Source organism: Paraprevotella clara YIT 11840, from assembly GCF_000233955.1.
GTDB lineage: Bacteria > Bacteroidota > Bacteroidia > Bacteroidales > Bacteroidaceae > Paraprevotella > Paraprevotella clara.
This window is the reverse complement of record NZ_JH376581.1, coordinates 1-57,671: the sequence shown is the minus strand read 5'-3', so window position 1 is coordinate 57,671 and position 57,671 is coordinate 1. Positions and strand designations below refer to the sequence as shown.

The 57,671-nt window shown below is 45.3% G+C and carries 47 protein-coding genes, 1 tRNA gene and 1 pseudogene (1 of these 49 running past the window's edge); 24 read left to right on the top strand and 25 right to left on the bottom strand.

All coding sequences use genetic code 11. The features are described 5' to 3' along the window. The 13 genes from HMPREF9441_RS01920 to HMPREF9441_RS01855 form a co-directional block, all read left to right on the top strand. Nucleotides 1-479, top strand: partial view of a fasciclin domain-containing protein gene (locus HMPREF9441_RS01920; protein ID WP_008617367.1) — the 3' portion only. The gene continues 289 nt to the left of window position 1, outside the view; 479 of the gene's 768 nt are visible here — the last part of the coding sequence; its start codon lies off the left edge, out of view; the stop codon is at nucleotides 477-479. A 20-nt stretch (nucleotides 480-499) separates the two neighbouring features. Continuing rightward, nucleotides 500-2,197: a DUF5124 domain-containing protein gene (locus tag HMPREF9441_RS01915; RefSeq protein ID WP_244949563.1), complete on the top strand. Its 1,698-nt coding sequence runs from the start codon at nucleotides 500-502 to the stop codon at nucleotides 2,195-2,197. A gap of 15 nt (nucleotides 2,198-2,212) precedes the next feature. After that, nucleotides 2,213-4,039, top strand: coding sequence for a hypothetical protein (locus tag HMPREF9441_RS01910; RefSeq protein WP_008617365.1), 1,827 nt, complete (start codon nucleotides 2,213-2,215; stop codon nucleotides 4,037-4,039). Nucleotides 4,040-4,065: 26 nt separating this feature from the next. Continuing rightward, nucleotides 4,066-6,249: a M60 family peptidase N-terminal accessory domain-containing protein gene (locus HMPREF9441_RS01905; protein WP_244949562.1), complete on the top strand. Its 2,184-nt coding sequence runs from the start codon at nucleotides 4,066-4,068 to the stop codon at nucleotides 6,247-6,249. Between the two features lie 11 nt (nucleotides 6,250-6,260). Then, complete coding sequence (locus HMPREF9441_RS01900; RefSeq protein WP_008617353.1) at nucleotides 6,261-7,973, top strand: alkaline phosphatase family protein; 1,713 nt, start codon at nucleotides 6,261-6,263, stop codon at nucleotides 7,971-7,973. A gap of 55 nt (nucleotides 7,974-8,028) precedes the next feature. Next, the gene (locus HMPREF9441_RS01895) at nucleotides 8,029-9,024 is read left to right on the top strand and encodes a hypothetical protein (protein WP_244949561.1); all 996 of its coding nucleotides are present in this window, start codon (nucleotides 8,029-8,031) and stop codon (nucleotides 9,022-9,024) included. A gap of 4 nt (nucleotides 9,025-9,028) precedes the next feature. Continuing rightward, a complete protein-coding gene (locus HMPREF9441_RS01890; protein ID WP_008617345.1) occupies nucleotides 9,029-9,697 on the top strand; it encodes a hypothetical protein in 669 nt (222 codons plus the stop codon). Between the two features lie 29 nt (nucleotides 9,698-9,726). Beyond that, nucleotides 9,727-10,410, top strand: a complete 684-nt coding sequence (locus HMPREF9441_RS01885; protein ID WP_244949560.1) for a hypothetical protein — start codon at nucleotides 9,727-9,729, stop codon at nucleotides 10,408-10,410. Nucleotides 10,411-10,623: 213 nt separating this feature from the next. Then, nucleotides 10,624-10,869 carry a hypothetical protein gene (locus tag HMPREF9441_RS17540; RefSeq protein ID WP_244949559.1) on the top strand — a complete coding sequence of 82 codons (246 nt, stop codon included), beginning with the start codon at nucleotides 10,624-10,626 and terminating at the stop codon, nucleotides 10,867-10,869. Between the two features lie 164 nt (nucleotides 10,870-11,033). Continuing rightward, nucleotides 11,034-12,362, top strand: a complete 1,329-nt coding sequence (locus tag HMPREF9441_RS01870; RefSeq protein ID WP_244949558.1) for a MotA/TolQ/ExbB proton channel family protein — start codon at nucleotides 11,034-11,036, stop codon at nucleotides 12,360-12,362. 2 nt (nucleotides 12,363-12,364) lie between these two features. Beyond that, entirely contained in the window at nucleotides 12,365-12,829 is a 465-nt protein-coding gene (locus HMPREF9441_RS01865) for an ExbD/TolR family protein (RefSeq protein WP_008617333.1), read from the top strand. Next, nucleotides 12,807-13,232 carry an ExbD/TolR family protein gene (locus HMPREF9441_RS01860; protein ID WP_008617332.1) on the top strand — a complete coding sequence of 142 codons (426 nt, stop codon included), beginning with the start codon at nucleotides 12,807-12,809 and terminating at the stop codon, nucleotides 13,230-13,232. Before HMPREF9441_RS01865 ends, HMPREF9441_RS01860 begins: the two co-directional genes overlap by 23 nt. Next, nucleotides 13,210-14,811 carry a hypothetical protein gene (locus HMPREF9441_RS01855; RefSeq protein WP_008617331.1) on the top strand — a complete coding sequence of 534 codons (1,602 nt, stop codon included), beginning with the start codon at nucleotides 13,210-13,212 and terminating at the stop codon, nucleotides 14,809-14,811. The genes HMPREF9441_RS01860 and HMPREF9441_RS01855 overlap by 23 nt, the downstream gene beginning before the upstream one ends. Nucleotides 14,812-14,963: 152 nt before the next feature. On the opposite strand, the gene HMPREF9441_RS01850 is transcribed toward HMPREF9441_RS01855, so the two are convergent. Together HMPREF9441_RS01850 and HMPREF9441_RS01845 are read right to left on the bottom strand one after the other, a co-directional pair. Continuing rightward, nucleotides 14,964-16,736, bottom strand: coding sequence for a family 43 glycosylhydrolase (locus tag HMPREF9441_RS01850; RefSeq protein ID WP_009391560.1), 1,773 nt, complete (start codon nucleotides 16,734-16,736; stop codon nucleotides 14,964-14,966). A gap of 117 nt (nucleotides 16,737-16,853) precedes the next feature. Further along, complete coding sequence (locus HMPREF9441_RS01845) at nucleotides 16,854-17,864, bottom strand: aspartate-semialdehyde dehydrogenase (protein ID WP_008617327.1); 1,011 nt, start codon at nucleotides 17,862-17,864, stop codon at nucleotides 16,854-16,856. A 25-nt stretch (nucleotides 17,865-17,889) separates the two neighbouring features. Here HMPREF9441_RS01845 and HMPREF9441_RS01840 point away from each other — a divergent pair, with 25 nt between their 5' ends. Genes HMPREF9441_RS01840 through HMPREF9441_RS01825 form a run of 4 tightly spaced genes read left to right on the top strand, consistent with a single transcriptional unit; the run spans nucleotide 17,890 to nucleotide 22,352 of the window. Next, nucleotides 17,890-20,130, top strand: a complete 2,241-nt coding sequence (locus HMPREF9441_RS01840; RefSeq protein ID WP_008617325.1) for a cation:proton antiporter — start codon at nucleotides 17,890-17,892, stop codon at nucleotides 20,128-20,130. Next, entirely contained in the window at nucleotides 20,127-20,843 is a 717-nt protein-coding gene (locus tag HMPREF9441_RS01835; RefSeq protein WP_008617323.1) for a tRNA threonylcarbamoyladenosine dehydratase, read from the top strand. Before HMPREF9441_RS01840 ends, HMPREF9441_RS01835 begins: the two co-directional genes overlap by 4 nt. Before the next feature lie 7 nt (nucleotides 20,844-20,850). After that, complete coding sequence (locus HMPREF9441_RS01830) at nucleotides 20,851-21,522, top strand: ABC transporter ATP-binding protein (RefSeq protein WP_008617321.1); 672 nt, start codon at nucleotides 20,851-20,853, stop codon at nucleotides 21,520-21,522. Continuing rightward, nucleotides 21,519-22,352 carry a CvfB family protein gene (locus tag HMPREF9441_RS01825; RefSeq protein ID WP_008617319.1) on the top strand — a complete coding sequence of 278 codons (834 nt, stop codon included), beginning with the start codon at nucleotides 21,519-21,521 and terminating at the stop codon, nucleotides 22,350-22,352. Before HMPREF9441_RS01830 ends, HMPREF9441_RS01825 begins: the two co-directional genes overlap by 4 nt. A gap of 101 nt (nucleotides 22,353-22,453) precedes the next feature. Here the strand turns inward: HMPREF9441_RS01825 and rplS are convergent, their stop codons facing one another. Continuing rightward, on the bottom strand, nucleotides 22,454-22,816 hold the full coding sequence (gene rplS, locus HMPREF9441_RS01820) for a 50S ribosomal protein L19 (RefSeq protein ID WP_008617318.1): 363 nt from the start codon (nucleotides 22,814-22,816) through the stop codon (nucleotides 22,454-22,456). Nucleotides 22,817-23,020: 204 nt separating this feature from the next. Here rplS and HMPREF9441_RS01815 point away from each other — a divergent pair, with 204 nt between their 5' ends. Further along, nucleotides 23,021-23,773: a 5'-nucleotidase C-terminal domain-containing protein gene (locus tag HMPREF9441_RS01815; protein WP_244949557.1), complete on the top strand. Its 753-nt coding sequence runs from the start codon at nucleotides 23,021-23,023 to the stop codon at nucleotides 23,771-23,773. Further along, nucleotides 23,770-24,645, top strand: coding sequence for a bifunctional metallophosphatase/5'-nucleotidase (locus HMPREF9441_RS01810; RefSeq protein ID WP_008617316.1), 876 nt, complete (start codon nucleotides 23,770-23,772; stop codon nucleotides 24,643-24,645). The genes HMPREF9441_RS01815 and HMPREF9441_RS01810 overlap by 4 nt, the downstream gene beginning before the upstream one ends. Nucleotides 24,646-24,648: 3 nt before the next feature. Here HMPREF9441_RS01810 and porT read toward each other — a convergent pair whose 3' ends face one another. Next, nucleotides 24,649-25,353 (bottom strand): type IX secretion/gliding motility protein PorT/SprT, encoded by a 705-nt coding sequence (porT, locus tag HMPREF9441_RS01805; RefSeq protein ID WP_008617315.1) that lies wholly within the window; start codon nucleotides 25,351-25,353, stop codon nucleotides 24,649-24,651. A gap of 182 nt (nucleotides 25,354-25,535) precedes the next feature. Here porT and HMPREF9441_RS17535 point away from each other — a divergent pair, with 182 nt between their 5' ends. Beyond that, a complete protein-coding gene (locus tag HMPREF9441_RS17535; protein WP_021981444.1) occupies nucleotides 25,536-25,700 on the top strand; it encodes a DUF362 domain-containing protein in 165 nt (54 codons plus the stop codon). Between the two features lie 95 nt (nucleotides 25,701-25,795). Further along, a complete protein-coding gene (locus HMPREF9441_RS01800) occupies nucleotides 25,796-26,644 on the top strand; it encodes an urea transporter (RefSeq protein ID WP_008617314.1) in 849 nt (282 codons plus the stop codon). Between the two features lie 203 nt (nucleotides 26,645-26,847). Here the strand turns inward: HMPREF9441_RS01800 and HMPREF9441_RS17530 are convergent, their stop codons facing one another. Continuing rightward, nucleotides 26,848-27,087: a hypothetical protein gene (locus tag HMPREF9441_RS17530; RefSeq protein ID WP_008617311.1), complete on the bottom strand. Its 240-nt coding sequence runs from the start codon at nucleotides 27,085-27,087 to the stop codon at nucleotides 26,848-26,850. Nucleotides 27,088-27,391: 304 nt separating this feature from the next. On the opposite strand from HMPREF9441_RS17530, the gene HMPREF9441_RS19205 reads away from it, so the two are divergent. Further along, on the top strand, nucleotides 27,392-27,595 hold the full coding sequence (locus HMPREF9441_RS19205) for a DUF6722 family protein (RefSeq protein WP_008617309.1): 204 nt from the start codon (nucleotides 27,392-27,394) through the stop codon (nucleotides 27,593-27,595). Between the two features lie 208 nt (nucleotides 27,596-27,803). Here HMPREF9441_RS19205 and HMPREF9441_RS01790 read toward each other — a convergent pair whose 3' ends face one another. The 8 genes from HMPREF9441_RS01790 to HMPREF9441_RS01755 form a co-directional block, all read right to left on the bottom strand. After that, entirely contained in the window at nucleotides 27,804-29,492 is a 1,689-nt protein-coding gene (locus HMPREF9441_RS01790) for a T9SS type A sorting domain-containing protein (protein WP_008617308.1), read from the bottom strand. Nucleotides 29,493-29,603: 111 nt separating this feature from the next. Further along, nucleotides 29,604-30,953, bottom strand: coding sequence for a RagB/SusD family nutrient uptake outer membrane protein (locus tag HMPREF9441_RS01785; protein ID WP_008617307.1), 1,350 nt, complete (start codon nucleotides 30,951-30,953; stop codon nucleotides 29,604-29,606). Nucleotides 30,954-30,969: 16 nt separating this feature from the next. Next, entirely contained in the window at nucleotides 30,970-34,227 is a 3,258-nt protein-coding gene (locus tag HMPREF9441_RS01780; protein ID WP_008617306.1) for a SusC/RagA family TonB-linked outer membrane protein, read from the bottom strand. A 15-nt stretch (nucleotides 34,228-34,242) separates the two neighbouring features. Next, nucleotides 34,243-36,849 (bottom strand): zinc-dependent metalloprotease, encoded by a 2,607-nt coding sequence (locus HMPREF9441_RS01775; protein WP_008617305.1) that lies wholly within the window; start codon nucleotides 36,847-36,849, stop codon nucleotides 34,243-34,245. 137 nt (nucleotides 36,850-36,986) lie between these two features. Beyond that, complete coding sequence (locus HMPREF9441_RS01770) at nucleotides 36,987-38,180, bottom strand: pyridoxal phosphate-dependent aminotransferase (protein WP_039864788.1); 1,194 nt, start codon at nucleotides 38,178-38,180, stop codon at nucleotides 36,987-36,989. A gap of 137 nt (nucleotides 38,181-38,317) precedes the next feature. Continuing rightward, nucleotides 38,318-39,031: a Bax inhibitor-1/YccA family protein gene (locus HMPREF9441_RS01765; RefSeq protein WP_008617303.1), complete on the bottom strand. Its 714-nt coding sequence runs from the start codon at nucleotides 39,029-39,031 to the stop codon at nucleotides 38,318-38,320. Between the two features lie 25 nt (nucleotides 39,032-39,056). Then, a complete protein-coding gene (locus HMPREF9441_RS01760) occupies nucleotides 39,057-40,271 on the bottom strand; it encodes a bifunctional 3,4-dihydroxy-2-butanone-4-phosphate synthase/GTP cyclohydrolase II (RefSeq protein WP_008617302.1) in 1,215 nt (404 codons plus the stop codon). A gap of 14 nt (nucleotides 40,272-40,285) precedes the next feature. Next, complete coding sequence (locus HMPREF9441_RS01755) at nucleotides 40,286-42,187, bottom strand: LptF/LptG family permease (protein ID WP_008617301.1); 1,902 nt, start codon at nucleotides 42,185-42,187, stop codon at nucleotides 40,286-40,288. A 278-nt stretch (nucleotides 42,188-42,465) separates the two neighbouring features. On the opposite strand from HMPREF9441_RS01755, the gene HMPREF9441_RS01750 reads away from it, so the two are divergent. Continuing rightward, nucleotides 42,466-42,539: transfer RNA gene (locus HMPREF9441_RS01750), tRNA-Met, on the top strand. A 129-nt stretch (nucleotides 42,540-42,668) separates the two neighbouring features. Beyond that, nucleotides 42,669-43,024 (top strand): annotated as a pseudogene (locus HMPREF9441_RS18985) (helix-turn-helix domain-containing protein). A gap of 436 nt (nucleotides 43,025-43,460) precedes the next feature. Here HMPREF9441_RS18985 and HMPREF9441_RS01740 read toward each other — a convergent pair. The 12 genes from HMPREF9441_RS01740 to HMPREF9441_RS01685 all read right to left on the bottom strand — a co-directional run bounded on the left by HMPREF9441_RS01740 (nucleotide 43,461) and on the right by HMPREF9441_RS01685 (nucleotide 57,450). Then, complete coding sequence (locus tag HMPREF9441_RS01740; RefSeq protein WP_008617297.1) at nucleotides 43,461-45,770, bottom strand: DEAD/DEAH box helicase; 2,310 nt, start codon at nucleotides 45,768-45,770, stop codon at nucleotides 43,461-43,463. 158 nt (nucleotides 45,771-45,928) lie between these two features. After that, a complete protein-coding gene (locus HMPREF9441_RS01735; RefSeq protein WP_008617296.1) occupies nucleotides 45,929-46,804 on the bottom strand; it encodes an Rpn family recombination-promoting nuclease/putative transposase in 876 nt (291 codons plus the stop codon). Nucleotides 46,805-46,884: 80 nt separating this feature from the next. Next, the gene (locus HMPREF9441_RS01730) at nucleotides 46,885-47,607 is read right to left on the bottom strand and encodes a WecB/TagA/CpsF family glycosyltransferase (RefSeq protein WP_008617295.1); all 723 of its coding nucleotides are present in this window, start codon (nucleotides 47,605-47,607) and stop codon (nucleotides 46,885-46,887) included. A 167-nt stretch (nucleotides 47,608-47,774) separates the two neighbouring features. Next, the gene (locus tag HMPREF9441_RS01725; RefSeq protein WP_008617294.1) at nucleotides 47,775-48,788 is read right to left on the bottom strand and encodes an NAD-dependent epimerase/dehydratase family protein; all 1,014 of its coding nucleotides are present in this window, start codon (nucleotides 48,786-48,788) and stop codon (nucleotides 47,775-47,777) included. A gap of 15 nt (nucleotides 48,789-48,803) precedes the next feature. Beyond that, nucleotides 48,804-49,907 carry a glycosyltransferase family 4 protein gene (locus HMPREF9441_RS01720; protein ID WP_008617293.1) on the bottom strand — a complete coding sequence of 368 codons (1,104 nt, stop codon included), beginning with the start codon at nucleotides 49,905-49,907 and terminating at the stop codon, nucleotides 48,804-48,806. A 1-nt stretch (nucleotide 49,908) separates the two neighbouring features. Beyond that, nucleotides 49,909-51,168 carry a Coenzyme F420 hydrogenase/dehydrogenase, beta subunit C-terminal domain gene (locus tag HMPREF9441_RS01715; protein ID WP_008617292.1) on the bottom strand — a complete coding sequence of 420 codons (1,260 nt, stop codon included), beginning with the start codon at nucleotides 51,166-51,168 and terminating at the stop codon, nucleotides 49,909-49,911. Next, complete coding sequence (locus tag HMPREF9441_RS01710) at nucleotides 51,165-52,310, bottom strand: polysaccharide pyruvyl transferase family protein (RefSeq protein WP_008617291.1); 1,146 nt, start codon at nucleotides 52,308-52,310, stop codon at nucleotides 51,165-51,167. The genes HMPREF9441_RS01715 and HMPREF9441_RS01710 overlap by 4 nt, the downstream gene beginning before the upstream one ends. Nucleotides 52,311-52,389: 79 nt before the next feature. After that, complete coding sequence (locus tag HMPREF9441_RS01705) at nucleotides 52,390-53,400, bottom strand: NAD-dependent epimerase/dehydratase family protein (RefSeq protein ID WP_008617290.1); 1,011 nt, start codon at nucleotides 53,398-53,400, stop codon at nucleotides 52,390-52,392. A 23-nt stretch (nucleotides 53,401-53,423) separates the two neighbouring features. Beyond that, nucleotides 53,424-54,152: an IspD/TarI family cytidylyltransferase gene (locus tag HMPREF9441_RS01700; RefSeq protein WP_008617289.1), complete on the bottom strand. Its 729-nt coding sequence runs from the start codon at nucleotides 54,150-54,152 to the stop codon at nucleotides 53,424-53,426. A 15-nt stretch (nucleotides 54,153-54,167) separates the two neighbouring features. Next, on the bottom strand, nucleotides 54,168-55,223 hold the full coding sequence (locus HMPREF9441_RS01695; RefSeq protein ID WP_008617288.1) for a glycosyltransferase family 2 protein: 1,056 nt from the start codon (nucleotides 55,221-55,223) through the stop codon (nucleotides 54,168-54,170). Nucleotides 55,224-55,235: 12 nt separating this feature from the next. Next, the gene (locus HMPREF9441_RS01690) at nucleotides 55,236-56,294 is read right to left on the bottom strand and encodes an EpsG family protein (RefSeq protein WP_008617287.1); all 1,059 of its coding nucleotides are present in this window, start codon (nucleotides 56,292-56,294) and stop codon (nucleotides 55,236-55,238) included. 1 nt (nucleotide 56,295) lies between these two features. Beyond that, nucleotides 56,296-57,450 carry a CDP-glycerol--glycerophosphate glycerophosphotransferase gene (locus HMPREF9441_RS01685; protein ID WP_008617286.1) on the bottom strand — a complete coding sequence of 385 codons (1,155 nt, stop codon included), beginning with the start codon at nucleotides 57,448-57,450 and terminating at the stop codon, nucleotides 56,296-56,298. Nucleotides 57,451-57,671 lie beyond the last annotated feature (221 nt).

Here is a 57,671-nt window from a genome sequence, read left to right as displayed (position 1 = left end):
GGAGGCGTGGGGAAGACAGTATCAAGGACTTGCACCAGATTCAGCCGGAGGTTTGGAAAGAATATTTGTCGATGTATATCATTCCAGGCAAATACTGCCTGAAAGACATTCCTCAGTTGGATACCGCAGCCGTATCCGCTTATCCGGGCGGAGCTTATTACTCTATGGCCAAGGTGCCGATGAACATGGGTGTGGTGTATTATGATGCAGCTAACGTGAAATATGCGGGTGCCCGTCAGATTCTTTATTCCTATGTCTATGATTTTACCACGATGGATATGGTGAATGCTTATGTTTCTTCATGCGATATACAACCTTATAACGGTGTGGTGCACGTCATCCGTTTCACGGATCATTATTTCGGGTTCGATCGCGACCGTTTTTTGGAGAGTGTGGTCAATGCCGGTGTCTTGCCTCTGGAGCAGGTTCGGCGAGTTTCTGATGAAGCAATTCAAAGAAAGAAGGAGGGTGGATTATGAGAAAAGAGGTTTTAAAAAGAGTGAGTCGTATTTTGCGTTTTGCCTGTATGACAGCTTGGGTGTCGGTTGGGATAGGATGCGAGGAGTTGGACGACACGATAACTTCCGACCCTTATGCTGGTGGAAAGGAACCTTTCGACATTGCTTTGTCTGCCGAGGATCCCGTGCCGTCGGAAGGGTATCCCGGGGATACGGTGGTATTCAAAGCCGAAGGGCTTCTGAAGTACTGTGGTTCTCAGGAAGGGGAATACCGGTTTAAATTCTATCTCGGAGAGCAGGAAAGCAAGATATTGGCAGTGACAGACACGACTTTAGCTGTAGAAGTCCCCTATGAGGTTTCGTCAGGCGTTACGTATCTGGTAATAGATAATCAGGTTTTCTACGGACCGTTTTTCCCGGTTTTGGGTAACGTTTCCATAGATAACAATTGGGCATTGTATGCCAAGGGGACTGACGGTGCTGTTTACGGCTGTTTGGAGAAATACACTACGGCACCGAATTATTATGTCGTCGGGGATTTTACGACCATCGGGGATGTTAAGCTTAATGGAATCGGTTTCGTGGATTATCAGGGTAATGTGGCTAAGGCTAACTCTTCTAATTTCGCGGCCGAGAATGGATTGATGATAGATGCCGAGGATCTGTTTACGTCGTCGTATATTAAATCCATATCCTCTTTCAGCGATGGGAGAATGTTGGTTTCCGGTGCTTTTTCAGCTTATTATTCATGGAACGGGCATTCTCCGGCTTCTAAAAAGGACCGGGTATATGGTGACAATATCATGATTCTGAATTCAAATGCGAGCGCGGATACCATTTGTCGCATATATTGGGAGACTGAGAATAATTGGGCAGAACAAAAATATGTCGGACAGTCGGCCTTGAACGGAGGTGCGACTCAGGAAATCATACGTTCTTTTGTCACATCTGATCAGAAAATCGTGGCTGTAGGTAATTTCACGCAGTATGTCTGCACGGAATATGCCTATGTTTTCGAGGACAATGCACAGCGTAAGACGGATGTAGCCTCTGTATTCCGGATGGATGAACACGGTAAATTGGACTCCCTTTATAGGTTGGTGGTACCTGGCAATCGTTATACGGGTGCCGAGGGAGGAAAAGTGTCGGATGCCTGTATGGACGGAGACGACGGGGTAATCCTTGTGGGGAGTTTCACGTCATTTGATGGCGTGGACGCACCGGGAATCATCCGTTTGGATAGGGACGGTGAGGTCGACAAGGATTTTCTGGCTCATGTCGGAGCCGGCCCGAATGGGAGTGTGTCCATGGTTCGCTACAACAAGTCGTTGGGAAAGATGATGCTTGTGGGAAGCTTTACAGAATACGACGGACAGGAACGGAAACAAGTGGTCATGTTGAACTCGGACGGAACATTGGATTCGGATTTTAAACTGAAAGAAATGACCGGAGGTTCCCCCAATTTCGCCCAGTTGATAGATCGTGGCAAGGTGGTTGTGTCCGGTACTTTCACCACTTACGCCGGTGTTCCCCGGAACGGTTTTTTGATATTGGATATGGACGGTACGGCTCAGCAGAAGTTCAATGTCCCGGGGGTATTCAGCGGCCAGCTTTATCAAGTACAGGAAAGCCAAACAACCGTGGGGTCTTACGGTTTGCTGTTGATGGGCAAGTTTACCCGTTTCAATAGTAAAGTGGTGCATAACATGTTGATGTTGGAATTGGATTTGGATCATTAAAAAAAGAAATAAAATATGAAAAGATATAGGAATTATATTGCCCTATGTGTGGCGGGTATTTGTACCTTGTGTACACCGTTGGTTTCTTGTAATGACGATTTGGAAGATGGGCTTAGGAAGGATTATCCTTCACCCGGATATGATGACCGTGAGGGGCACGTGCTTTGGATTGTGTTGAATGGCGCAAGCGGATCGGCTGTGCGGGAGGCCAATAACGACCGCAGGGTCGAGAATATGTCATCCATGATGTCCCATGCCTTGTATACCTTTAACGGTTTGGCAGATACGCGGTCGGATACCGTGGTGAGTAACCGTATGGGAAGGGATAATTTGTTCACCGGTTTGCTGAACCGTACTTCGGACACACCGGATATCCTCTCCCTGCTGAAGAATCTGGATGCCGGCTGCCGTACGGAGATTCTGGCTTCAACTACGGATTTTTATGATTCGTATGCCCGTAAGGCCGATGATTCTTTTTGGGGGACGGATGAACAAATCACGGCCCGCGTTGTGGATGAATTGTCTGCCGGGGAAACAGCTCCTACTTTTATGGCTGTGGAATACAATGGAGTACAATTGGCAGGTGAACAGTATGGTTTTGTGATACCGGAAGGCCAGGATAATGCAGGGTATCCTACGGAAGAAGTGCTTGATGCCGTGTCTGTGGTGGATCGCCATGTGGGACAAATTGTGTCGGCTTTGCAGGCTCGTCCTGATTATTCGATTGAGAATTGGTTGGTCGTTGTTACCTCTCCTTCCGGTGGGGTGGCAGACAATAGTGGAGAGAATGTATATGAAATGAAAGACCGTAATATGTTTGCGATGTATCATAATTACAGGTTGGGGAAACAGTTGTTGTTGGCACCTTCTTCCGAAAACGATTTGGAATATAAATATTGGACCCCGTTGTATGGCACTGAGAATGCCACGGAATATGCCAAGGTAATAGACCCGACTTTGTTTGATTTCGAGTTTGACCCGGGAGATGGCAGCGTGCCTTATGACACGGTTTCGTATACGGTGCAATTCATGGTTTATTGTCCTAAGGGACCGAATAACAACCATTGGAATCCTTTTGTTTCCAAAGCATTGACGGCTAATCCAGGAGAAGGACAAGGATGGCAGGTGGGTTGCGACGGTTGGCGTGTCAAGAGCTATGCTGCGGGAGAGGTGATATGGTCTCAAAACTCCTGGTCTACGTTGAATGATTGGGCATGGCATACATTGACGGCTGTTTTTGATTTCAAGAACAAAAAGTTCATACAGTATAAGGATGGCCGGAGTGATCTTCACAGTGATGCACCTTATAAGGATCTTTCTAAGAACTTGGCTACCGGAGACCGGGCTCCTTTTACTGTCGGCCAAAAAATATTTAATTCGAGTACTTCGGGCACAACAAACTATATCACCAATGTGCAGGTCTACAATGTGGCCTTGCCGCCTGAATTCATTGCCAAGAATTATAAGCTTACCGGGTTGGATGAGTTGGGCGAAGACTATCCCTATTGGGACAACCTGATTGGGTATTGGCCGAGCGACCGTGAAGAGGATTTTAAGAGTAAGGTTATTCCCGATTACTCTAAATATGGTTCGGTATTCGGAGGCATCAATGCCGGACGGTCTGACATGAAACTGTCTGATAATGCCGTATGGGAATCCGGGACTGTGGTGGATGATAATATCAAGCCGCCGTTTGCCAACTCTTATTACCAGACTTCCATCAATCTGGTAGATATCCCTTATCAGACATTCCAGTGGCTGGGTTTTACTGTGCCCGATGCTTGGGGATGGACCGGTATAGCCCGCACTCTTCCTTATGAGGATTTAGAAACGAACGATTAACGGAACAGAAGATTATGAAATATTTTATGAATAAGATAGCAGCCTCTTTTTTGTGGGGGACAGTCATGTCGGCCTCTTGGGTACTGGCCGGATGCGAAGCCAGTGATTTCGATTTTGACGATGGGTGGGATGTTAATCGGGCAGATTCTTCCGCCGTGACCGTAGACACCATACAGGGCATCGATGTCAGTATGTACGAGAAAGCACGTCTGTTTCCCGGATTAGTGGATACGTTGACCGAGCACCGTATTGCCGATACCCTTGTGGCATTGGATTTGAGCCGGACGTATGCCGGTATGGAGGATTTATGCTTGAAGCGACTTTCGTTTGCTGATAAGGAAGAAGCTCCGCAACCCATTTATAGCACCGGTTTGTATGCCGGTACGGGAGAACTGGTCACGATTTATGTCCCGGAAGGCGTGTGGGGGTTGACGGTACAAATCGGCATGCAGACGGAAGATTTGACCAATAACAATGCCGGGTTACGCGAACCGATCGTGTATATTCAGAAGGCCTTGTATCCGGGTAAGAATACCGTCCGTTCATCATTGGGAGGGTATATTTGGATTTTGCGTGACCGCAATACGCAGGAGCTGTCCGAGACAGAAATCAAGTTCTGTGGCGTGTATGCCGCTCCGGACTTTGTTGTAGGGGAAACGGATAAAGCCGAATGGGAAAAGAAAATCCGGACGACTACGGTGCCTTGGTTGGATATCCGGGGGAAACATGTGACGTTCTCCGTGGAGCGTAGCCGCATGGAAATGTATCTTACTGCCGACCCTGCTTTTGCGGGAAAGATGGAACAGGCTGTGATGTTGTGGGATGAGCTTGTGTATTATTATTACCATTCTTTAGGAATGAGCGAGGGGAATAGCCGTCTGTCCGAGATGATGCCCCAATTTACGGACCGTTTTATCTTCGACACGCAATTGTCGGTCAATGATACGCGAAGTATAGATAATCTCCAAGGGATTATGTTCGTCAAAACATCGGGGCTGTATGATGCGATGGTCGTATTGGATTCCATTGCCCACCAACAGGTCTTTAATGTGTATGACAAGTTCGTCGAGCGCTATCACCCGACATATTCTCTTCTTTCCGATTCGTATAAGGAAACGACCTTTGTGCCGATCTATCGGTTGGCCGAACACACGTGGAAGCAGGGTATCAGTTCCGGATTAGGGGACATGGGAATCGGTTTCAATCAAGCGAAATCATGGGCTTTGGCCTTTGCGGCTTCGGATACGGTGAAATATCGGAGTAAGGATTTAACCACTTGGTGGGATAAAAACGCCAAATGCAATAATAGAATCCTCGGGCTTTTGCCATTGGTGCAGATTGCTAAATACGAGAGCCGTTACAGGCAGGAGGAAGAATGGACAGCCTACCGTAAGTTGTGGACGAAATTCCGCGAAGGAAATGTCTTTGGCAGTTCGGACTTGTCTTTTTATTCGGATTTATGCGAGTATTTCGGTGTAGATTTGACCCCATTCCTCGAACATTGGGGCTATACGATAGAAGATGCGAGGCGGAGTGAAATGGCAAAATACCCCCTGTTGGACAAGGAAATCTGGAAAATCGATCCTTCTGCGGATGACCCTTACCGGAATGTGACGGATTATGACGTAGCAAACCATCCGGTGCGTGTGGACCGGAATGAGTGGGAAATTCTGGCATTGGACAGTGCCGGTAACACCAATGAGGATACGGAGTATAACAACGAGACGGATAAGTTGTATGTAGGGAAACTGATAGACGGTGATCCTTACACGTACTGGAGTTCTTATTTGTCTCCCTGGGAAAATAATTATCAGGATTCTCCCAGAAGCTTGCCTTATTACGTGATTATAGACATGGGCAAGTCCCAAACCATCGATGGATTCTATTATGCCAATGGCGATGTACGCTGTGTGTCATCTTTCAAGGTACAGACTACGGACGCTTCTGGTTTCGCTTTGCAGGAACATGCACAACAAACATGGCATGATATAGGCCAAGCCAGTCAAACATTGGCTTCCGCGCTTAAAAATGAGCGCTTTGTCGGATTCGACAAAGGGAAGGTCTCAGCCCGTTACCTGCGTTTGGTGTTCGAGGAACGCAATCTTTACCGGCAGGCGGAAACCGATTCTTTGGGGCTTTTTGAGAAATATCATCAGTATCGCCAACAAAAATTGTCGGAGTTCGGTACATATTATAAGAAAGGAAACTAAAAGGTGGAAATATGAATAAGATAGCAAATAAATTCAGGTGGCTGGTATGGTTCATGTGCGGATTGTGTACGGCTTGTACGGTCTATGATACGCCAGCCGATATAGCCGGAGGCTCAAGCGAGGTATCCAAAAAAGACGACGGAGTGGTACGTTACGTGCTTTGGGTCAATATCGACGGTGCAAGAGGAACGGTGGTGAAAGAGGAAATCGAGAAGGGTAATTTGCCCGTTTTGAAACAAATGTTGGCACATAGTAAATATGCTTGGATGGGTTTGGCGGACGACCATGCCTTGTTGTCCGATAACCGGGGGGATTTTTCAGAGGAAGATCCTGTGACTTGGGCATCCATGCTTACCGGGGTTCATTCTCGAATGCATCGCATTAAGGATTATTCATATACACCGGACTATGTGATGGGAGCTTCACCGGTGGTTCCCAATACTGTGGTGCAGTATCTGTCCAATAATGATCCCATGTTGCGAATGTCCTGTGTGACACCCTGGGAAAACCTGAACCATTTTGTGGGACTGATGCAGTCTGTGGTGACTACGGCATCCGATGATGAGACCGTAGAGACCTTGGTCGGTCAATTGTCTCATGATGACTACCGTTTTACATTGGCCGGTTTCAGGAGCGTGTTAGATGCGGGAAAGGTTGGAGGTTTTACAGCTTCTAATGCACAGTATGTGAATGGGCTTAAACAAGTGGATACGGGGTTGGGACGATTGTTGGCTGCCATTGATGCGCGGGAAGATATCGCCAATGAAGACTGGCTGATTTGTGTGACCTCCAACCATGGTGGTACGGAAGACGGACGGTATGGAGGGGCTACGGACGAAGAAAGGGATATTTTCGGCATCTTTTATTATTCCCATTATACACCGTTTGAAATGAAAGGAGAAACTGTATGGGGGGCACGTTTCTCAAATGATGTATGGGCTGTGGCCGAAGATTCCACTGCGTTATACGGGATAGGATCTCAACGACAGTTAACAATGGAGATAAAGATGTGTAATATCGTAGGGGATAATCAATCTTATACGGGTGAAAATTGGGTTCGGTATATGGGAAAAGATAATTGGGGGCTTCACCGTCAACGTAATGATGTAAAAATATATATATCTGGGAATAAGGTTCTGGAGGTTGGTATGAATACGTTTAATGACGCACGGTGGCATTCTTTTTATGTAGGTTTGGGGCCTTTGACTGACAATGGTAGAATGTATATAATGTCTGATGACGGGAAAAGATTGTCATATAGCGAGACTCAGGCTATGGGGGTAGAGAATGACTCATCGGCTTTGACGATAGGACATTCCTCACTCAATTTTTATACTGCAACAGTACGATTATGGAGTACGCTCTTAGGAGATGAGTATATCAACGAGTGTTTAAGTTTATGGACCCTTCCGGAGAACTATTCTCAACGGGAGCATTTATTGGCAGAGTGGCGTTTTTCTCCCGACGAGTTGAAAAATGATTCAATTATTCCCAATCGAGTTGAAGGAGGACCGGATTTCATATTCAAGTCTGAACCTTCTTTTGTAAAGTTGGCTAATAATTTGCCGGACAAATTGGCTTCAGGTAATTTGGTGATGGAAAATACGTTAGTTGTTCCCCAGATTATTTATTGGCTCTGTGGTGCGGATGCCATAGATTCCAAATTGGACGGTTATAATTTCCTTTCCGCTTATAGGACGGAAGAGCAATGGCGTGACCAGTAATTAGTATCATTATCAGGGAGGCCGGATGGGCCTCCCTGTTAACCTAAGAAACAATATGAATACAATGAAAACAAAATTCTATTTTTTACTTTCGTGGTGCATGATAATGTTTATTTCATGTACAGAAGACATTGAACCGCAATTCGGTCAAGTGGCACAGGATGAAAATGGCTTCATCGCAAAAAAAGCAAAGCAGTATAAAGTCACTTTGCGTACGAACCTTGGAGAACAATATTTGATGGGAACAGGAGCAACTCCTAAAGTGGATTATGATGCAGATTTGAAAGGTGACCGTTTTTATATCATAGGGAGTTTAGGAGGTGAACCGGAGTATGAGTTTGATGAGAACAGTGGAAAACTATCGGTGCCATATCCTACTATAAATTATTTTGAGGGGGGATTAGGTTCGGACTCCCATAATTTATATTATACTATTCCTGGGAAATGGTCTTTTCAAGTGGTTGCTATACATGAAAAAAAAGAAAATAATCGTGTTTGTTACGTGGCTTATGAGTCGGAGGTAAAGGAAATATTAGTGAAATTCCCAGATGTATATCAAATGAGGGATGAATTAAAGGATCACATGAAGAGTGTTTGGGAGGAGGCAATAGCCCAAACAAATGAAAAATATTCTGTACAGAAAGGATTTTGGATTTATGCCGTAATTCAAACTGAAAATTTAAAAATAGAGTATGGCCCAACAGAAAGTGAGTATTATTCACCTTGTGATAATTGGGATAGAGTGAATCCGGGTAGACCTGATATAAAAATCCCTATTGAAAGTTGGGGATATGCAAAATATCCTATTGGTTATTTTCACACCCATACTCCTTTGACCTATTGTACTTCTGATGTGGAGAGGGAGACGGGATTTTCTACAGCAGATGAGGCTTGGCAGGATGGCAATGAAACCCCTATATTAGTGTATGATTATACTTCAAGGATTACAAGTGGACATGATATTCATGAATCTGCGGATTTATATGTTTCTTATGATTGTTATATGCGTAAACTACCCACAACCTGGGGAGAATTAGAGAAAGTTTATTAAAACTATGAGGAGTTTCAGAAATATAGGACTATCGGTTTACGGCTTGCTTGCAGGTATTATTGCCATGTATAGTTGTAAAAGTGCCGATTCAAGTTCGCCGCTCAAAAAGCATTATTATGACATGCAAGAGTATCGTCCTGTAGCTTTGTGGGAAAATAACGTGGTGGCGGAGAATCCATTCCCGTTGTCGGAGTATGAGAAGGAAACACTGTTGGACAGTGCGGTGCAAGTTTGCCAAGCCTATATGACGAAGTATCCCGACCACAATCTCGATACGTGGCCAAAGGACGATTGTGAGGCTTATCTCCGGGCGAAGGCCATACAAATCATTCTCCAATTCCAACCCGATTACTATCGGGCGTATGCCATACCCGAAATCCGGAGGCGTATGACACAGTTCGGAGGCCCATATTATAGATTGGATTATTATTATGACTTCTCTAAAGAAGACACGGAAAGCCCGTATTCCAACTCGAAAGAGGGGCTTATTACGGTTGACGTAAACGTCTGGAATGCCCAAGCCTCCGGGTTTTCCTTGCCGATACGGAATGGCATGGGGATTTCTTTCAGAGCCCCGGATTATGAAAACAGCCTCCTGAAGGATTGGGTGCCCTATCCTTATATGATACGGAACAGGGATTATGATTGGAAGAATAATATGATATTGTTTTAATTTGTCGGATAATGGAAAAATTCATGGATATGGACACGGCAAGATTTTCCTTTTACCGGATTTTGGTGGCTTTGTCGATGCTTTGCTTTGCTGCCAATCTGTATTCCGGCGATCCATTAAGGCAACGTACTTTTGCCATGGACGGTTATCGGCCTGTAACCTTGCCGGAATACAAAATTGTGGCGGAGAATCCTTTCCCGTTATCGAAGGGTGAAAAGGATTCCCTTTTGGATAGCGTGTCGCGGGTTTGCCGGACTTGTTTGGGGAAATACCCCGACCGTAATCTCGACACATGGCCAAAGGAGGATTGTGAGGCTTATCTTCGGGCGAAGGCCGTACAACTCATTCTCCAATTTCAGCCGGATTATTATAGGACGTATGCGAGGCCTGAGATTCACCGCTATACTGCGGGCACGAAAGGAGAGCCTTACTATTTGTTGGCTTACTATTACGATCGTACGAAAGAGTCAAACGGAAGCCCGTTAAGTTTAAAATTTAAAATGCCGTTGGTCCATGTGGCAATCTTTGCGGAAAATGCCGAAGGCTTTTATCTGGCTATGCCGATAATAGGAGATTTCTACGGTGGAAGTATGAGTACTGGGAATATCGTTCCTATTTATTTGCAGGAAAATTCAGGTGAAAAATGGGCACCTTACCCTTATATCATTTGGAACAAGGATTTCAATTGGGGCAGCCAAGTCTTGTTTGAATGAGTATCCTCCGTTATGCCACACTTATACACCAAGGATTTTTCAGAAAAATGGGTTCATCTTTCAGGATGGGCGTCAAGTGGTTGTATTCCAGTGCATTTATCGGCTGAAGGATACAAGTCCGTCTTTCAGCTTCTGGTCAGGCCGCTGCATGTGTCCGTCTTGCCGTAAGTGGTGAAATCGTTTGGCGCAGAACGGAAAATCAGTCTCAGGCAAATGAAAAATCGTTTGGCGCAGAAAAAAACACGTCCTGAGGCAGGACTTTTCCAATCGTCCTGTAGGGGTGGGGTGTTTCTGCCTGAAACATTGCCTATTTATCTTTCAGCCCTTAAACGGTTAACTATAAACGTGTTATTGGGACTCCTGAAAGATGAAACATGTTTTGGAAAACTTTCTGGAGGTGTGGAGCCGATGGGAATCCTGACGGTCGGCATTGAGAAGGGGCGTTGCGGCAGCTTTTAGGTATGCTTGCCTGAATAAAAATCGGTAGGGATGAATTATTTTGGGAAAAAGTTGCTTTTTCCATTTTTGTGTCATGGAATTGAATGAAAATAGGAAGGCAAAATGGGAGCTGTTCGGTATCTTTGCCGATATAAAAACTATCAAATTATATAAATGTCATTATCATGAGAATTTTATTGAAGAAGAGAACGTATTCGTTGGTGTGGGCTTTGTTATTGGCTTGTCTGGTGGGGACATCCCAGGCAATGGCCAAGGACCGTTATGAAGTGTTTAAAGACAAGGTGCCGGCTGGCACCCGGATTTCAGTCCCCGATGCCGTCCGGGAAGGAGGCAGTTCGGAGAAGAGCACGCATTACATCTATGTGCAACCTTCGGAAACACCTACCCGTATTTCCGGATTGTCTATTCCTATCCGTGAAAATCCCGGCCCGGGGCAATACCGTTATATTACATTTGCTTGGATCAAATGGGGCGGAGAGGAAATCGGTATGCAATTGGGTGTGAAAAATGTGAAGGGTAATGCGCCCGGGAAAAAATACAATTATACATATATGGCCGGTCCGGGGAAGGAACTTTCCGGACTGAAAGTAGACAAGAAGGTGACCGGCGGTTGGATGGTGGTTACCCGGGATTTGTGGAAAGACTTTGGCGAGTTTACGTTGACGGACGTGTCTTTCCTTTGTCCGACCCGTCGGGATGCCGGTTTCGATAATATCATCTTAGGGGCGACTCAGGATGCTTTTGCCGATGTGGCACCAAAGATATTGCCGGGTAAGGTGGCTGCGGCAGAAACGGTGAACGATGCTGCGGCAGATTCCATTTCGTTGGACACTCCTGTAGAGGAAGAAGAGGCGGAACAGCAGGTGCAGATAGACTGGGCCGCACAGATCAAGGCCGGCGGTTTCATCATGTATCCTCTTTATTTGCTGGGAATTTTGGCTTTGGTCATTACGATCCAACGTTTCTTTACTTCCACTCGTGGACGTTTGGCACCTAAGAACCTGGCAGAAAAGGTCAATGCATGCATTGCACGTAAGGATTATGATGGTGCTGTCGATTTATGTAAAAAGAGTTCTTCTACTTTAGGCAATTCGCTCGGCTTTATCGTGGAGCATCGGGATGCCGATTGGGAAACGGTATGTCAGACTGCCGGTGACATGGCGGCGCGGGACATTCGGAGCCATCTTTCGCGTATTTATCCGCTGACTGTCATTTCATCTTTGTCCCCCTTGTTAGGATTGTTCGGAACGATAGTGGGAATGATCGAGGCTTTCGGGCTTGTGGCCTTGTTTGGAGATGAGGGTGGCGCTTCCATATTGTCCGACTCCATCTCGAAGGCTCTGATTACTACGGCAGCCGGTCTGGTGGTGGCCATGCCTTCCATTGCTGTGTATTTCATTCTTAAAAGCCGGATTTCCAATTTGGGTTCGCAAATAGAGATGGGAATAGAAAGTGTGGTGAATGCCATTTATTTGAACAAGAAAACCGAATAGCCATGAGATTGCCTCTTGACGAAGAAGAGAAAGTAGACATTCAGATGTCGCCTTTGATAGACTGTGTGTTTCTGTTGCTCATATTCTTTCTGGTCACAACGATGATGAAGAAGTGGGAAATGCAGATTCCCTTGTCGCTTCCGGAGATGACTTCCAGCTTGTCGACAACCCGTTCGGGGGAAAATACGGTCATTATTGCCGTGGATGAAGACAAGCAGGTCTATGAGGTGGTGCATCACGACGCTTATACCGGCGAGAATGATTACCTGCCTATCGGAGACTTGGATACTTATCTGAACGGATTGCGGGAAAAGGTGGGTACGGAGATATCCATAGATGTGGCTGCATACCGTTCGGTGCCGGTCAGTACCGTGATAGAAATATTTGATAAATGTCAATTGGAAGGATTTACGCATACGCGTGTCCGTTTAGGAGGAAAGCCTTATGAAACTACCTTTAGGAAATAACGAAGAGGAACCTGAAGTCTCTATGTCTCCGTTGATTGACTGCGTGTTCCTGTTGCTGATCTTTTTCTTGGTTTCTACCATGACAAAAGTGAAAAGCAGGGATATTCCGGTGAATTTGCCGACCTCGGAGGCGGCTGTCAAACTCAAGCCGGACGACAAACAAGCCATTGTGGGACTGGACAGCGAAGGGAACTTTTATTGGGACGGGCAGCCTTGTACGGCCAACTTCCTTCACGAACAGTTACGAGAGGTCTGTATAGCCACTCCGGACCGACGCATACGAATAGATATGGATAGGGATACACCTTTCGGACGTTTTGTGGAAGTGATGGATGCCTGTCAGTTTTATAATTTGAATAATATAGGAATACGTACGTACGATGAACACTACAACGAAAACTAACCGGAAAGTCATTGTCTTGTCTTGGATTGTGGCCATTGTGGCATGCGCGGTTTTTGCATGGGCTATTTATTATGCTCCGGTTCCAGTTCCGGCCGGTACCTTGAAATTACCGGAAGGTAAACAACCGGTAGAGCATCGGGGTGCGTTGAAACCGCGTGCCGTGAAAGTAGCCAAGTTGAGTGAGAAGATGAAAGCGGAACAGGCGCAGCGTACTTTACCGTCCCGCTATGCCGAGCAATTGGTGGAGCAGTCGGAAATGTCGGTGAAGAAAAGTTTAAAGAGACAGCTTTTGCAATTTCAAAAAATGGCTGAGAAGATGCGTAACCGCAAGGAAAGCCTTCTGTCGCAGGTTGAGGCCCGCAAGTTGCCGCGCTCTGCGCCCAAGGATGCCAATGATGTTTCTGCCGCCCGTAAGATACCGAAGGCGGGGAATCCTCCGTTGGGGAGTGACCCGTCTGTACAGGACATTTATGAGATGTTACGTCAGTACGAACGTGAGATTCAACAGAACCACTTGGCGGTGAATGCGGCAAAGCAGACGTTGCAGAAAGGTTTGTCTTTCCCGGAGGTTTATAAGTCGCTGCAACAAAGTTCCACCCGTATGCCGGATTTTGAGGAGTTGATAGCGATGCAAACCGGAGGGGCAGACTGGGAGCGTTCGGGACGTAGCAATGCCAGTGCCGGGCTTTCCGTCAGATCGACAGCCGACTTGAATAATTACCGGGGATTATTGAGTCAGGCATCCCGTCAGGCCGGTTTGGCCGGTTCACGCTTGGAGAGTCTTTTTGGTTTGGTCCGTAATGTCGGCAAACCCGGAAATGCAGCCGGTAATGGGAAAGGTAACGGAAATGGCGGCGGTGCCGGAGGAGGAACCGGAGACGGTGGCGGAGGCGGAGATGGAGGCCTTGGCGGCGTAAATTATGAAAATGATGAGGTGATGACTCCCTATAGTGAGTACCGTGGCCCTCGTTTGAACGAAAGTATGGTTAAGGCTCAGGCGTTACCCGGAAGACGTTTCTCTAAAGATGCCGAGCGCAAAGGGTGGCTTTACGTGAATACATGGTATATGATTGGTCCGTGGGAGAATTACGGACGGGATGATTTTGCCATAATCCATCAGCCTGAAATTTCAGTCGATTTCGACGCCGTGTACACGGATGGTCAGGTAGGCGTGGGTATCGAAGAGACAGAGTCCGACCCGATTAAGATGATTGGGAAGGAGGTGAAGCTGGATGGGACCCTGCGTTGGAAATTCATGCAGAGCGAGTCCATGCACAATACGGTGCCTGTCACGACCGGACATTCTACTTATTATGCTTATACGGAGCTGTACTTCGATGAGGCGACAACCATGTTGGTGGCCATCGGTACGGACGACAGCGGCCGTATATGGATTAACGGGAAAGATGTTTGGCAGGATAAAGGCACCAGTTGGTATCATATCGACGAGCATATCGAACCCTTTACTTTCCAGCAAGGCTGGAATCGTGTCCTTCTTCGTTTGGAGAATGGAGGGGGCGGGGCTGCCGGATTCAGTTTTCTGATCATTCCTCAGGATCATGCCGTAACAACGGACTGACATGAGGAGGAAACTTCCCGGCCACGGCATTAAAATCGTAAGTGTTGGTCTTTGACAGAACGGGTAAAAGCGGTGTACGCCGTTTTTGCCCGTTCTGTTGTGCATTTCCTTGTTTATGAGGGGAGGGAATATAGGAAAGAGGGGGCTTCCCGTTACAAAGGAAAGCCGAATGCCGTGAACTCGTATATTCCGTCCGCCCATGTGGCCGGATGGTTGTTGTGTACATTTATGATTTGGAATACATTGAGGCGGAGGAACTTGTACGCGGAACGGTCTTCGACGGGGAGGATGTGGAATCCTACGGTCCAACTGTTTCTTCCGTCGACGAGTGTTTGGTACTCCTGTCCGTCCATACTGCCTTCTATGGTGTATTTATAAGCTGTTTCGGAACCGTTGACCAACCGGGTGGCCAGATTGATTTCAGAGATACGGGAGGGTTGGGGCAGTTCTATGGTCAAGGAGTAAGGGTAATGGCTGCTTTTGAAATAAGGAGAGGAGGCCATGTCCGAACCGTCTGTGATGCAATCCGGGGCGGCGGAACCATCGCCCGGTGCGTGTGAAGGCACAACCGTGGCTCCCAACGTAAGATTCCTGCCGTTCTGTACCGGGATGATACCATATTGGTCATGGAACTCCACGAACCGGAAGTAGTTCATCGAAGCATATCCGCGGTTGAACGTAGCCGGAGAGATACGGGTAAAAGTTCCGTCCGGGTCCCGGTGATGGTATTGGGCGCCCCAGTGGAAGCCCCACAGCCCTAACGTCTCACGTGTTCCGGCGGTTTGTTGTACGTAGTTGAATTGTACGCCGTAAGTTGAGTTGTTTCCTATTTCCTTCAGCGGAGACCATTTGCCGTCTATACGGTCGGCTGAGGCATACATCGTCTGGCTGGGGTACCAGCCCGATGCTTTGGAACTGAAAAAATAATAGGTTCCGTCCTTTTTAAGGATGGAAGGGGTTTCACGGTGTTGGCCTTTACATATCGTGTTGGCCAGTGCCACGGGTTTGGTCCATGTTTCATCCAACCGGTAGATGTTGATGTCGCTGTTCATATTAGTGGCGGACAGGAGATAAGCCGTCCCGTCTTCATCGACAAACAGGGACTGGTCTCTGGAATCATGCCCCAAGGGGCGCTCCATGGTGCCGATTTCGATTCCGCCTTTTGGCGTGATTTGTGCCAGAAAGATTTTAGCTGCGGTATATCCGCCTTGGTCTTCATAATGGGCGGACAGTACGACCTTGCGTGTCTTTTTATTATAGTGGAATCCGATGCCCTCGAAGTTCACGCCCGGATAGAATGCTATTTCCCGCGGTTTGCTCCAACTGTCTTTTAGTCCGGTTTTCGACTCTGATTCGGAAAGCAGCCAACCGTTTTCCTCCTTGCCATTCAAGTTCTTGTGGGTTCGGTGCAGACGGTAGGAGAAGTAAGTCTTGCCGATTTTAAATCCCGACGGTTTGTCCGGTGTGGTTCGGAGGTGCCGGCCGTTTCGGTTGTCGTACAAAGCCGTCTCGCCGGAATAAGTAAAGGTGCGGGTTTCTTGTGTTGCGGAACTGGCTGCTTTTTGATGTTCTCGATAAGCATCCACCCGGTAAGTGTAAGTTTGGTCCGTTTTCAGGTCATAATCATCATAAGTATTCCCTTGGGTTTCTCCGATGAGTTGCCCGTTTCTATATACCTTATAGGATTGGATGCCTTTCGGCGGTTGCCAGTTGATTTTTACGTGGTTGACTTGTCGTTCTCCGTAGAGTTTGAACGGGATGGCAGTGACGGCCCAATCGTTCGGGGCGGTGAAAGTCGTATCGACTGTGGAATGGCCGATGGTTTCTTGCCCGGGCAAGGAATGGGCAGGCATGGCATGAGTGTTGAAACACAATAGGGCTGCAAGGCATAAACCTTTTTTCGGATGGAGTCTTTTGGAATACATGAATATGAAATTGAGGTTAATGTGTAACGGGCAAAACCACTCATTCGTTAGTTTTGCCCGTCTTTGGATTTTATGAAAATATTTAAGTTATTCGTGATAGGAGGCCGAAGATGGCGTTTACTTCACATTCCCGACCTTAATCAAATATTCGGCAATCTGCACTGCATTCAGTGCGGCACCTTTCTTGATCTGGTCGCCTACGAGCCAAAGCGTCATGCCGTTTTCGTTAGCCAGGTCCTTACGGATACGGCCTACGTATACATCGTCTTTTCCGGCCAGGAAGAGCGGCATGGGGTAAGTTTGTGTGGACGGGTCGTCCATCAGTTGCACGCCTTCGCCGTGGGCGATGGCTTCACGCACTTCCTCTACCGTAAGCGGACGTTCCGTTTCCAACCAGATGGCTTCCGAATGAGAACGCAGGGCCGGTACGCGTACACACATGGCCGAACATTGCACGTCGCTGTGCATGATCTTCTGTGTCTCGTTGAACATCTTCATTTCTTCTTTGGTATATCCGTTATCCTGGAATACGTCGATTTGGGGGATGACGTTATAAGCCAACTGATAGGCAAACTTCTTCACGGTGACGGGTTTGCCTTCCAATACTTCACGATATTGCTGTTCCAGTTCGGCCATGGCGGCGGCACCCGCACCGCTGGCAGCCTGATAACTGGCCACGTGGATACGTTTGATATGGCTCAGGTTTTCGATGGGTTGCAAAGCCGTCACCATCATGATGGTCGTACAGTTCGGATTGGCGATGATGCCGCGCGGACGCTCCAAGGCATCGGCTGCGTTGCATTCGGGTACGACGAGAGGCACGTCCTTGTCCATGCGGAAAGCGCTGGAGTTATCTATCATGACTGCCCCGTAACGGGTGATGTCTTCGGCAAATTCTTTGGATGTGCCGGCACCGGCCGAGGTAAAGGCGATGTCGATGTCTTTAAAATCATCGTTGTGCTGAAGAAGCTTCACTTCGATTTCTTTGCCACGGAATTTGTATTTGGAACCTGCACTGCGGGTTGAACCAAATAATACCAATTCGTCCAATGGGAAGTTTCTCTCTTCAAGCACACGCAGGAATTCCTGACCCACCGCGCCGCTCGCACCTACAATTGCTACTTTCATTTCATATAATTTTTAAGAAGTTGTGATGATTCCGGTTGCAAAAATAGATAATTTATTACGATTGGACATACAAAATGGAAACTTTTTCGTTACTTTGCATATTAATTTAATACAGATACTCATGCAGATGCCCGACTTGTCTACATATTTTCCCGTCACGGATCCCACGTGGATATTCTTTTTAGTGTTGAGCATCATTCTGTTTGCACCTATTTTATTGGGTAAACTGAAGATACCCCACATTGTCGGTATGATCTTGGCCGGTGTGCTTATCGGGCCATACGGCTTGCATGTATTAGACAAGGACAGCAGCTTTGAACTGTTCGGGAACGTGGGCTTGTATTACATCATGTTTTTGGCCAGTCTGGAGATGGATATGCAGCACATGAAGCGGATTCGTTGGCAGGCGTTGACGTTGGGGTTGGCGGCATTTGTTTTTCCCCTGACGATGGGCGTCGTCAGCAATGTGTTCCTCTTGAAATACAGTCTGGTGACTTCCGTTCTGCTGGCCAGTATGTATGCCTCGCACACCTTGATAGCCTATCCTATCGTGATTCGATACGGGGTGTCGCGTAACCGCAGCGTGAGTATTGCGGTGGGGGGAACTATTGTGACCGATACGCTGACCTTGTTGGTATTGGCTTTCATCTCGGGCATGTTCCGTGAGGAGGTGCACGGAGGTTGGTTCGGCGTTGTGCTTTTGTTGAAAGTCATCCTGCTTTCCCTTTTTATCGTATATTCTTTTCCCCGTATCGCCCGGTGGTTTTTCCGTCGGTACAACGATCCGGTCATTCAGTTCATCTTTGTGCTGGCCATGGTCTTTTTAAGTGCTGGCCTGATGGAGCTTATCGGAATGGAAGGGATATTAGGCGCTTTCCTGGCCGGACTGGTATTGAATCGGCTTATTCCGCATAGCGCGCCGCTGATGCATCATTTGGAATTTGTGGGCAACGCTTTGTTTATTCCTTATTTCCTTATCGGGGTCGGTATGATTATCGACCTGCGCGTGCTGTTCGGTTCGGGAGAGGCTCTGAAAGTGGCGGCAGTGATGATTACCATGGCGTTGGCGGGAAAATGGATCGCTTCATGGGTGACGCAGAAAGCTTTTAAGATGTCGGTATTGGAGCGGGAACTGATGTTCGGTCTGAGCAATGCCCAGGCTGCGGCTACGCTTGCTGCGGTATTGGTCGGCTATAATATCATTTTGCCTTCCGGCGAGCGGTTGTTGAATGAAGATGTGCTGAACGGTACGATATTACTGATATTGGTGACGTGTGTGGTCAGTTCGTTGATTACGGACGTGGCGGCACGTAGGTTGGCTTTGCAGGACGGTAATATCAACGAGAGCCGTCCGCTTGACGAGGAGTCGGCCTTGATTGCCTTGGCTTATCCCGATACGGTGGACGATTTGGTCAACATGGCTTTATTGATGCGGAAAGACAAGTCGGATGCGCCGATGAGTGCCATCAACGTCGTGTTGGATAATGATGACAAAGCCCGGGAGAAAGGGATGAAACTGCTGGAAGCGGCTTCGGCTGTGGCTTCCGCTGCCAACGTGCAGATGCAGACCAAAGTGCGTTTGGCTACCAATCTGGCAAACGGTATCATCCATTCCATGAAAGAAAACGATTATTCCGAACTGGTGGTAGGCTTACACATGCAGAATTCTCCTTCCGAGTCGTTTTTCGGGCCGGTGCTGATTAGTTTGCTGAACCGCCTGAACCGCCAGATTACGATGATACGTTGTACGGTGCCGGTCAATACGATTCGCCGTATTCATGTAGCCGTGCCGGCCAAGGCCCAGTTTGAGGCCGGTTTTTATCATTGGGTAGAGCGCGTGGCTCGTTTGGCTGTAGGACTGGGCTGTAGGATTATTTACCATGCCCATCCCGATACTATTCGGATTTTACAACGTTATTTGGAGACTTACCATGCATCTATCCGTGCGGAATATGTACAAACCGATGGCGGAAATGAGTTGAAGCGCATTTCGCGGGAGGTCAGGGAAGACCACATGCTGGTGGTCGTGTTAGCGCGTAGAGGGTCTATTTCCTTCCGCCCGTCGTTCGACCACATTCCCCGCCAAATCAAAAAGTATTATATGAATACGGGGCTGATGTTGATCTTCCCGGATGTGTATGCCGAGGCTGCCACGAAGGATGTGAGCGTGAATGAACCGTTGACGACCGATTTGCGTTACGAGGCGGCCAAGGAGTGGTATAAGAATTGGTTGTCGCGAAGCAACGGAAAGGAGGAAAGCCAATGACCACACCGGATTGGTTGGAGCGTACGTCGCTTCTGATGGGGCCGGACAAGATGGAACGTTTCCGCCGGGCACATGTCTTGGTGGTCGGTACGGGTGGCGTAGGAGCGTATGCCGCCGAGATGTTGGTACGTGCCGGAATCGGACGGTTGACGTTGTTGGATGCCGACCGGGTGCAACCGAGCAATATCAACCGTCAGTTGTGTGCCCTGCATTCGACGGTCGGAGAGGAAAAAGTCCGCGTGTTGGGGCTGCGTTTTAAGGATATTAATCCGGAACTCGACTTGACCGTGCGGGCTGAATTTCTGGAGGAGCACTCGGCCGGTGCTTTACTGGACAGCGCGAAGTTTGATTTTATCGTTGATGCTATCGACACGATAGCGCCCAAGTGTGCTCTGATTGAAGAAGCGATGAAAAGACGCATTAGGATCGTGAGCAGCATGGGAGCCGGGGCGAAAACGGATATCACCCAAATCCGTTTTGCCGACTTGTGGGAAACGTTTCATTGCGGGCTGAGCAAAGCTGTGCGGACACGGCTGAAAAGAGACGGTATGCGCCGTCCGTTGCCGGTGGTGTTTTGCGCCCAGCAGGCCGACCCGGCCGCTTTGGTCCAAGTAGAGGGAGAACGGAATAAGAAGACCACAACGGGCACGGTGAGTTATATGCCTGCAGTGTTCGGTTGTTATTTGGCACAATACGTGATAAGCAGATTATAGAAGGATTATGATAGAAGTCAGGAATATAAGGAAAAGTTTCGGTTCGCTTGAAGTGCTCAAAGGAATCGACCTCGATATCCGTAAGGGCGAGGTGGTGAGCATCGTGGGGCCGAGCGGTGCCGGAAAGACCACGCTGTTGCAGATTATGGGGACGTTGGAGAAGCCGGACAGCGGAAGCGTCCGGGTTGACGGGGTTGCCATGGAAAGCCTGAGCCGCAAGGAGATGGCGGATTTCCGTAACCGGCGCATCGGGTTCGTGTTTCAGTTCCATCAGTTATTGCCCGAGTTCACGGCACTCGAAAATGTGATGATTCCGGCGTACATCGGGCATGCTTCCACAAGTGAGGCCAAGGCGCGGGCACAAGAGTTGCTGGATTTCATGGGACTGTCCGACAGGGCTTCGCATAAGCCTAACGAACTTTCGGGAGGAGAAAAGCAGCGGGTGGCTGTGGCACGCGCTTTGGTCAACCATCCCTCCGTAGTGTTTGCCGACGAGCCTTCGGGGAGTCTGGATACGAAAAACAAGGGAGAACTGCATCAGTTGTTCTTCGATTTACGGGACCGGTTCGGGCAAACGTTCGTCATTGTGACCCACGATGATGAGTTGGCACGTTTGACAGACCGTACCATTCACATGAAAGACGGTTTGATAACCGATGATAAAAATATAACCTTATGAACATAGAATTAGGAAAGATGAATCGCCTCAGGGTGGTTAAGGCCGTGGATTTCGGCATGTATTTGGATGGAGGCGATGCGGGAGAGATTCTTCTGCCTGCGCGTTATGTGCCGGAAGGTTGCAGCGTGGGAGACGAGTTGGATGTCTTTTTGTATTTGGATAGCGAAGAACGTTTGGTCGCTACCACGCAGACACCTTTGGCTCAAGTCGGAGATTTTGCTTATTTGCAGGTCGCGTGGGTAAACAATTACGGGGCGTTTCTCGATTGGGGGCTGATGAAAGACTTGTTCGTGCCATTCCGTGAGCAGAAGCTCAAGATGCAGAAGGGGCGGAGTTATATCGTGCATTTGCATATCGATGAAGAAAGCTACCGGCTGATGGCTTCGGCCAAAGTGGAACGTTATTTGTCGGACGAGATGCCTCCTTACCGTGAAGGCGATGAGGTGCAGATTTTAGTCTGGCAAAAAACGGATTTGGGCTTTAAGGTCATTGTGGACAACCGTTTTTCCGGTCTGGTCTATGAGAATGACCTGTTCCGGCCTTTACATACGGGAGACCGTGTGCAGGCCTATATAAAGCAAGTCCGTCCGGACGGTAAGCTGGATATTACCTTGCAGAAACAGGGGCGGGAAGCAGTGGACGATTTTTCGCAAGTGCTTTTGGAACATTTGCAGCATAATGCAGGTCGTACCCCTTTGTGTGATAAGAGTCCGGCGGAAGAAATTTACGCGATGTTCGGCGTCAGCAAGAAAGTTTTCAAGAAGGCCGTGGGCGACCTTTATAAGAAAAGGCTTATCGAGATTACAGACGAGGGTTTGCGTTTGGTCTGACCTCTCGCCTTTCGGGAGGATAGGGAGAAAAAATCAGCGTCGGAAAGTTCCTTTCATGGGAGATACTTTCCGACGCTGTGTGATTTTGAAACGTATGAGACTTATTTGCTGGCAATCGTACGTTTTTCTGCGATACGGGCTTTCTTGCCGGTAAGTTTGCGCAGGTAGTACAATTTAGCACGGCGTACTTTACCGATCTTGTTCACTACGATGCTGTCGATGTTCGGACTTTCAATCGGGAATATACGTTCTACTCCCACCGTTCCGGACATTTTGCGAACCGTGAAACGTTTTTTGTTCTGGTGGCCTGAAATCTTGATGACCACGCCACGGTACTGCTGGATACGCTCTTTGTTACCTTCGACGATTTTATATGCTACGGTAACGGTGTCGCCTGCTTTGAATTTGGGGTGTTCCTTACCGGTAGCAAACGCTTCTTCTGCAATTTTAATTAAATCTGCCATTGTTTGTTTTAATCATTAAATTGTTTGTCGTCCCAATACAACATAACAGGGAACTCTGCATCCTGCCAGCGATTGTACGGAAAGCGGTGCAAAGGTACGGCTATTTTGCGAATTAACCAACCGCTCCCGTTTCTTTTTTCGGATGAAATGACAGATTATGTGGCTTTTTTCTGTAATTTTGGAGTGGAATATAATTTCGATGTGATGAGAACATTCAGATTTTTGCTTTTATCCGCATGTTGCGGGTGGTCGGTGGTTACGTTTGCCCAGCGTTACGAACTGGAAGAGGTGAAAGCCGGACGCTATGAGGTGACGAACCGTTTGGACGCCAGGCCCGATAGCGGTGCGGTGCGCGTGGTGGCTCCCTACCGTCATGCCGTGGACAGTATGATGTCGCCGGTGTTGGGAGAGAGCGAAGTGGCTATGCGGGCAGACCGTCCCGAGAGCCTTTTGTCTAATTTTGTGGCCGACGTGTTGCGTGAGGGGTCGCTCCGGGTGGGCAAGATGGCCGATATCGGTCTGTGTAATATCGGCGGGCTGAGGAGTACAATGCCTAAGGGTAAGGTGACGTATGGAGATGTGTTGGAAATAGCCCCGTTCGAGAACCGCCTGTGCATTCTCTCTTTGGACGGGCGTAAACTGACGGAGCTGATGGAACAGATAGCTGCCGTGGGGGGTGAGGGCATCAGCGGGGCTCATCTGGTCATTACGGGAGACGGGCGTCTTCTGCGTGCCGAGGTCAGGGGAAAACCGATTGACCCCAATGGTATATATGTGATTTCCACGTTGGACTATCTGGCCGAGGGAAATGACAAGATGTATGCCCTGAAAGATAATTTGTCGAAGAAAGTCACGAATATAGCCGTACGCGATTTGATCATGGAGTCCATTCGCCGGACGGCTGCGCAGGGGGATAAAATCACGGCCCGTATGGAGGGTAGAATCGTTAAACAATGAGAAACCGGACAATGAAAAAGGTAAGGATTATGATGTGGTCGGTCTTGTGCGGACTGGCAAGCACCGTGTTTGCGGCGCAAGACGGTGAAGTGGAATTACGTATCGTGCACACCAATGATACGCACAGTTGTGTGATGCCGGTCAATCCGAATTCATCCGATACGGCATTGGCGGATAAAGGCGGTTTCGTGCGCCGTGCGGCACTGGTGCGCGATTTGCGTGCGGAAGACCCGGACTTGTTGCTTTTTGACAGCGGTGACTTTTCGCAAGGTTCTGCTTACTACAACTTATATAAAGGGGATGTGGAAGTGAAGTTGATGAACGAAATGCGTTACGATGCGGCCACCATCGGGAATCATGAATTTGATTTTGGATTGGACAACATGGCGCGCATATTCCGTGAGGCGACTTTTCCCATCGTTTGTGCGAATTATCATTTCGAAGGTACGGTGTTGGAAGGATTGGTACGCCCGTATGTCATATTGGAACGTAAGGGCGTGAAGGTCGGAGTGTTCGGACTGGGCACGCAGTTGGAGGGGATGGTTGCCTCAGAGAATTACAAGGGGGTGACGTATGAAGACCCGGTTACGGCTGCCAACCGGGTGGCCGATGAATTGAAAAACAAGGAGCATTGCGACCTTGTGGTATGCCTTTCCCATCTGGGGTGGGATATCGACGGTCTGGACGACACGGAACTGGTGCCGGCCACGCGCCATATCGACATTGTGCTGGGCGGCCATTCACATACTTATTTCGAGCATCCCGAAGTGTTGAAAAATGCCGACGGGAAGGATGTGTATTGCAACCAGATGGGCAAGCACGGACGTTATGTCGGCATGCTGCTGTTGGAGATGTCGCCGACAGGGGACTGACCCTTATTCGAAATAGAGCGTCAATACGATCATTTTCGACGATGCCCCGTCCAAAGAATTGGTGAATTTCCGCAGCGAATTGTCTATCAAATCGTTGCGGTTTTTTTGTAAGATATCTGCCAAACCGAAACAGAACTTCAGTTCGGGGATGAGCTTGAAAAACGGCAGGTAGATGTCGCAGCCCATGCCCACCTCGATATAACAGTCGAAAGGTTTCATGAGCAGGGCTTTTTGTTTCTTGGTGGTCAGGTCCACCATGGGGTTCACTCCTGCGATGAAGTAAGGGCGGAAGTTGTTATAGCGCGGGGCGGCGAACTTCAAGTCCAGCGGGACGGAAATATAAGTCGATTTGATGTTTTGCGTACTGTCCTGCCCCGTTCTTTGTTCATGGAAAGACACGTGCTTCTGTCCGAAATGCAGGGTAGGGACGAGGCGTAGGGACAAATAGGTGTTCAGGCGCATTTCACCTAATACGCCCACACTGAATCCCGGACTGTAGTTGTCCACATCGGCATACCATTGCTCGCCGGTTTCCGGGTCTACATAGCCGTTGTTTTTCAGTTCCAGGTCCTGCATGTGCACGCCGAAGAGGAATCCGTAGTGGAATCTTCTTTGGTCGATGTACGGACGATGCTGGAGTTTGCGCTCCTGTGCCATCATGCCGTATGCGGACAGCAGGCAAAGGAGGACGGCCAGAATTCTTTTCATGAATCATTGATATTTATTAGAAAACAACGCAAAGATACGTAGCTTATTGCATTTGACCGTGGCTTTTCGGATGAAAATCACTAAAAATAGTGAGAAAATATTTGGGGGGATTCTATTTTAATACTAACTTTGCGGTATCGTTTGAATAAAACAAGGCATTAATAATTTAAATTCTAATTGATATGGCTTACGTAATTGGTGATGATTGTGTAGCTTGCGGTACTTGCATCGACGAGTGTCCGGTAGGCGCAATTTCTGAAGGTGAAAAGTATGTAATCGACGCTGACGCTTGCACTGAGTGCGGTACTTGCGCCGATGTATGTCCTTCGGGTGCAATTTCTCTCTAAATATAAGGGAGATCACATAATCTTTAAAAGTTAGACAAGAAAGGCCTTCTCTTCCGAAAGGAGGAGAAGGTTTTTCGTTTATAAAGACAAGAAGTATGCGAGAGGGATTATTTATAATCGGAAGAGGAGTGGGGCAAGTCATGTTCCAGAACAATGCGGTTTCGGGTTTGTTGATGTTAGTGGGGATAGCTTGCAACTCGTGGCTATTGGTGCTTTTTGCCCTGTTGGGTAATTTTGTCGGTACGCTGACGGCATTCTTTTCCGGATATTCAAAAGAAGATATAGAAGACGGTTTGTATGGTTTCAACGGTACGTTGGTAGGCATTGCCGTAGGTATATTTATGGAAACAGGGATAGCTTCCCTCCTTTTGTTGGTGGCGGGTTCCGTGCTTTCCACATGGATAGCCCGCGTGTTTGGTTATCAGAAACTTTTGCCCGGTTTCACGGCTCCTTTCATTCTTACCGTATGGTTGTTGTTGGCCCTTTGCCGTTGGTGGTTTCCCTCATTGTTGTTGCCTTCTGTGATGTCGGAAGAAACGACGTCCGACTTGTTTCAGGCTTTCAGTCTGAATATCGGTCAGGTCATGTTCCAAGGTGGCACGGTGCTTTCCGGACTTTTCTTTTTGGCCGGCATATTGCTCAACTCCCGTGTCCATGCCTTGTATACGGTGTGGGGAGCCTTGTTGCCTTTGGGCATGGTCTGGATGGTCGGTTCCGATTATGCGGCTTTCAATGCCGGTTTGTTTGGGTATAATGCAGTGCTTTGCGCCATTGCTTTGGGCGACCGTTCCTGGGCGGGGGCAGCGTGGGCTACATTGTCCGTCGTGATCTCAGTCCTTTTGCAGGTTTGGGGGATGAGTCTGGGAATGACTACGCTGACGGCCCCGTTCGTCGTATCCGTTTGGATAGTGTTAGGAATGCGGCGCGCCTTGTGCAGGGGATAGGCGGTTTTGAAACGCATTGAGTTTTGCGTTCGTCTGTTTATTAGCAGGGAGTCATTCCTGTCTTTTTGATGCGAAAATTCCTGTTCGGGAGATAAAATGTAAAGTCACAGCCGTTTTTGTGGATGGAAAAAGACCTTTGAAAAATGCGATGTGTATGGGTTTTGCTGGGCGTTCAAACACATATTTTCACATTACGCCCTTATTTACGGGTTTTGTTGATGGATTTTAAGAATCAATTGCATGAGAATGATTTTTCGTTCGGCGCAGAAAAACATTTTTTTCTCCTCATATTCTGACGGAAAAGTCCGTATTTGGGTGGAAAAGTTGGCTGAAAGAGGCGGGAAAACCAGCGTTTCCCGCCCTTTTTTCTCTAAATGGGGGACAGTTGTTGTCAAATCCCGAATGACACGATAAGAGGCAAGTGTAGCCTTTGGCTTTCTCATGTCTCTCCGGCCTACGTACGGCCAGCCTTTCCGGTGTGCAAAAAGTTAGCGGGAGGCATGGAATGACTGACAGAAGGACTTTCGTTCGATGCGCGAGAATCGTTTCTTTTTATCGAAGCCTCGTTCCAGTTCGGAATAAAGCATTCTCGTGAGGGTGGAACTGTCGTTTTGACAGTTTGTCGGAATGCGACCTGAAAAACGGTTGGGAATACTCTGGGAAACAAATTCCTTTGTTTTGTCGATGGGTTCGGGGAAAACGTATATCTTTGCCTTTATGAAAGGATAGAGTGATTTTAAAACGAATTTGGTCTTGGAGAAACTCGGGGATTTATGCTTCGACTTCGCTAAACTAATCTTTGGAGGTGTTATTCTTGCAGCTATAATGCAACTTGAAATCAATACGGCGTGGCTTTTTACCATTGGATTTGTTTTCGTTTTGTTGGCTGTCGTTTTTGGTTGTATCTTATTCGTGTTGTCTAATAAAAAAACAAATTACTTATGGGGTTGATTTATTTTATTTCAGCTTTTGGAATATTGATGTTGGTAGGCATTATTTGGGGAATAGGTGAATTGCGGAAAGATGCTTCAAAAAGATAAAGTGTAATTCCCTTTGGTTGCTGTCGTGATTGTATTCGTGCGGCTTGGTAAAAACAAACCCGCCATTCCGGAATGTGCCGGGAATGGCGGGTTTTGATAGTATGGAAAGGTATTCGTTTTTAGAAATTCGTTTTTTGAGCTTTCAGCGTACTCTTTCCATTTGAAAGGATATAAATGCCTTGGTTCAGGTCGCCGATGCTGACGGAAGTAGCATGGTTGGCCTGTTTCAACATGCGGCCTTGCAGATCGTAGACAGTGATGTCGTTCGGTTCTGCAAAGTAGAACGTATTGCCTACACGTTGGGCGGACAAAGCCTTCACACCGTTGATACCGTCACCTCCGCTAACAGTGTATGCGGCAAGGGTTGTAGAGAAATCTGTGATGTTGGCAGAGAGAAGTGCTTTGGTTGTGCCTTTCGTGGCTGCTCCGGTTACCAACAGGGGGGCATCATGGCTTGTGGCCGTACCGTTTGAGCAAGTGTAAGCCAATGATTTGGTAAAGGTCTTCTCGTTTTCGTCTTGAAGGACATAGCCATACAAGGAAACCTCCCCGTTGTTTACTGCCATGCTTGTGAAGTTCTCGTTGAAATGTTGGGTGTCTCCGTTACCTTCGTCAAGGCCGCTTTGGGCTGTCCATTGTGCTTCCAATGAGTTCTTGTCCAATGCCGTAACAAACAGGTCGCATCCGCCTACATGGGTGAGCTTGTTGTCGAAAGGCATCATCTGGTGGAACGTTCCGCCAATGTAGAGGGTATTGCCTTCTATTTGCATTTTACCGATGCTGTTATAAGACGCTCCATTGTCGTGGGAGTCTGCATGGAATATCTTTGTTGTGGCCTTTCCGTCTTGGATGGCAGTTGTGACGAAAGCATGCTCCACCATTCCATTAGTGTTATCGAATGCCAAAGTAATGTCCTCACTGCCATTCTGGTAAGTGAATGTAAGTGTACCTTTGGCGGCAAAACACAAATATATGGAATTACCCTCTGTAGTGAAGTTGATACCTTCTACTCCCATTTGATCACCTCCCAATTGGGTTTTAACACCGATTTGCGCTACGGACTCTGCATTGTCTAATGCAGATACATCCAATGAGAATATTCCAGCACTGATGAGATCATCGTACATGAAATCAAATATATTCATGTATATGCCCTTCCATTGTACATTGCCTATGGTTACGTCGCCGGTATGCATGGCTGAAGCGTACAACTTTCCGTTGCTTACTTCTATGTGGTTGATTTTTATATATGGAAATCCTGCTTGGGGGAAGTAAAGCCCGCTGGAAGCTATTTCTGCATTGGCTTCCGACCAAATGACTTTTGTAGCTTTCAATGCACCTTCGGCACTGTATGCCGCAATGAAACTGGACACCTGGTTTGCCACTTCTCCGGCCTTGCCGTTGATGGTTTGCGTCTTGCCATCCGTGCTTCCCACTTCTACGGCATCGGCCAATGTGCCGGCCACGTAGACGTTATTTTGTTCATCGGTGGTAATGGCCGTAATGGTGGCTGCACCGCGTAAACCGACAGCCCAGGCTACGTTACCTTCGGCATCGTATTTGGCCAAATAGGCACTGTTGGCAATCGGGTCAAGCACGGCGCTTCCGATGACAATCGGTTGCGTGAATGCTCCTGTGGCGTAGGTGTTGCCTGCATTGTCCACAGCCGTGGGAGCTTGGAGGTTGAGTTCTTCCCATTTCGATACGGTATTTTCTACCGACTTGGACCACTTCTGTTGGTCGGCTGCAAATGCTTGCGTACCCGCTAAGAACAGGCTGCAAGCTGCGATAAGTAATGTTCTTCTCATAATGGATAATTTTAAAAATGAATATTAAGTATTGTCATATTGGGTCGGGAGAGGTTATTGGATAAATCGCTCCCGTTCGGCAGACTTCGAGCAAACTCGGTCTGCTCTCACTTACTCGCGATTTTCTTCCTCCAGTCCCGGATTAGCTTCAATGGCATCGGCAGGGATACGCAACGTATAGCGTGAGTCGTCTTTTTGCAATACGTAAGTTTCCCCCTTATACGTCTTGGTCAGTTCCTGACGGGTCGTACGGCGCAGGTCAAACCAACGATGTCCCTCGAAAGCCAGCTCACGAAAGCGTTCATTGTAGATTTCTTCCCGTAATTCATCTTGCGTCATAGACAGGATTTCTGCCTCGTATGTGGGATAGATTGCTGAAAGGTAACGTTTCTTCATCAGTTCCGTCAGGTAATGGCGGGCATTGTCCATGTCGTTCAGTTCCAAGGCGGCTTCTGCGGCGGTCAGGTAGAACTCGGCTGAGCGGAATGTACACCGGTAAGTGTTAACCCCAGCTTTCAACACTTCTGTCGCACTGGCGGATAATTGCTTGTAGAATTTGCTTTTGCGCAAGTCGCCGCTACGGTAGAGAGATAACAAACCAGACGCCACGTATCCGGCACCAAGAGAAGACGAATTAAAGATATTCTCCATGGAGAGTATGGCTTCTACGGATTGGTAGTGGTTGGGCAACGTGGAAGAAGCCGTGAGGTCTTCCAACTCACCGTGTTTGCCCACGACATCCGTTGCGTTGGTGTAGGCTTGTTGCCAATCTCCCATATAAAGGTAGACGCGTGCGCGGAATGCCGGAACGGAAAGGGTGTTGAATCGGTAAGTTTCGCCTTCGGGCCATTCCTCTACATTCAACAGCCTTTCAGCTTCTTTGATATCCGATAAGATGGAAGTATAGACCTCTGCTATCGTATTACGTGATAACACCTTGTTGATGTCGTTATCTAATTTTAAAGGGATTCCCTTGGTATTTTTCGGGTCGCAATGTGTGTAAGGTTCGGCATACAGGTTTACTAAGATGAAATGCATGTATGCCCGAAGCATGTAAGCCTCTCCGGCCAACTGGTTACGTTCGGCATCTGTCGCTTCCGTGATGTTGTATTGTTGTTCAATAACAGAATTGGCAATATAGCTTACATAGTAAAACTGTAGCCATTCGAAAGGAAGGGTGGTCTCATCGGGACTAGTGTCGTTCCATCTCCAAATATCCAGATAAGAGTCTAAATTGGTCGTATTGGTTTCACCCTCCATTGTCAATTCATCGCTGCGGAATGTAGTCTTTCCTCGTTCGGCAGGGATACGGGAATAGGCATCAGTGAGTAGGGCACGGTATTCCTTGGCTGTTTTGGGCATGACTTTGCCTACAGGCTGGATGTCAAGGAAGTCATTGCAACCTGTGAAAGCAAAAAGGGCTGCCATGATCCATAGTATATTAAGACGTCTTTTTTTCATTATGAGTCCTCCTCTTTTAGAAATTTACGTTAAGTCCGAAGATAAAGCTTTTGGGAATGGGTGCGGCGTACGGGTTACCCATTGTCTCCGGGTCGAGATAGTTATGGTAGTTGCTGGCTATAACCCAAAGATTACGTCCTTCCAAAGATACGGAAGCACTCTTGATGCCTACGGGTTTCAGCCATTTTTCCGGGAGCTCGTATCCCAAGCGGATACTCTCGAAGCGGAAATAGTTTTGCTTCTTGACCCAGATGTCCAATTCACGGAACAGGTTTTGTTCTTTGTAACGTAGGTATTCTCCTGTCCGCCCGTCATTTTCGGTCATTAATTTAGGCAACGTGGTATTGGTATGGTCTGGAGTCCAACGGTTCAGGATGTCTCGGTTACTGTTCAGGCCCCGGTCATAGTTGGTCGGGTCGTATGTAGGAGTGGTTTGTACGTACATGCCGAAATTGAAAATACAGTTGATGCCTAATGTAACACGCTTGTACTTGAACGTATTCATAAAACCGCCGGAGACTTTCGGTTCCGTGCTGCCGATATAACTATACAAGTTGCGCTGTTCTTCTGCACTTAATGTACTGGCACCGGCATTATTCAACTTGAAAAATTCAGTGGCGGTTACTTTTCGGCCATCTTGTGTGAGGAACAAGGGATAACCCTCGTCATCCAGTCCGGCTGTTTTATAGGCAAAGATGGCTCCTACGGAATATCCCTCACGACTGGGTCTGATGGCATTTTCGGCTACAGTTTCCCGTAATACGGTATTATCGTTGTAACCGAAGTTCAGGTTCGTGAACCACGTGAAGTCTTTGGTGTGTATGTTGCGTGTGGTCAGCGCTACTTCCACGCCTTCGTTTTCCATTTGTGCCCAATTGACAGTCGTAGAAGTATAGCCGGTTTCTAAAGGTAGCATACGTAAGCCGATAAGGTCAGTACCTTTACGATAATAATAATCCACACTCAAAGAGATGATGTTGTCCCAAAGCGACAAATCCATTCCGATGTTTGCGGATTGGGTCTTTTCCCAACGCAGATCGGGATTGGGGGCACTGCTCGGACGAATGGCGTCTTCAGAGTTTCCAGGAAGGATAGTGGTTTGGTCGTAGATTCCTATCAAATAAGGTGAAGTATTCTTGTCGATATTACCTTGAAGACCGTAAGAAGCACGAAGTCCCAAATTGTTGATGACTGTCACATTTTTCATAAACGGTTCATCACTGATGCGCCACAAACCGCTGACGGAGTAAAGCGGTAGGTAGCGATACTTTTTGGCCACACCAAAAATATCCGAACCATCGAATCGGATACTTCCCCCTAATGTGTAACGGTGGAGTAGGGTATAAGATCCGGTGGCGAACCACGAAACGAAGGCATTTTCGAGATACGTTTCCGTATGTAGTGGGACGCTTTCGGCTTTCTCTTCGTTGGGAAAGATGATGGGTTTGGATGTTAATGTGCGTGCATCGTAACCATATACGGCAGAATAGAGCGATTTATCTTCATTGTGGCGGATTTCCGTTCCAGCCATCAATTCCAGTTCGTGTATGTCTTTGAAACGGTTTTGATATTCTGCCATAGCTTTCCATGTCCATTGGGAACTGTGGTTCTCTGTGATTTTATTGGAACCGCCTTCCGGAAGCACAGTCGTTCCGTTGTATTGGTGCTGTTCTTTTTCACGCCGCATGGCATAACTGTCTTGTCCGGCATATTTTTCAATCATGTTTTCATCCCATTGCAGACCGAATTGTGAAGTCACTTTAAAATGTTCGTTCCATTTGAATTCGGCATCGAAGATGGACATCAAAGAAGTAAAGGTATTCTCATTAGATGTATTGGCACGTTCTTCAAAGATGTTGAAATCCGGTACGATGTCATCGCCTTGGCGGTGTTGTACATTGGTGTCGTAGATATAGTTCCCCTCGTCATCGAACGGGCGCATGTAGGGATTGGCTATCCGTGAGTAGTAAACAGGGTTTGTGAAGCCTTCGTTGTAGGTCAGATAAGACCTTTGTTTGCGACGGTTAGCGAATACGGAGGCTCCTACTTTCAGTTTGCTATTGATACGGTAGTCGGTTTTCAGCGTCAGGTTGAAGCGGTCGTTTTTTACGCTTTCCACATTGCCTTGTTCCACATAGTAGCCTAAGGCGGAGTAGTAGGTAGCTTTTTCAGAACCTCCGGAAAGGCTTACATTGTATTCTTGGTTGAACACGCCCCGGAAAAGGATGTCGTTCCAATCCGTATTGACAGCCCGCAGGGAATTGATGTCAGCCTGTGCCTCGGGCGAGAGGGCGTTCCAACCTCCTGCCTTGTAGGCATCGGTCAGCCCGTAGCCTGCAATGATGCGGGATACATCACCTTTATTTTCGCGGTAGGTATAATCGGACTGCAATAGACCAAGTTCAAGGTCAACCTTTTCATCAGAGTTCAAAAGGTTGAGGCGGTCGATGTCTGTCTTGGGGTTGTACGTCAACTTCATGGAGAAGTTGATTTGCGGCTTGCCTGCTTTTCCTTTTTTGGTGGTGATAACGATTACACCGTTTGCAGCCCGGGCACCATAAATGGCCGTGGCTGCTGCGTCCTTCAGTACCGTGATGCTTTCAATGTCCTGCGGATTAATACCTGCGATTGAAGTCTGATAGATGTTATCTATGTCTTGTAAATCTTCCATAGACGGGATGTCTGTACCCTCCAATGGAATGCCGTCGAGCACCCAGAGCGGGTCTTGCGTTCCGCTGAGGGAGGCCGTTCCGCGGATGCGTAACTTGACCGGCGCACCGGGTGAGCCGGAAGAGGTCACGCTGGACAATCCGGCAATCTGTCCGGCCAGAGCCTGGTCTATGTTGTTGACTCCACCGATAATCTCATCGGACATCTTTATCGTTGTGACGGCTGAGGTTAACTTGCGGCGGTCGATTGCCTGATAACCCGTGACGACCAGTTCATTCAACTGTTTGGAATCATTTTCCATATAGACTGTATAGTTGTCTTTTCCTGTTTGAAGATGAATCGTGGTCGTTGTATAACCCATAAAACGGCAAGTCAGGTTTTGGGTTCCTGAGGGTACTTCCAGTTTGAACTTACCGTCCAAGTCGGTTGTCGTGCCATGCGCCACGGTACCTTGTGCGCTCATGACCGCTATGGTGGCACCGATAACCGGTTGGTTGTCTGCCTTGTCGAAGACAGAGCCGGTGACGGTACGGGTCTGTGCCGCCATGGACAGAATCCCGATGAACAGACACAAGAGGATACATTCAATTCTTCTCATATTCATTCCTTTCGTTGTTTTTTATTTAGTCAACCCGAGTGCCGTTTGGATACGCAGGATCATGTCCTCGTAATGGAAACGGGTGGCAGGGTCGGAAATGTTTCGTTTGTTTTTCAGCAATTGTAAGATGCTCATCAACTCTCCGCGTTTGACACTGATGGCGTCGCTGACACGGTTGATTTGCGTACTATACATGTCGATGAGGCGGGCATTGCGATTATCGCCGTTCATGGCAGAAGAGCATCCGTGGGCGTTGCACGGCAAGGCCGTGGTATTCAAAGCCGGCAGGGGGGCGTGGAGGCGTTTGTTGATTTTCACACCTTCCTCTTCGGCGGCCGCCGTGATAAGTGCATCGACGAACGACTTTTGCAGGTTTCGGGTCATTACGTCGAGCTTCTTGCCTGCCATGGTGGGCTTGAATATGTGTTTGTGCAACATGTCTACCATTTCCACGGGGGTAAAGGCTTTCTCGCCGTTCTGAAATTCATTTTCAAACATGCGAACCATACGTTTGTTGTCCAGCAAGTCCCACAACAAGTAGTTCAGCGTGTTCTTGTACATGGCGTTAGGGCTTTGTTCCAACGTGCCGAGCGGAGTTTCTTTCAGTATGTAAGTGTAGTCGGAAACAGAGGTGTCGAACAACCAGGCCGGATAGGTGATATACTGATCGAGCAGGAACTGTACGGCTTCTTTCTGTTTTTCCTTTTCCACAAAAGTATAAGTCTTTTGGCCGTCGCCGACCTCTGTGCTTTCCAAATAGATTCCACCCACATTGGCCATGACATGATAAGGATAGAGTCCCCATTGGAAGACGGCTCCGGCGTAGAGCTTGGCCGCATTTTTATAGGTCTGCCCTTCTTCGCCGGTGGTAGTCCATTCAACGATTTCCGGTACGATACGTTTCAGGTTCTCTATACCGTAGCCAGCCGATTTCATGGCGTTGTCGCCTAAGTCTTCGCTGAGGGAACGTGGGTCTACAGCTTCGCGTGGAGATTGCTCTTCCCCGTATTTGTATATTTTCTCCGTATGGCTGTCCAACAGCGCACGGAGCTGTCTTTTTTCCGTTTCCTCGTCCGGATACCAACGATATCCCCATTCGATGGCAAAGCGGTCGTAGGGACCGATGTGTGGGGAGACGTAAGGTACGTGGTCTTCCGGTTGGGCCACGTAGTTGAAGCGGGCATAGTCCATGATGGAAGATGCTGTGCCGCCTACTCGCGACATGAATTCGGGAGAACGCAAGGAATCGGTCGGGTAGGCCCAGGATGCAATCATGTTATGCTTGAGACCCAAAGAATGCCCTACTTCATGGCAAGCTACGAAACGGGCGGCATCTCCCATCAGGCTGTCGGGCAGTTCCGGATTCCGTACGGCTGAATTGACAGCCCCGGTCTGTACAACAATCCATTCGCGCAATAAAGATACGACGTTGTGCCACCAGATGATGTCGGCTTCGATGATTTCGCCTGTACGCGGGTCGATGACCGACGGCCCCATGGCATTGGACTTGTCCGAAGCTGCATAGGTGAATAAGGAATATTTCAAATCGTCTCCTTCTGCAGCCATACTGTCGGTATATTCTTCCACACGCACGGCATCCTTGAAACCGGCTTGTTCAAAAGCCGTGTTCCAATCCAGAATACCTTTGCGGATGTAGGGGCGCAGTTGCTTCGGTGTAGCCGGGTCGATATAGAATGTAATCGGTTTTTTCGGAGAGGTCAGTTCGCCGCGTAAATAAGCGGCTTCGTCTGATGGTTCCAAACGCCAACGTGTGATGTAGCGGCGGGTTTCAAGTTCTTGTTGACGGTCTGAGTAGCTGAGGCGGTGGGTCGTGAAATATCCGACCTTTCTGCTCTCTTTGCGTCCTCTCATCGGAGTTTCGGGCAAGAGGCTGAGCGATGAACTGACCACTACGGTCACGTTTACTTTGCTCATGCCTTCCCTTACGATGGTAGTCAGTTCCGAAGTGGCCGTGATATTGCTTTCAAATGCCTTGATGTCCAGGATGCGGGAGAGGTCGGCATTGGCAGACGTTCCGAGATTGATGTTGTTGAATACGTCGTTGAGCCCGGTTTGCTTCCCGTTGAACAATTCGTCGATTTTAACCACTACGGTACTGGAGTCCGGTGCTACGGCCTCTATTTTCAAACTGGCGATAAGCGGATTGATATAGTTGTCTGCTACAGACGAGGCTAAAGCATCCGTGACAGGAACTTCAGGAGTGAGACGTTGCTGGCGGATACATAATTTTTTTCCTTCGCGTTGCCATTCGAAAGTGACGACTTGGTTCTCATAATTGATACCCTTGTTCACTCCGGCCTCATTCAATTCCAAAGGCACTTTCTGCAAGCGGTTGGTAACCAGAAATTCACGTCCTAACAGTCGGGTCGGGAACTCCAGATAGAAACTGCCGTTTTTCTTTATGATATTGGCAATTCCTTTGAGGGCAACCGAGTCTCTTCCCGTCAGCTTTTTATAATCAGATGCAACCGAGTCTTTGGGCTCTGCTTTCTTTCTGTTTTTTGCCAGGAGGGGAAAAATGCCTGTATTTACAGATGCGATAGAGGATTCCGCTATCGTTGTCATAGCGAAAGAAAACAGGCTTATCCATATTATGTTTTTTCTCATTCCTTGTGTTCTATATAATACTTATAATTATGTCTTAATCCAAAATACTATTCGTTTTTTATGTAAAAAGAAAAGTACCCCGACAGTGTTTTCCGACGAGATACTTTGCATTAGATTATTTAAAGACGTACTTCTTTTTATCTCAGTCGGGCCAGGGTTTCTTTAATCCGTTTCATGGCCTCGACAATGTTTTCGTCACTGGTGGCATAGCTCATACGGAAGCATTCGGGGGATCCGAAAGCGTCGCCACCCACTGTAGCTACATGTCCCACTTCAAGCAGGTACATGGCAAAGTCGGTGGAGTTGTTGATTACACGTTCACCGTCTTTCTTACCGAAATACGAACTGCACTTGGGGAACAGATAGAATGCGCCTTCCGGGTTGTTCACTTCCAATCCGGGAATTTCTTTAGCCAATTTGACAATCAGGTTTTTACGGCGTTCAAAAGCCTGGCGCATGTCTTCTACGCATTGCTGTGAACCCGTATAAGCGGCTTCGGCAGCCTTTTGCGAAACGGAGCAAGGGCCACTGGTGTATTGGCCTTGTAGCTTGTTACAGCCTTTTACGATCCATTCGGGAGCGGCAATGAAACCGATTCTCCATCCCGTCATGGCGTATGCCTTCGATACTCCGTTGACGATGACTACGCGGTCTTTTATTTCTGCGAATTGGGCAATGCTTTCATGTTTGCCGATATAATTGATGTGCTCATAAATTTCGTCGGCAATGACTATCACGCGCTCATGTTGTGCGAGGATGCGAGCCAGACCGGCCAACTCTTCTTTGGAATATACCGAACCCGTAGGATTGCTGGGGGAACAGAGAATCAGCGCACGTGTTTTCGGCGTGATAGCTGCTTCCAACTGTTCGGGCGTAATCTTGAAATCTTGTTCTATGCCTGCTTCTACAATGACGGGTTCTCCTTCGGCCAATTTGACCATTTGGGGATAGCTGACCCAATAAGGAGCCGGAATGATCACTTCATCACCGGCATTGACTAATGCCATGATGGCATTACATACAGATTGTTTGGCTCCGTTGGAACAAAGAATCTGCGCCGGTGCATAGTCCAAGCCGTTTTCGTTTTTCAGTTTGGCAGAGATGGCTTCGCGCAGTGCAGGATAGCCCGGTACGGGAGAATAGCGTGAATAATTCTCTTCTACGGCTTTGATGGCAGCCGCTTTGATATGATCCGGAGTGTTGAAATCCGGTTCGCCGACACTTAAATTGATTACATCTACACCTTGTGCTTTCAGCTCGCTGCTTTTTTGAGACATAGCTAAAGTTGCAGAGGGAGAAAGTCTGTTCAAACGGTCTGATAGTTGATTCATATATGTTTCTTAATTTATTGATTCTCGTGGCTTGATGTTGCAAAGTTAGGCAATTCTGCGGATATGTGCTACACTTTTAACTCCTTTTCGATGAAAAAGGTGTCTTTTTGGTGAAAAATCAATCTTATTCCCTGCTGTTATTTTCTTTTTCCAAGGATTTTCAGTAGTTGGAGAAACAAATTCAGGAAATCCAGATACAAAGTGAAACTACCCATTAAAGCCAACTTTTGTGTGCTTTCGTCCAGTCCCATTCCATGCTCACGCAACATGACCTTGATTTTTTGGGTATCGTATGCCGTCAGTCCGACAAAAACGAGCACAAGGGCATACGTGATACCCCAGTCGAGCGTAGTGCTGGCTATAAACCAGTTCGCTATGGTTGCGATGATAAGTCCGATGAGTGCCATGATGAGATATGTTCCCATTTTGCTTAAGTCTTTATGAGTGAAATATCCTACTAAGGACATAGCTCCGAATGTACCGGCAGTGACGAAGAAAGTAGAAGCGATGGAACCTATTTCGTATACCAGAAAAATGGTAGATAGCGTAGCTCCGGTAAGGATGGAATACAGAATAAACAATAGAGAGGCATTGGTGAATGACAATTTGCTGACACGGCCTATCAGGGTAAAGGCTACGACGAGTTCGGCAATGATAAGTCCGAGGAACACGGCCTGATTCCCCAATATGAATTGCATCAGTGTGGCATTGCCTGCCACGCATGCGGCTGTCAGTCCGGTAATGGCCAAAGCGAATGTCATCCACCGATAGACATTACGCATGAGTTTGGAAAACACGGAAGCCTGTTCCGTCTCTTTCGGGTTATAAGCATATATGTTTTTAGTTTCCATTATGTTGTTGTTTTTGAGAGTTGGGTTATTTATTGAAATGCAATGTGTGTCCCATACGTTCTTTTTTGGTTCGCATATATTTTTCGTCGTAGGGGGTGACCGGAACTTCGATGGGCACATTTTCCACGATTTCGAGTCCGTAGGCCTCCAAACCTACACGTTTGACCGGATTGTTCGTCAACAGGCGCATTTTATGTACGCCCAATTCATGCAGGATTTGAGCTCCGACACCGTATTCGCGTTCATCAGGCAAGAAACCGAGATGTACGTTGGCATCTACGGTATCCATACCTTCTTCTTGCAGTTTATAGGCTTTCATCTTGTTGAAAAGGCCTATGCCACGCCCTTCTTGGTTCATGTAGAGGATAACGCCCTTTCCAGCCTCTTCTATCATGCGCATGGATTTATGGAGTTGTGCTCCGCAATCGCAACGCTGGCTGCCGAATATGTCTCCGGTGACGCACGAGGAATGTACACGCACTAAAATCGGTTCGTCCGGTTCCCATTCTCCTTTGATAAGTGCCACGTGTTCCAGCCCGTTGCTGGTCTGGCGGAAAGTAATGTCGCGGAAGTGCCCGTAGTCGGTAGGCATGTCTACTTCCGGGCCGCGTTCCACCATGGACTCTTGTTTGAGCCGATAGGCAATTAAGTCGCGTATGGCTATGATTTTGATTCCGAAGCGTGCGGACACCTTTTGTAATTCAGGCATGCGGGCCATGGTACCGTCCGGATTCAGGATTTCGATGAGGGCAGCAGCCGGTTGCAAGCCGGCCAGACGTGCCAGATCGACAGCAGCTTCTGTATGTCCGGCACGGCGCAGTACGCCTTTGTCTTGCGCATACAGCGGGTTGATATGCCCTGGGCGGCCAAAAGTTTCCGGACGGGAAGACGGGTCGGCCAATGCGCGGATGGTGGCAGCCCTGTCATGCGCGGAAACTCCGGTGGTACAGCCTTCCAGTTTGTCTATGGTTATGGTGAAAGGGGTTCCTAAGATAGAAGTATTGGTGCTGACCTGATGAGGTAAGTCCAGTTCTTCACTACGTGAAATGGTAATCGGTGCACAGAGCACGCCTCTTCCTTCCTGAAGCATGAAATTTACTTTTTCAGGCGTAATCATTTCCGCAGCCGTGATGAAGTCACCTTCATTCTCACGGTCTTCGTCGTCCACTACTATTACGAACTTGCCTTCTTTGAAGTCGGCAACGGCTTCTTCTATTGTATTCAGTTTGAATGTATCCATGACTTTATGATGTTTTATTCGATTTCAGATATCTTCTCGATTCGTTCGGCGATAAACGCGCTGTATTTTTTTATTTGTTGTATATCCTTGTAAAGACGCAACCTGTATCGCCAAATCCGGAAATAAAAGAATATGCCCACAGGGAATATGATGCCTAATACCATATTCCACTTATAATTATGGAACGGGCGCGTATGTGCATGTGTAGACACGATAGGAAGTTTGTTCAAAGCATCCAAGATTGCCGCGTCCCGACTGTTGGACAGTATGGTGATGAGGTTTTCCATTTTTCGGCTCAGGCTGATAACCTCATGGTCGTCTATATTATGGAAGAAAATGTGCAGGTAGTTGGGCGGCAGACGTAACCGGCTCTTTTGTGCATATGCTTGCCATTCTTGCGACAAGGCCATGAGTTCCGTTTTTACAACGGGATAATCAGGGTCGTGTATGATGACTTCTTTACGGGCGATATGACGGGATATGCGGAGTCCCAGAATCTTGCGTATCACATTGATATATGCTTCGATATTGAATACGGCTGAATCTTTATTGGCTTTGTAAGTCAGGAAAATGCCGATAGGGCAGAGCACCATAGAGCTAAGCCATTCGCCGAACCAGGGAACCCATTCTCCGCTTTTTGCCATTTTTTCTCCTGACACGTTGATGATATAATAGAAGATGAAAATGGTGACGGATATGACAACCGGTACACCCAAACCTCCTTTGCGGATGATGGCTCCAAGAGGGGCGCCGATAAAGAAGAAGAACAGGCAGGCTAATGAGAGTGTGAATTTCTTGTGCCATTCCACCCAGTGTGTCCGGGTGGACTGGTCTATATCTTTCGAAATCAAACCGCGAAACTCATATTCATTAGTAGCCACCGTGCTTTTTTGCATGGCATTCCGTAAAATACTCTGTTGTTGGCTGACGGTCAGTTGGCTGTACAGAGTGTCGAAGTTCAACGTCTGTCGGGCAATCTTGGTCGAGTCTTGTGAAGCAATGTTTACTTTTCTCCGATAAGTCGTGTTCTGCAAGTAGGCAAAAAGCGAGCGGCCGATACTGTCGCTTTTATGTGCCAAAGAATCGAGTCCGGTTTCAATTTCCCGCAAATTCTTGGTTTGTGCGCTTCCGCTGAATACGTTGGCATCCATCATGTTGAAATTGTTATCGAACGGAATCAGATCGGTCTCTTGGATGAATGTCTCCCGCATATAAGGAACGTTGGCACGAGCCATCATGTTGCCTTGGGCTTGCATGTTGCGAAAACGTTCTCCGGCGTACATAGTCAGCATCAGATGCTTTTCGTCTGCTGTCGTTTTGAGTTCAGCAGAGTCGGCCAATACGATTTGCGCATCTTCATACCCGTCGGTCGTACTATAAATCATGACTCCGTAGAGCATACCGTTTTCCTTTCCTTTCTTCTCCACGAAAATGTTGTATCCAGGAATCTCACTGTAGAAAATACCTTCTGGGATTTCCAACTCAGGCGACTTCTGCTTCATGGAGTAAATGAGTGTATAGAACTTCTTTTGCGCCTCAGGTCCGGTTACGTTTTGAAAATAAAATGAACCGATACAAAGCAGGATGTTGAAAATGATAATGGGTTGCAGTATACGGATGAGCGGAATGCCTGCAGCTTTCATGGAAAGCAGTTCGAAACGCTCACCGAGGTTACCGAAAGTAATGAGTGAGGCTAATAGAATAGCCAGAGGCAAGGACATGGGAATCAAAGTCAATCCCGCATAGTAGAAGAAATGGGCTAAAACATCCAAAGTCAAACCTTTACCAATCAGTTCGTCTACATAACGCCACATGAATTGCATCATGAAAATGAAAAGGCAGATGAAAAACGTGCCGACAAAGAGTAAAGAATAGGCTTTGAATACGAATATGTCTATTTTCTTAATGAACTTCATCCCATTGTTGTTCGTACGAATCAACGGACAAAGTTAGTATAAAAAAATATTGTAGCCTTATATTTTAGATGTTTTTATGGAACAGTGTCCTATAAAAGAGCCTTTTCGGTGGCTTCTATAAGTTGGTTAGACTTTGCCATAATGAGAGAAAACAGGATAGAATCCGATGTGCAAGGTACTTTTTAAAAAGACTGTTTGAGGATAAAATGAAAAAAAGTGGAGTTTTCTTTTGGTGGAATGAAAATAATGCGTACCTTTGCAACCGCAAACGAAAGGATGGCGGGATAGCTCAGCTGGTTAGAGCGCATGATTCATAATCATGAGGTCCCCGGTTCAATCCCGGGTCCCGCTACAAAGCGTAAAAGCTTAGATATAAGGCATTTGAGAGGCTTCCACTCTTGAGTGTCTTTTTTATTTTTACGGGCATTTGCACAGATTTTGCACGAAATATAATTTGATAGATGCAAAAACGTATGGGCGTATGGTAAGGATTCAGAACGAAACAACTTATAAGGCAGCAATGGAAAGAATTGAAGAACTTCTGCCATTGACTGACGGCAATGTACCATTGACAGACAAGAACCTGATAGAATTAGATTTATTGTCTAAACTTGTATCGGAATATGAAGATGAACATTATCCGATAAAGACTCCTTCATTGGTAAATGTGATGAAACTTCGTATGTATGAAATGGGTATTAATTAAGTTAAATTCTCGGAGTAAGTCTTTCACGTGTCAGCGACTACTTGACAGGCCATTGCGAGCCTACTTTGAAAGTGTCTCGTGATATTAGCAGAAAACTCAATATCAATACGAATATAGTGCTTGGGAAATAGAATGGAATAGCCTTAAAATAACTATTTGCATAGATTCTCCTTCTCCTCCCTCCTTACGTTTCTCCAAGAGTTTTAAAAATAGTCTTCATCTTTCAGGTGCTATGGTAAGTCTTTCATTACGTATATGTTACGTCCTGAAGGATGTTTCGGGCATCTTTCAGCTTGGCTTCATTTCGTTCGGCTGAGAATGGAAAAACGTTTGGCTGAGATTGAAAAATCGTTCGCTTGAGATTGAAAAAACGCTTGGCTGAGAACTTTTTACCACTTTCCGCCATGAAAGGGCGCTGAAAGATGGGCTTTTTATCCTTTAGTTTATAATACGCCGTATGACAGTCGCTTGTTGTGCACCCTGAAAGATGAAGGCTCTTTCTGTAAGAATCTTGTGTAGGGGAGAATGCCTGAACCGCAATCTGTTTCCTGCTGTTCCTTAACCATTTTATTGTAATTTCACTGTTTTCGTTTTTCCCGGTATGATGGTCAGGCGGGCCGTACCGTTTTCTTTTATCTCCACGTTTATATATCGTGCTTCAACTACGACCTTGCCATCCAGCATGATGACGCCCCATTGGCGAGGATTACCTTCAAAGGCACAGTAGTTGCCTACCGGCGTTTGAAGGTTACGATAAACCGGTGGGACAATTACCTTGTCTCCTTGTTTCAATCCCCATTTCAGTCCTGATTTGAAAGGTTCTGCATGTTGAATCCTGTTTAATCGTTCTTTACGTCGTTGGATTTTTTCCCGTTTTTCTATGTTTTTCCGTTGAGAGGCGCGTTGGGCAGCCTCGACTTTCAGGCGAGGTATAACTACATCAAAGTTTTCTTCTTCCGTTTGGGGCTTTTCGCGTGCGATGTATTGCTTGCCTTCTCCTTCTTTGACGAGATAATATTTACCTTCATGGTCCTCAACGATTATACTACCGTCTGGCAACATTCCGCAAAAATGATAATAGGTTTCGTAATCGTCAGCGAGCAGGCATACACTGTCATACCCCGATGTGTCATCTTCCTTGTCTACTTGCCTGCATTGGGGTATAGTAAGAAAATCATAAAATCTCAGGCAGAAACCGTGTTGGCACACCTGTTGCAGGCTCATATTTGATTCTTTCTTGTACAAAATCTTCGTCCGGCTGTAGCAGATACCGTCAACCTCCAGCATCTGCACTTTTCCGAAAATTTGCACCTTAGGTCTTTGCTTGTATGACTTTCCGCTCCTCAGATCGATATAGGACATTTTGCCTCTGTTGTCTGTAACAGCAAGGAGCTTGTCCTTCAGAAACTTCAGTTTCTTGAAACGTCCCAACTGCATCTTTATTTCGCCGGTTTCGTTTACGATACCCACAGACCAGTTTTTGAAACGTACGGCAGCAAAACCGTCATCTGTGTCGAATACCGAGACATACTGTGGGAGAGCTGTTATTTTATTTCCGTGTTTCAGCCCGTACAAACCGCTTGTCCTGTCTTTAAAAACATTCAGAGTCTCATGATTAGGGCGATTCTCCAAGCAGTCTTTTACACAGGTCAAATAATTCGGAAGCCGGTCGTGGGTCATTACCAGTTCAAGGGTATCATTGGGACGTATGGTATCATTTGCCGTTAAGTTTCCGGCAGCACAATAGTATCCTGTTTCGATGCAATGGGTATGACCCTTGCCTGCTAATCGTCCTTCGAACATGGCCTGCCAGTCACGGTTTGCAATGGGCAGACCGAACATGCGGTAGAGTCCCACATTGTCTATCAGCATACAATATTCTTTACCCTTGCTCTTCCTCAAACCGCGTCCCACCTGCTGTAGGTATTTGGCCAACGAAAGGGTGGGGCGTGCCATTTGTACGAACTCAATGTCCGGACAATCGAACCCTTCGCTGAATACATCCACATTGACCAGAATCTGTATCCGCCCCTGTTTGAAATCCTCCACGAATTGTTTTCTTCGCGAAGCAGGTGTCTTGCTGTCTATCGCCACGGCATTCATTCCATGCTTGCTGTAGTAAGAAGCGATGTTTCGGGCATGTCCGATGCTGATGGCATAGACGATGCCTTTCTTTCCGTCGGCATAATGCCTGACACTCTCGTACAACCTTTCGATAGTCGGCCTTTTGTTGAGTACGGCATTCATCTCCTTGATTTGGAAGTCGCCGTCCCAACTTCGCTTACTCAGGCTGTCAATCAGCTTTTGGTCGTCGCTGTCCGGTTTGATGGAAGCATAGTCGAAAACTGAAAGCCACCCCTCGCTGATGAAGTCGGCAATACTGTCTGAAGTGACCAGCGTATCGAACAAGTCCGTGAATCCTTTGCGGTTCAGTCGGCACGGTGTGGCTGTCATGCCCAATTTCTTGGCATGGGGGTATCGCGCCCAAAGTTCCTTATAGCTTTCAGCCAAGGCATGATGGGCTTCGTCGATGACAATCAGTGCCGGTGCATTGTGGATGTCATTCCAGTGGCGTGACAACCATTGGATAGACATCGCCCTTACCTGGCCGTTCTCCTTACGGATACCATATCGTGCGACGGTGTTTTCTATTTGCTCTACCAATTCACGCCGGTGGGCGATAATCCAGACGCACTGTTCCGGTTCCGCGCTCAAGAGATCATAAATGACGGATGCCAACAGATGGGTTTTCCCCGTACCTGTCGGCATCTGTACCATGACACAGGCATGGTTGCGCCACGCATCGAAGACACGTCGCTTGATGTTTTTTTGATAGTCTCTTAACGAAAGTTCTTTTCCCAATTTGTTCTTGAACATGGGAAATGAAAGCGAAATAAAAAGAATAATGGAATTATAAAGAAGCCGCCTGGCTGGCGGTTTCTTTTTAGGGAAATACTTTAAAAATCAGTTCCGGTTTTTAAAGTATTTAATGAGTAGATGATTATTAGTTGGAAAACAGGCCGAAAGTATTGCCGTTAGACAGAAGCTATATCGTCAGGCGACAATCCGGTTAACTCGGTAATTTCAACTATTGTATAACCTTTCTGTTTCAATTTGCGCGCAATTTCAGAAGCTTTGTTTTGTTCGCCGATGTTTATGCCTTCTGCTCTGCCTTCTGCACGTCCTTCCGCTCGCTCTGTGTAAATGTTGTCGCGCAGAATCACGATGTTGTCCAGATGCCGGTAGTAAGCATTCCGTTCACCTTGTGTCATGTTGTCCACTTTCAATCGCTCGCGAACCTCTGCCAATCCCGGTGCATGCGCCGTATCCGAGATATTTCCCGTATTCAAATAATATATCCATTCTTCCAACGGCGTTTTGGCCACTTTGTTGAAATCGTTCACTTTCAAGATATAATATTCGGGGTAGAGTTGGCTTACCTCGTCCACATTAAAGGTCTGGCGTTGAAACGGAGTCAACTCCAGTAAGTCATTTTCGTGGATGCCACGGAATTCAGTTTTTCCGTGATAGACAAAGTCCTTGCCATGCCCCAAAGAGAAATAAACGATATTCACGCTGTACACCTTGCGTACCTTTTCGTAACTTTCTCCACGGTTGATATACTGTGTTACCAATTTGGAAGTTCCGAACAACATGCGTTGGAAATAGGCATATTCATTGTTGTTTTGCACTTCGATGAGAATCAGTTCGCCACGGGAGTTCACCGCAAGCATGTCCACCCGGTTGTATTTGTCGAACTCCTCTTCCTGATTACTTTCGCTTTCCAAGAGGTCGCGGATGGTGATATTCTCACCTAACAGAGTGGTGAGTAATCCCTCAAGCACGCTGAAATTGGCCTTGTTGCGCAATAAGCGTTTCATAGCCCAGTCAAAACGGATATAGTTAGCCATGACTCATCGATTTTAAATATTGCAACCTGTTTTTGCAAAGGTAGAAAATCTTTGCGGCAAAGCAATATGTTTTGTGTTTTTTATGCCATTTTCTCTTTTCCTATGTTCCAAAGGAAAAGAGGATTACCTATAATATATCTGCGCCACATGCGGTGTGGTTCTTTTATCAGGCGGTAAAGCCATTCCAACGAATGCTCCTGCCACCATTCGGGGGCACGTTGGTAAGTGCCGGCAAAGAAGTCGAATACGGCACCGATAGTTCCCACATGGCAATGAATGTCCAGTTCATGCCAATGAGTATAAGTCCATTTTTCTTGCTTGGGAGCCGTCATCCCTATCCAAAGCAAATCAGGGTTCGCACGGTTGATGGCCTCGATAATAGCGCGGTTATCCTCCTTGCTGAACTCCGGCTTGTAGGGAGGTGAATACGTTTCCACCGCGATGTTGGGATAATCTACAGCGGCCCTTTCTTTTATCAGGTTCAGCACTTTCGGGCTGCTTCCCATGAAGAAACATTTCCCGCCCTTACTGTTCAGTTTGTTCATTTCGAATACGAACAAATCCCATCCGGTAATCCTTTCTTCCGGCCGCGATTTTGCCTTGAGCCATTTGCATGCCTTTACGATGCTTGCCCCATCGGGAATCAGCACGTCGCCTTTCATCAGTGCCTCGGCAAATGCCTTGTCTTTCAAGGCTGTGTTGTAAGAATGCGCGTTGATGGTGTTTATTAGAAGTTTGCCTTCAGGCAACACTGAAAGAGCCTCCTTGCTTTCAAGGATGCTTAATGTTTTCAGTTTTAACATAAATAAGTAAAATGATTGTCTTTGTGACTAAAAGCGAAATATTAATGCCGCAATGGAAAGAAGTTTGATGTCTAAACTGAGGGTATTATATAAGGAAATTGATCTTGGAGCAATTCCCTTATAGTACAAATTGCAATTCAAATCTGATTTTTAGAGTACCCAGAAGCTTATATGCTCTTATTTTTCCAATATTCAAAATACTGTGCACCTTCGCTTCTAAGCCAGTCTATAGTTTCTTTTACATTTTTCTCATAACTTTGTTCAAAGGCACCGAAAGTAGAGATTGTTACGTTGCTTGGGGCATAGAAATCTTCTATCATGTTTCGATAGCGCATGGAGTATAACGGGAAGTTTATGCCAAAGAGCCTGATGATATTGCCGATGAGGGCACCTATGTAAAAGAAACATTTAGGCATACGTTTCAGCGATTTACCTGTTATTTCTTTTGAAAGAGTATTAAGCCAAACGTATGAATCTATAGGCATGTCTCCTAAATAGTATGTTTTGCGATTGGACAATTCGTCAGGTGCATTTATGATTGCGTCAAGCTGTTTTACTAAGTTGCCGACGTATGAATATGTTCTTATTACCGGCTTACGTCCAGGGTGTACGTAGAGTCCTTTGGCTATCATCTTCCACAATTCATTGGGGTAACGCATGTGCCACGGTCCCCAGACATTGCATGGGCGAAATATAGTCCACTTACATTTCATACCGGATTTACGGATATACTCTTCGTCCATTTTCTTGCTGATACCATATACGGTGTGTGGTGCATAGTCGTCATCTTTCATGCCAAAAGGAACAGTCTTGTCTTTATATACATACTGTGTTGAGGCAAAAAGGGCATGTTTTACATAATCATGTTTCTTTATCTCGTTTACTACGTTTTCTGTTCCTTCAGTGTTTTCTATGTAGTCTTCCAACTTGTCGCTTAATGTGTCGGTTCGCGCCGCGAGGTGGATAACAATGGTGGGTTTGTATTTGTCAAAAGCGTCTGCAAGCTGTTTCTTGCTCATTATGTTGCCTTCATGCCAGTATTGTTGTTGGCTTTTCTTGGTCGCGGGGGCTTTATCGTAATTTACAAAACGATATCCTTTGGACTCAAATAATTCTATCAAGTTTGTTCCAATGAAACCTGATGCTCCCGTAATCAATATGAAATCATCTTTTGTTACCATTGCCTTATATCTGTTTTAAATATTTGTCATTGCAAGTTCCATGTTATGTAAGTATTTGGAAACTTCGTATTTTTCTGTGAACATTCGTCGGCTTTCCTTGGCCATTGAAGCAAGCTTTTTCCTGTCATCATATAGTTCCATCAATGCTTCTGTGATTTGGCTGTGGTTTTTTATGTCTACGATGTACCCGTTCTTTCTGTTTTCGATTACACTTTGAATTCCTCTCCAACGCGAAGCAATCAATGGCATTTGGTACATCATGCCTTCTAACAGGACAATGCCGAATGATTCAGATGAAAAGAAACTGGGAAAGCAGAATACATCGGCTTCAAGGAACATCTGACTTTTGGCATCTCCTGTTACTATGCCCCTGTAATCTACCTTGTCTTCCAGTTTGTATTCTTTTACTTTTGCCCAAAAATACTTTTCGTATTCAGCCGTTTCAAACCTGCCTGCAAAGATGAATCTTACATCCCGGTTGGTCTTATTGATGGCATTTACAGCATCAAGTATGTATCCTTCACCTTTAGTCGAATTCAGAAGCCCCAAGAACATTACGGTCAGGTATGGAGTTGCGCCATATTTTAAACGTGCTTCCCCTTTGTTTAAGTCTGGTATCCCTAATGGGATAATCTTGGTTTGCAGGCTTCGTAAGTATTCCGAATCCTTTGGATTGTGTTCACTACTGGTTATGCCTAATGTGGGGCGTTTTAATATTTCGTAGCACATATTTTTTATTAAAGTGTTGTATTTGGGTAGTTCTTCGGAAATGCCGGCAGCGTGGAAGTGGTAGATGGTTTTTTTAAATAGAAACCGTGTGCAGCCAAGAATTATCACATCTCGTAATAAGGCAACTTTTGGGCTGCTGCTAATAGGGTAATATAGGGAGTGAATGTTGTGTTTGAATCGTAATCGCCATACATTGTATATAATAGTGCATAAATGTGTTAGCTTATACAAGTTGATTTTTCCTCGGTCATTGAATTCGCGCGAGAAGCACATTCTGACATGAAACAATTCCATGTTGGAATAGGTTCCATCAAGCATGTACTTTATCATCATAGCTTGGCCTCCGTATGGTGGAGGTGTTTGGCCTACTACAAGTATCTTTTTCTTCATTTCAATCTTTGTTTTTGTCTAAGGCTCTTACGATGAACCATAATATCCTTTGGCTACCGATTTTTCTCATAATACATTTGGATAATTCTGTTACGAGGTTTTTCAGGGAAATACGTGCAGTCGGGGTGGAGTCATAGATGGGATTTCTTTTTCCTACAAGCTTGCGTAACATGAAATTAGTCTTTACTCCACCTCCTTTTTTAAAGGATATGGTATAAGTTTGTGATGAGACAAGGGTTTGGGCTGATATCTCATCGAGCATTATGTAACCTTCTTTATGGCATTCCTGCAAAAGCTTATCCCAATATGATGAACGTGTTATTATAGAGTTTGTACCTATTTGATCGTTACTATACGGTTTTATATGAATATCTCCAAAGCTTATGTCTGCCAATTCTCCTAATTGGTCGATGCATAATGAACATCTGCTATTTGCGAAAAAACTATGGGTACCGAACCAATAGCTCATATACGGGACTTTTTTAATGGTATTGCCATTTTTATCTGTAAATTTCATAAATCCCATGCAGCCATCGTCGCGAAAAGAGAATTTTCCAACATCGTTTTTGTTGACCTTGTATCTGTATAAATAATAGTCCAATGAATGCCTTGTTTTGTTTACAGAGCAATATATGGCGGCAAAAACAGCTATTTTGTCATGTATCAGCCTGTTTTTTTCAGCCAGTTTCCTCATTCCTTGTATGTGGCATGGCAGACCTACCATTGCTAATCTTTTTAAATCAGTATTGAGTATTTCGGTAACGACCTTGTCCATTGAAGTTACTACATACTTTGAGCTTTTGCTATCATGGATTTCTTCTGCGTTTTTAGCTATAAACGGTTTCGCTTCGAAAGGATTCTCTTCGCTATATCCAACTACGACCGCACCATCTATCAGCTTTTTCTCAAGCAGATATGTCAGGAATTGTGTTACCATTCCACCTGTGGCAGCATGATAACGTAAATCTTCATTAGTGCTATGTCCAACGTATGTTTTTAGGTAATGTCCAATATATAAGTTCTTATTAATGCCGTTTTCTTTATTAAAAAGTTTTTTTGATAAACTGTTTATATTACATCCTTTTCCTGGACAAATTTTATAGCAAACTCCGCAGTTAACGCACAATTTAACGTTTACAGTGGGAATGTTGCGTTCTTTACCGTAAATGAATGAGATTGCTTTTTTTGCGCAAGCACCTATACAAATTCCGCAACTCGTACATAGGCCGTTATGTACAACCCAACTTACATTCTTTTTCATACTTTTAATGCGTTTTTCAGATATTCTATTGACGATTGACGGAATGCCGCCAGTTTGGAATCAATATCGTCAAAATTAATTTTTTGCACTTGATTGAAATAGTCCATTGATGGTTGGTTTGGAACTTTACGATCGGAAAGGTTTACGATGGTGAGTAATGAATCTATGCGTGACGTCGTAGGCTTACCTCTTCTATTCTCAAAGCGGTTAAACGTGTAAAAATTATTATGGAATAGCAATGAAAATACTGTGGCATGGAAAGAGTCTGTCATTACGTATTCTGCATTTTTGATAAGATAAAGGAATTCGGAAGGGCCAATATCGTATGGTGCATAATCAGTATACGATTCATCGTTAGGAATGTATTCGTCTATGTGTAGTAAACCTATTACCTTTAATCCCCGTTCACTTGCGAATTGTTTTACGATAAGACGTTGGCTTGGGTTGTCGCCAATAAAATAACAGAATACATATTTGCTTTCAAATTTGACTTTATCGCTCAAATATGGCAGCCAATCCGTGCTTGATAATAAAATTGTGGGATCGCATACCCATTGTGCATTCTTGCCTGTAAGGCGTTTTATTAGTTTTACACCGGATTCTTCCCTGCATGAAAGATAGTTAAATCGTGAAATGAATTTCTTGTAAGATTTTCTGTGTGATTTAGGCAGGGATGAAACACCGAAACTTGGAGCATATGCTACTTTGTTTACTTCTGTAGGAACAAAACTCAAAGTGAAGAAATCCATATACAGGTTCATTGGATGCCATACTTGGTCACTTCCCAAAAGTATCGTCCCGTAGCTTTTAGAAATATTTGTGAGTTCTTTCTTATTGGTACATGCTTTCGAGAAGAAGAGTTCTTTATCTACAAACTTTTTAAATGTGGTGAAACGCAATTTTAACTTGTTTCTTCCCTTGCGAAACCTTAATGTCATTATGAAATACTTGAAAAGCATTTTTAGACGACTAACCGCATATTCTTTGTTTCGCAGCCTAAATATTTTTTTTGATTTTGGTTCGTGGTACTTTATTATCTCCGTGTCATATCCCATCTTCCTAACCACAATCTGCAGTGCAAATGTTTGAAGTATGCTGCCGAAGTTATGGTTTGTAACGGTGACTATTCCTATTTTTTTCATACGAGAATATTTATGGTACGCGTTTTTTGTTTTAGCATTATAGCTGAGGGCAAACCTCAAACTTGGGTGCTTGTTATGTTTATTTTAGCCATGCGATAAGCCTTTCGAACATTTGCGTCAAATTATAGTTTGGAGACCAACCTAAATTCATTAATTTATCTGTTGAAAGATGGAGTTTTGTCGTGGGGGCATACCCCATTTCCGGATGTAATTCTATTCGTATTTTATTCTTTGGGGAAAACTGTAAACATAAATTTGCCATATCCCGAATAGAAATATAAGTATCAGGGTTGGCCACGTTATATGCTTCTCCATTTTTTCCTTTTAGTAAGATATATAAGATGGCTGATATACAGTCTGTTGTATAACAATATGGTTTAGCTGATTCTCCTGTGGTATGCAATATTATGTCATTCCCTCCAATCACACTTTTTGCAAACTGGGCAAAAACACGATTGTCATCTTTAGATATTCCTGCTCCGAAAGTCTGAGTCAATCGGGCAATTTTCACATTTACTCCATACTCTTGTGCGTATATTGTACAGAGATACTCCGTAGCACGTTTTCCCATTGGATAGGAATTGCGTGGGTTCATCATGTCTATGTAGCCTTGAGTATTCTCCATTATAATGTGATCATCTAATATTTGTCCATAGTATTCCAATGATGAGACATACACCATTCCTTTTACGCTATTTTCTTTTATATAATTCAATATTTTTTTTGTGCTATCAAAGGCAAATTCGTAGGTTTCTACAGGATGTTTCATCATATAACTTCCTGATGTCGGACTTGCACAATGAATAATATAGTCGAAACCTTTCGGAATGTTTATAAAGAACTCTCCTAATTCACATTCTATAAGATTTATTTTTTCAGTTTCTTCTCTTAATATATTTTTTGCTTTAGTCTTATTTCGTACAGGACAGGTTATTTCAATGTTTTTGTTAAGTGATAGTAAGCATCTTACAAGTATAGAACCAATCAAACCGGTAGCTCCTGTTACCAAAAATTTCTTTCCAATCAGTCTTTCTGCTAACTTGAATGTTAAAGCAAAATTCTTAATATCTTCTTCTAATATTTTTTGCATTCTTTTTCTCCGTTTCCATCTTGTTAAAAACCAAATATCTGTTGGTTTTCGTGTACTTGTATCATTGCTCGAAAAATGAAATAATCAGTTGGCGTTGTAATCTTTATATTTTCTATTGGACCTATTATCAATCCAAGTTTATAACCGTAGTAATTCATCATTGAACAACTATCAATGAAATTTGTATGATTCTCATTTAGCGATTTGCGATGTGCTTTTATGATATCTTTTAAATAGAATGATTGTGGTGCACGAGCTATTAGGCAATCCGAACGTTTTGGTATTAATAAATCTCCATCTCCCTTATTGATGATAAAAGTTTCAATAGTAGGTATGCACGTAATACAACTACCGCATTCCTTTACTTTAGTGATATTATCCGTGATGGTTTGTTCTGTAATCAATGGACGAACGCCATCGTGTATTAATACAATAGGATTTTCATCCTCCTTTCCATGGACAAATGTTTCGGCTTCCATCAGACCTTTATAAATAGACTCTTGTCCTGATTTGCCTCCTGATACTATATTGATAACCTTATTTATTTCGAACTTCTTTATCATTTTCTTTAAGAATGGAATCCATTCTTCCACACATGCTACGATAATTCCGTCTATATCAGCATGGTTATCAAATAATTCTAAAGTATAAATAATAATAGGTTTTCCATTTAATTCAAGGAACTGTTTAGGACGGGATACGGTATTCATGCGTGAACCAATACCTCCTGCGAAAATAATAGCAATATTCATTTTTTTTGATTAAGTTTATTTGGACTTCTTTTCATTCCACATTCTTATTATTCTATCTTTTATATATATGATATTGTGCTTGTTCATCAAAAGCGAAATGTTTTTTAGTGATTTTAGAATGATTTTTATTCTCAGATTGCCTTTTAAGACAAGCCCTGAGGTCATAAGAATTGCCAGTTTCCTTTGGTTAATCCATGCCTCAATTTCGTGTAAACAATCTATCTCAACTGTATTTTCCATGTGGCAAAATGCCTTTTTGCTTTCATCAAGTAGGTTAAATGCCAAATCAATATTAGATAAGTCTCCGATGCATCTTTTATGCATGATGCACATTGCTGTTTCTTTCTCGGCAACAAGTCCAACATATTTTTTTAATGAATTGATAAGGAGCGTTAAATGATTTTGTGATGCTTCATTGCCGTGGGTATGGCATACACTTGACTCATTATCTCGATAATAGAGCATAAAGTTCGGTATCATAGCTCCTTTTGCGCCTGTATGAAACATTCTGTTCCATAGTTCGTAGGCTTCGATGTGAAAAAACTCATTGCAATTCCTATATTTATATTTTCTGATGGCATCTGCCCGAAACATGCATGCAGGATGGCAAATGGAAGGTTCGAACATGGATACAAATTTACAGGCTTTAGGAAGGGTCACACAAAAATAACTAGATCTGCCAAGGAACTTCCCGTCCATATTTATATTGTAAGGATAGCAACTTACTACTGATAAATCCGGATGCATTTCCAGAAATTTCACTTCTTCTTCAAAACGATTAGGTAATGAAATGTCATCTGCATCCATGCGTGCTATGTATTTTCCCCGCGCAAGTTCTATTCCTTTATTGAGAGTCTTGATAAGTTTCAGGTTCTGTCTGTTTTTTACATAACGGATACGTGCGTCGGTGTAAGACAATGCTATTTCTTCAGTTTTATCTGTACTGCCGTCGTTAAGGATTATCAGTTCAAAGTCTTTATAAGTTTGCCTTAAAATGCTGTCTATAGCCTCTCGCAAAAAACGTTCTGCATTATAAGCAGGAAGAATGACAGATATGGTCGGTTGTGGCATCTGTATTTACTTTTATATATTTAGGACATAGGGTATTGTATCTCCATAATTTTTTAATAAATTGTTTATGAAGATAATAGTACAGTATAGTATGATTACTTTTCTGTCAAGTTTTGATTGGTTATACAAATTACATAATGCGACAATTCCTATGATAAACATCCACGATGATAATCTAGTGAATAAAGGGTTCAATGACGATGAGAAATTTAAGTATATCTGTCCTATTATGTAACAGAACACATAAACATCAACTTTGCTAGCTTTATATAGTATGAACAAGGCGAACAACGTATCAAAAGTAAGACGTATAATGGAATATTCTTCAGTGATATTGTCCGCATTCATTGCCGAGTTGAAATATGTGTTTGTCTTGTCGTTTAACAAGAAAAATGTGGTTAAAGGTTGCAAAAGTTGACGAACTACCTGTAGGTAGGTCATAAAGTATGTGAAAATAAGCAGTATGCAAAGATGTGCCTTTTTAACGTTCGTTCGTATGATAGGTATATTGTACAATAGCAGAAAAAACATGATGTATGTGGAATTGTGGAAGAACATTCCTAAGAACAAAATCAGTAAAAACGTCATTATAAATTGTTTCTTTGTGAGATGTCCTATATCCACGTGCGTGGCATACAGCAAAAAGATGCTGATGGCAAAATATTGCCTCATTATGTTGTAACTCTGCGTATAATACCCTAACAAGAATAAGAGTAGTATGAAAAGATTGAAATCACGTGATTTTGATTTGGCAAACTTGTTAAAGCTGATAACATACAGTACGTTCGTCAATCCAATAAAAAGCATTGGATAATCAAATACAGAATTAAATGCTGCAATGAGTAAATTGTAACCGGGTTCAAATACTGTATAAAAATTCCAAGAAGAAGGATCGAATGTGGTATGTTGTATGTTAATGATGTATTTCCTGACATCAACTCCTACTGGTTCTCCTCGTAACAGTCCCATTGATGCCAAGGCAAGGATGATGATCCTGTTCCATAAATTCGCTTTTTTACCACTTTTAGGGGCAATGGATAATATGACGGCGATTATGATATAGATAAGCATCTTACTTGAAATGTTCTACGATTATCTTGCAAACTTCTTCTGTGGCATGGCCGTTCTCAAAAGAACCAAGCGTTTCCAAATGCTTCTTTATTGATAAATCGTAAGCTTTTTGATTAAAATTCTCTATGTTCTCTGCCAACTCCTTATTGTTCTTTGATATACTCAATCCCCACTCTTTTATAGGAACATAAAAATCGCGTTTATTTTTGTAATCATCCAAATCAGGGACATAAAGGAATATTTTGTCTTTTGCCAACATGGCATCCCACAAACAAGATGAGTAGTCTGTTATTAATATGCTGCTCGCAGAAATCAATTCCTGCATGTCAGGATAGTTTGAAGCGGAAATTACATGGTGCTTTACTTCTTTTTCATCCAAAAACTGGTGGCTTCTGTATAAGACTTTCCATAAGCCGCCAAACCTCTTCGACAAACACTGGGTCAACTGCTCAAAAGCCAACTTGCTGTCATATAATTTACCTATTTCCCTGTAAGTGGGGGCATACAGGCAAAGTCTTACATCTGCATCAAGTTGGAAATGCTTGTATACTTTTTCTTTAATGCCACTTTGGTCTTTGAAAAAAATATCATTGCGTGGCAGTCCTGCTTCAATGATGTCTTTCTGAAAAAGGAAACTTTCTTTTATAACTTTTTTTGAAAAGGCATTACACGATGAAAGGAAATGAGTCGCTCTTGCAAAACTGTTTTTCATTTTCATTACATAAAATTTATCATGCTCTTTGGACGCATTCTGTAAACCGCATCTTTTATAGCAACCACCTCCATGCCAGGTATTGATATATAACTGTGATTTACGTGTAGGCAAAGTAGGCATTTCGCCCATATTGGTGATGTAGGCAGAACAAACTAATCGATAGTAAATATACTGTAAGGATCTGTTCTTGATGGTCTTTATGCCTCTTTCCGTCAAGAACTCAAATTGTTGTGGATTCTGAAACGCCCAGACAATCGTGGTTCCGTTAAAAGATGGAGAAGATTCTATGTGTTCTGAAATATACTTGGGATTACAAGAATATTGTTTCCCATTGAAGCTTATGAACAGAATCGTCCTCTTTTTGATGGGGATTATGAATAAAACCTTAATAAGATTGGTAAGTAACCACTTGCCATAATAGTCGAGATGTTTTAGTGGCATAATTAAATATTATTTGTAAATCTATCTATTTTATGTACGATATTAGTGTCTGCCATGCAGTTGATGATAGGTGAAAATATCCATCCTCTAAGAAGTTCTACTGACGATGCGCTGATGAATATCATTAATGAATAAACGATGAAATAGAACAGGAATAGATACCATTCTTGTTTTAAAGACAGTGGAGTCCACTGATTGTATATATAGTTGTATAGGAAGTG

What these genes read in the sequence shown, in the direction of transcription:
- HMPREF9441_RS01910 (WP_008617365.1), top strand. Translation starts at nt 2,213, where the DNA reads ATGAAAAGATATAGGAATTATATTGCCCTATGTGTGGCGGGTATTTGT.
- HMPREF9441_RS01905 (WP_244949562.1), top strand. Translation starts at nt 4,066, where the DNA reads ATGAATAAGATAGCAGCCTCTTTTTTGTGGGGGACAGTCATGTCGGCC.
- HMPREF9441_RS01900 (WP_008617353.1), top strand. Translation starts at nt 6,261, where the DNA reads ATGAATAAGATAGCAAATAAATTCAGGTGGCTGGTATGGTTCATGTGC.
- HMPREF9441_RS01895 (WP_244949561.1), top strand. Translation starts at nt 8,029, where the DNA reads ATGAATACAATGAAAACAAAATTCTATTTTTTACTTTCGTGGTGCATG.
- HMPREF9441_RS01890 (WP_008617345.1), top strand. Translation starts at nt 9,029, where the DNA reads ATGAGGAGTTTCAGAAATATAGGACTATCGGTTTACGGCTTGCTTGCA.
- HMPREF9441_RS01885 (WP_244949560.1), top strand. Translation starts at nt 9,727, where the DNA reads ATGGACACGGCAAGATTTTCCTTTTACCGGATTTTGGTGGCTTTGTCG.
- HMPREF9441_RS17540 (WP_244949559.1), top strand. Translation starts at nt 10,624, where the DNA reads ATGAAAAATCGTTTGGCGCAGAAAAAAACACGTCCTGAGGCAGGACTT.
- HMPREF9441_RS01870 (WP_244949558.1), top strand. Translation starts at nt 11,034, where the DNA reads ATGAGAATTTTATTGAAGAAGAGAACGTATTCGTTGGTGTGGGCTTTG.
- HMPREF9441_RS01865 (WP_008617333.1), top strand. Translation starts at nt 12,365, where the DNA reads ATGAGATTGCCTCTTGACGAAGAAGAGAAAGTAGACATTCAGATGTCG.
- HMPREF9441_RS01860 (WP_008617332.1), top strand. Translation starts at nt 12,807, where the DNA reads ATGAAACTACCTTTAGGAAATAACGAAGAGGAACCTGAAGTCTCTATG.
- HMPREF9441_RS01855 (WP_008617331.1), top strand. Translation starts at nt 13,210, where the DNA reads ATGAACACTACAACGAAAACTAACCGGAAAGTCATTGTCTTGTCTTGG.
- HMPREF9441_RS01850 (WP_009391560.1), bottom strand. Translation starts at nt 16,736, where the DNA reads ATGTATTCCAAAAGACTCCATCCGAAAAAAGGTTTATGCCTTGCAGCC.
- HMPREF9441_RS01845 (WP_008617327.1), bottom strand. Translation starts at nt 17,864, where the DNA reads ATGAAAGTAGCAATTGTAGGTGCGAGCGGCGCGGTGGGTCAGGAATTC.
- HMPREF9441_RS01840 (WP_008617325.1), top strand. Translation starts at nt 17,890, where the DNA reads ATGATTCCGGTTGCAAAAATAGATAATTTATTACGATTGGACATACAA.
- HMPREF9441_RS01835 (WP_008617323.1), top strand. Translation starts at nt 20,127, where the DNA reads ATGACCACACCGGATTGGTTGGAGCGTACGTCGCTTCTGATGGGGCCG.
- HMPREF9441_RS01830 (WP_008617321.1), top strand. Translation starts at nt 20,851, where the DNA reads ATGATAGAAGTCAGGAATATAAGGAAAAGTTTCGGTTCGCTTGAAGTG.
- HMPREF9441_RS01825 (WP_008617319.1), top strand. Translation starts at nt 21,519, where the DNA reads ATGAACATAGAATTAGGAAAGATGAATCGCCTCAGGGTGGTTAAGGCC.
- rplS (WP_008617318.1), bottom strand. Translation starts at nt 22,816, where the DNA reads ATGGCAGATTTAATTAAAATTGCAGAAGAAGCGTTTGCTACCGGTAAG.
- HMPREF9441_RS01815 (WP_244949557.1), top strand. Translation starts at nt 23,021, where the DNA reads ATGAGAACATTCAGATTTTTGCTTTTATCCGCATGTTGCGGGTGGTCG.
- HMPREF9441_RS01810 (WP_008617316.1), top strand. Translation starts at nt 23,770, where the DNA reads ATGAGAAACCGGACAATGAAAAAGGTAAGGATTATGATGTGGTCGGTC.
- porT (WP_008617315.1), bottom strand. Translation starts at nt 25,353, where the DNA reads ATGAAAAGAATTCTGGCCGTCCTCCTTTGCCTGCTGTCCGCATACGGC.
- HMPREF9441_RS17535 (WP_021981444.1), top strand. Translation starts at nt 25,536, where the DNA reads ATGGCTTACGTAATTGGTGATGATTGTGTAGCTTGCGGTACTTGCATC.
- HMPREF9441_RS01800 (WP_008617314.1), top strand. Translation starts at nt 25,796, where the DNA reads ATGCGAGAGGGATTATTTATAATCGGAAGAGGAGTGGGGCAAGTCATG.
- HMPREF9441_RS17530 (WP_008617311.1), bottom strand. Translation starts at nt 27,087, where the DNA reads ATGAGAAAGCCAAAGGCTACACTTGCCTCTTATCGTGTCATTCGGGAT.
- HMPREF9441_RS01790 (WP_008617308.1), bottom strand. Translation starts at nt 29,492, where the DNA reads ATGAGAAGAACATTACTTATCGCAGCTTGCAGCCTGTTCTTAGCGGGT.
- HMPREF9441_RS01785 (WP_008617307.1), bottom strand. Translation starts at nt 30,953, where the DNA reads ATGAAAAAAAGACGTCTTAATATACTATGGATCATGGCAGCCCTTTTT.
- HMPREF9441_RS01780 (WP_008617306.1), bottom strand. Translation starts at nt 34,227, where the DNA reads ATGAATATGAGAAGAATTGAATGTATCCTCTTGTGTCTGTTCATCGGG.
- HMPREF9441_RS01775 (WP_008617305.1), bottom strand. Translation starts at nt 36,849, where the DNA reads ATGAGAAAAAACATAATATGGATAAGCCTGTTTTCTTTCGCTATGACA.
- HMPREF9441_RS01770 (WP_039864788.1), bottom strand. Translation starts at nt 38,180, where the DNA reads ATGAATCAACTATCAGACCGTTTGAACAGACTTTCTCCCTCTGCAACT.
- HMPREF9441_RS01765 (WP_008617303.1), bottom strand. Translation starts at nt 39,031, where the DNA reads ATGGAAACTAAAAACATATATGCTTATAACCCGAAAGAGACGGAACAG.
- HMPREF9441_RS01760 (WP_008617302.1), bottom strand. Translation starts at nt 40,271, where the DNA reads ATGGATACATTCAAACTGAATACAATAGAAGAAGCCGTTGCCGACTTC.
- HMPREF9441_RS01755 (WP_008617301.1), bottom strand. Translation starts at nt 42,187, where the DNA reads ATGAAGTTCATTAAGAAAATAGACATATTCGTATTCAAAGCCTATTCT.
- HMPREF9441_RS01740 (WP_008617297.1), bottom strand. Translation starts at nt 45,770, where the DNA reads ATGTTCAAGAACAAATTGGGAAAAGAACTTTCGTTAAGAGACTATCAA.
- HMPREF9441_RS01735 (WP_008617296.1), bottom strand. Translation starts at nt 46,804, where the DNA reads ATGGCTAACTATATCCGTTTTGACTGGGCTATGAAACGCTTATTGCGC.
- HMPREF9441_RS01730 (WP_008617295.1), bottom strand. Translation starts at nt 47,607, where the DNA reads ATGTTAAAACTGAAAACATTAAGCATCCTTGAAAGCAAGGAGGCTCTT.
- HMPREF9441_RS01725 (WP_008617294.1), bottom strand. Translation starts at nt 48,788, where the DNA reads ATGGTAACAAAAGATGATTTCATATTGATTACGGGAGCATCAGGTTTC.
- HMPREF9441_RS01720 (WP_008617293.1), bottom strand. Translation starts at nt 49,907, where the DNA reads ATGAAGAAAAAGATACTTGTAGTAGGCCAAACACCTCCACCATACGGA.
- HMPREF9441_RS01715 (WP_008617292.1), bottom strand. Translation starts at nt 51,168, where the DNA reads ATGAAAAAGAATGTAAGTTGGGTTGTACATAACGGCCTATGTACGAGT.
- HMPREF9441_RS01710 (WP_008617291.1), bottom strand. Translation starts at nt 52,310, where the DNA reads ATGAAAAAAATAGGAATAGTCACCGTTACAAACCATAACTTCGGCAGC.
- HMPREF9441_RS01705 (WP_008617290.1), bottom strand. Translation starts at nt 53,400, where the DNA reads ATGCAAAAAATATTAGAAGAAGATATTAAGAATTTTGCTTTAACATTC.
- HMPREF9441_RS01700 (WP_008617289.1), bottom strand. Translation starts at nt 54,152, where the DNA reads ATGAATATTGCTATTATTTTCGCAGGAGGTATTGGTTCACGCATGAAT.
- HMPREF9441_RS01695 (WP_008617288.1), bottom strand. Translation starts at nt 55,223, where the DNA reads ATGCCACAACCGACCATATCTGTCATTCTTCCTGCTTATAATGCAGAA.
- HMPREF9441_RS01690 (WP_008617287.1), bottom strand. Translation starts at nt 56,294, where the DNA reads ATGCTTATCTATATCATAATCGCCGTCATATTATCCATTGCCCCTAAA.
- HMPREF9441_RS01685 (WP_008617286.1), bottom strand. Translation starts at nt 57,450, where the DNA reads ATGCCACTAAAACATCTCGACTATTATGGCAAGTGGTTACTTACCAAT.